Source organism: Pseudomonas sp. NPDC087614 (assembly GCF_044743485.1).
Lineage (GTDB): Bacteria > Pseudomonadota > Gammaproteobacteria > Pseudomonadales > Pseudomonadaceae > Aquipseudomonas > Aquipseudomonas baetica_A.
In genome coordinates this window covers 1-56,717 of the sequence record NZ_JBIUWN010000024.1, presented here as the reverse complement: position 1 = coordinate 56,717, position 56,717 = coordinate 1, and the positions used below count along the sequence as shown (strand labels likewise).

The window sequence follows — 56,717 nt, the reverse complement described above, 5'->3', positions numbered from 1 at the left end:
TTAAACCCGATCCTCCATTCGCCACCGAGGAGACATGTTTCAAGCGAAAGTCAGGCGTAGGACAGCGATTTTTCTTCCAGCAGTTCCTGATAAAGCGCTGTCCACTTGCGGCCCATTTCATCGGCTGTGAATAACTGCCGGTAACGGGCCTGCGCCTTCACTCCCATCTCTGCAGCGCGCAGCGGGTTTTCCCACAGGGTGCGCATCGCCTCGCGAAATGCCTGTGGATGACTTGGCGGCACCACCAGTCCCGTCTCGTTGTGGATATTGATGTAGCTGGTGCCGGTGCCGATCTCGCTGGAGATCATCGGTTTGCCGTACATCGCGCCTTCCAGCAGCGAGATGCCGAACGCTTCGGAGCGCAGGTGCGACGGGAAGACAATCGCGTAGCTCAATTGCAGCAGTGCGACCTTGTCCTCATCCCCAAGGCGTCCGAGGAAATGAATGTTACGCAGCCCCAGCGCTGCTGCCTGGGCGTGCAGTGCCTGCTCCAGCGGCCCGGCGCCGACGATGACCACCGGATAGTCCACATCTTTCATGGCGTCGAGCAGGATGTGCAGGCCTTTGTAATAGCGCATCACTCCAACAAAGAGGAAAAACTTATCCCCAAGCTTTTGCCGCCAGTGGTTCATCCGCTCACTTTCCGCCTGTGGATAACCTGCTTTGTTCAAGCCGTAGGGAATCACCCGGGTCTTGTCCTGAAACTGCTGCAGGACATCGCTGGTGTGCAGGTAATTGGGCGAGGCCGCGACAATGCGGTCGGCACTGGCGAGGAAGCGGTTCATCAGTGGCCGGTAGAGTTTGAGCAGGTGTTTTTGACGAATGATGTCCGAGTGGTAGGTGACGACGCTGGGTTTCTTGATGGCGCTGGCGAAATGCACCAGGTCCATGAACGGCCACGGGAAGTGGTAATTGACCACGTCCGCCTCGGCGGCCATTTCGCGAAACTGCTTGAACACGCTCCAGGAAAACCCGGTTGAGGCGAACTGGATGTCGAGTTTGGCGCGGTGCACTTCGTGCTGACCCAGTTGCACCACCGGCGGATTCGGGTCGGCACTGAGCGTCAGCACCTGGCCGTCGACACCGTGTTGGGCACCACTTTCGCACAGCTGGAAGATCACTTGCTCGATGCCGCCGACCGAATCAGGCAGGTACGTCTTGAAAAAATGAAGAACTCGCATTCAACCTCCCATGGCCTGGCGGTAGGCACCGGCCGTAGCCTGTGCACAACGTTCCCAGGAAAAAAGCCGTGACTGCTGTAATCCGGCTTCTCGGCATGCCTGCCAATGTGCTTGATCGTCGATCAGTCGGCTCATCACGTCACGCAAGCCGTCTGCATCGTCAGCTTCAATATAGTTGCCGGCAGCGCCCGCCACTTCCGGCATCGCCGAAGCGCGGGTGACCACCACCGGCGTGCCGCTGGCCATCGCTTCCAGCACAGGAAGGCCGAAGCCTTCGTACCGCGACGGAAAAATCAGCGCACGGGCGCCGGCCAACAATTGCGCGACTTGTTCATCGGGCAGATAACCGAGCAGGCACACATGCCCGCTGGCCAGTGCCTGACGCAGTTCGTCGCTGAACTGTTCACGCTGCCAGCCGGCCATGCCGACGATCAGCAGCGGAAAACGTTCACGCACGGCGTTCGGCAGCAGGGCATGGGCGCGCAGAGCCAGGCTCAGGTTTTTGCGCGGCTCAAGAGTGCCGACACACAGGAAGTATTCACGCACCTCGACCGCATGGGCCTTGAGCACGGCGTCGAGGGTGTGCACCTCACGCGGATGGAAACGCTCGCAGACACCCAGCGGCGCCACGATAAAACGCTCGGCCGGCAGCCCGAGATGCTCCTGGGCTTCGTCGGCAATGGCCTGCGAGTCGGTCAGAATCAGCCGCGCTTGCTGTATGCCAGCCGCCAGTCGCCGTTCGATTTCCTTGAGTCGCGCGGGCGGCTGAGTGTCGGGAAAATGCAGGTGCGTCAGGTCGTGCAGCGTGATCACGGTCGGACCGTCGAAGGTCAGGGGCCACAGGCTCGGCTCGTGATACAGGTCGATGCCTTGGGTGCGGCCCTGATCGAAGCGTTTTTGTTCCAGCCAGCGGCGCGCCTGATAAGCCCCGGGAATCTGCCGCAGCAGTGGCGTCAACCGCGAATAGCCGGGCATGGCCGCTTCCGGCAGCGCTGAACTCCAGCCCCAGCCGTGAAACAACGTCACTTCAACATCGGGTTCGTTGCGCAAGGCGTTGACCAGTTCGGCGACGTAATGGCCGATACCGGTGCGCGGCGCCTGGAGAATCCGTGCGTTAAGGGCAATGCGCATGTTGCCTCGCTTGCGCCGCTGGCGCCTGCTGCACATTGCGCACGCTGCGTTCGGCCAGTTGCGCGCTGGCTTCGCGCCAGCCGATCCATTGCCAATCGGCCACGTCGCGGGCGGCGGGGAACTGTCCGCTGCGCTGGAAGGTGTTGATCAGGTCGGCGAGGCTTTGCGGTTCCTGCAGATCGAAGTACGCCATGAACTCGCCGCCTATTTCGCGGAACACCGCAATGTCACTGCCCATCGCCGGCAAGCCGCGCTGCATGGCTTCCACCAGTGGCAGGCCGAAGCCTTCAACGAACGAGGGGAACACCAATGCACTGGCGTGGGCGTAAGCGTGTTCCAGGCTGGTGTCGTTCAGGTCGTTGAACATGAACAGTCGCCGGTTCAACTCGGGATGATTGCGCACCCGGGCGAGCAGGGCGTCGCACTTCCAGCCAATGCGCCCGGCAATGCACAGCCGCGCGGTCGAGCCGGTGGCCCAGGCGCGGTCGAAGGCGTCGAGCAGGTATTCGTGGTTCTTGCGCGGTTCGATGGTGCTGACCATCAAAAACACCGGCTCAGGATTGGCGAACAGCCGTTGCAGGGACGGGGCCACGGTGGCCTTGGCGCTGTGCAGATCCAGTTCGGAACCGAGGTGGAAGTAATCGAACCAGTGTTTGTCGGTGCGTTCTGCACCGATCCGGCGCTGTAGTTCTTCGCGCACTTGATCGCGCACGGTGGCGGAAATTGCCATGTAGCCGTCGGCCGTTCGGGTGATCCAGTCGAACCACTCACTGAAAACCCGCACCAGCCGCGTGTCGTAGAACTGCGGATGGGTCAGGGGGATCAGGTCGTAGATCACCGCAATGATCCCGACGCCCTCGCGTTTGAGCCGTTCTACAGCCATGAAAAAATCCGAATGCCAGGACGAATCCAGTAGCACCAGTTGGTCGCCGGTCTGATGCTGCAAGGGTGAACAGCGTTTTGGCAGTTGGGTCCGATTGATCGCCCCGATAAAACGTAACGGCAGGCCAAATACACCGAAGGCCGTCAAGCGATACGAGACATACAGTGAGCGTCGCGCCAGTTTTGCTGTGCACTGGGCGTCGAGTCGTTGATGCCATTGCCCGAACCGATGGGCCATGCGTTCCAGGCGTTCGCCGAAACTGGCCAAGGCGTTGAACAGCGGGGTGTCCAGAGGTGCCAGGTGCTGTACGCGATAGAGTTGGCCGCGCAGCACAATGACTGGCACGCATTCGACGCCCTCGGCACTCGAAGGCAATTGCTTGATGACGTTGCGCACCACCCGCTGGATGCCCGAGTTGACCTTCGGGTGTTTGAACACATGGGTGCATTCCACCAGCAAGCGGGTCATGGCGCGCGCTCGGCAAGTCTGGCTTCGGTATGAGGGGTAATCGTGGTTTGGGCGTTGAGCCACGAACAGCCGACGAAATCTTCCTGACGATTGTTGATGACGTGAAATACCAGGCCGTAGTCCCGCCATTCGAAGTTGCGATCCAGATGAGAGTCCAGACGCGACAGGCTCAGCGACACCGAATAGTTGCCCTTGCCCAGGCCCATGATGAACGCAAAGCGGTAGGTGAAGCGTTCGCCGGCACGCAGATCGGTCAGTGCCTTGTCCTGGCGATGGGTGTTGATGCCGTACATCATCTGGCCCAGACGATCCTTGAGGATAAAGCCCAGCACCAACCGCTCAATGTCCTTGCGCACCTCAACCTGGACTTCCAGCACCACCGGTTGACCGACTTCGGCGGCGTCGATGCTGTGATCCTGTTCATCCAGTAAGCGCACGCCAAGAATGGCCGCTTCACCGGTACCTGACACGGTCTGCACTTCGCCGCCGGCGAGCATTTCCTGACGCACGACCTGGCCTTCGCGCTCGGCCATCAGCGCGTTGTAATAATCGAGCACCACTTCCGGTTTGTCGTACATGGCCATGCGGCCATCCTTGAGCAGGATCGCCGAGTCGCAGATCGATTGAATGGCTGAGCGATCGTGAGACACGATCAACAGGGTGGTGCCGGCCTTGCGAAAGCTGCGAATGCGCTCGAAGCTCTTGTGCTGGAAGTAGGCGTCACCCACGGACAGCGCTTCGTCGACGATCAGGATGTCCGGTCGGCGGGCGGTGGCGACGCTGAACGCCAGGCGCATCTGCATGCCGCTGGAGTAGGTACGCACCGGGTGGTCGATGGCCTCGCCAATCTCGGCGAAGTACTCGATTTCAGGCATCAGCGCTTCGATTTCTTCAAGCTGCATGCCCAGCAACTGCCCCGCCATGATCGCGTTCTGGCGACCGGTAAAGTCGGCGTGAAAGCCCATGCCCAGTTCCAGCAATGCCGCCACCCGGCCTTCGATTTTGATCTTGCCCCCGGTGGGTTGCGTGGTGCCGGTGATCATCTTCAACAAGGTACTTTTGCCGGCACCGTTGGCGCCGACAATGCCCACCGCTTCGCCGGGTGCGATCTCGAATTCGACATCTCGCAGCACCCAGTGCTGATGATGGCGCAGAGGCGAGAACGGAATCAGCCACTCGGCCAGGCGCGCCCAGCGGTTGGGGTATTGCTTGTAGGCCTTGCTCAGGCCGGTCACACGGATATGCCCCATCAGAGTTCATCCACCATTTCGCCGACGCGCTGGCGGAACAGCCGCAGGCCGATGACACATAGCAACGCGCCCGCGACGAAGATCGGCAGCAGCGAACTCCAGACCGGCCACTGCCCGTAAAGGAACAGATTCTGATAGCTGGCAATCAGGTTGGTCAGCGGGTTGAGCTGCAACAGACGCTGAACCCATTCCGGAAGGATGCTGATCGGGTACACGATCGGTGTGAGCCAGAACCAGAATTGCAGGCAGATCGCGAAGAGCTGGCCGACATCACGAAAGAACACGTTGAGTACGCCAAGCACCATTCCCAGGCCGGCACAGAACATCATTTGCAGGAGGATCAGCGGCAACAGCGCCAGCAAGGCCATGCCCGGCCAGCGCCCGGAGACCAGCAGAAAGCCCAGAAACAGACCGATGATGATCGCGAAGTTGATCCCGGCATTGATCAGCACGATCACTGGCAGGCAGATCCGCGGGAAGCTGATTTTCTTCAGCAGGTTGGCGTTGTCCAGAAACATGGTCTGGCTGCGCAGGGTGATTTCCGAAAACAGTCCCCACGCCAGGAGCCCGGCGCAGAGGTAGACGCTGTAGGCCATGCTGTCGTCCACACCCGGCAGTCGCGCGCGCATGATGTGGGAAAAGATCACGGTGTAGACGACGATCATCGACAACGGGTTGAAGATCGGCCACAACGCACCGAACAGCGAATTGCGATAGCGCGCTTGAAACTCTCGCTTGACGCTACCGAGGATGAATCCGCGGTAGCTGTGCAGCGAGCGGTACAGGGAAAGCAGCATTCAAACCGTCCTGCCGTAGTGGTCTTCGAAGCGAACGATGTCGTCCTCTCCCAGGTATTCGCCGCTTTGCACTTCGATGATCACCAGATCGATCACCCCGGGATTTTCCAGGCGATGGCGGTGGCCGGCGGCAATGAACGTCGATTCGTTCTTGGCCACCAGCGTCGTGCCGGAGCCATTATTGGTGACCTTGGCCATGCCTTCGACCACCACCCAGTGCTCGTTGCGGTGATGGTGCATTTGCAGGGACAGCTTGCCGCCGGGTTTGACCACGATGCGTTTGATCTTGAAGCGCGGGCCTTCCTCGAGGACGGTGTAGGTGCCCCACGGACGGCTGACCGTACGGTGCAGGCGATAGGCTTCGTGGGATTTGTCCTTGAGCTGCTTGGCGACGCGCCGCACATCCTGTGCACGGTCGGCGTGGGCGATCAGCACGGCATCGGCGGTGTCGACCACAATAAGGTTATCCACCCCCACGGCGGCGACCAGTCGGCCCTCGCTCTGGACGAAGTTGTTGTGGCTGTCGATGAAGATTGCCTCGCCGCTGGCGCGGTTGTTGTCGGCATCGGCCGGGACCAGCGCCGCGACGGCGCCCCACGAACCGATGTCGCTCCAGTCGAAACCGGCAGGCACGACCACGACTTTTTCCGAGCGCTCCATCAACGCGTAGTCGATGGAGATGTCGGTGATTTCAGCGAACAGCGCAGGCGACAGTTCCTGTTGCAGGCAGCCGACGGTCTCCACCGGGACGCTGGCGGCCATGCAGGCGCGGGTCTGCTCCAGCAGTTGCGGCGCGTGCAGTTGCAGCTCGGCGATCACCGCAGCGGTGGTGAAGCAGAACATGCCGGAGTTCCACAGGAAGTTGCCGCTCTCCAGGTAATGCGTAGCGGTTTGCAGGTCGGGTTTCTCGACGAAACGCTGCACTTTGGCCGCGCCTTTGGCGTCCAGTGGCGCACCGGTTTCGATATAGCCGAAGCCGGTTTCCGGTGCGGTCGGCAGCACGCCGAAGGTCACCAGGTAACCGTCCTTCGCCAGATTCACCGCGTGCTCGACGGCCGTCTTGAGCGCGTCCTGATTGACGATCAAATGGTCGGCCGGCATTACCACCATGATCGCCTCGTCGCCATGCAACGCTTGCAGCGACAGGGCGGCGGCTGCGATGGCCGGGGCCGTGTTGCGCCCGGTCGGCTCCAGCAGAAAGTGCCCGCGATGGCGCGACACGTGGGCGGCGCCATAGTGGTCTTTGCTCTGGAAGTAGTACTCGCGGTTGGTCACCGTGACGATGTCACCCCAGCCGTCCAGCAACGCCGCTGCACGCTGATAGGTCTTGCCCAGCAGCGACTGGCCGTCGGGCAGGGTCATGAACGGCTTGGGATGGCCCTCGCGGGACACCGGCCACAAACGGGTACCGGCACCGCCGGACAGAATCACGGGGATCAGCATGGCCTACTCCTTGGCGACGCGTTTCATGTCCGCATCCATCATCATGCGGATCAGGGTGTCCAGATCGGTTTTCGGCTTCCAGCCCAGCACGCGCTGAGCCTTGGCCGGGTTGCCGAGCAGCACTTCGACTTCGGCCGGGCGGAAAAACGCCGGGTCGATCTTCACGTAATCGCGGTAGTTGAGGCCGACGTGATCGAAGGCGATGCGGCACATTTCACGCACCGTGGTGGTGACGCCAGTGGCGACCACGAAATCGTCAGGCTTGTCCTGTTGCAGCATCAGCCACATGGCCTCGACGTAGTCGCCGGCAAACCCCCAGTCGCGTTTGGCGTCGATGTTGCCCAGCGCCAGCGCCTGCTGTTTGCCCTGCTTGATGCGGGCGGCAGCGTCAGTGACCTTGCGGGTAACAAACTCGATGCCGCGCAGCGGTGATTCGTGGTTGAAGAGGATGCCGCTGCTGGCGTGCAGATTGAAACTTTCGCGGTAGTTGACGGTGATCCAGTGGCCATACAGTTTGGCCACGCCGTAAGGACTGCGCGGGTAGAACGGCGTGTTCTCGTCCTGCTGTTCAGCCTGGATCAGCCCGAACATTTCGCTGGTCGATGCCTGATAGAAGCGGGTGTGCGGGCTGAACTGGCGGATCGCTTCGAGCAGATGCGTGACGCCGAGGCCATCGACAATGCCGGTGGTCACCGGTTGATCCCAGGAGGCCGCGACAAAACTCTGTGCGGCGAGGTTGTAGATTTCGTCTGGCGCCGATTTGATAACCGCACGCTGCACCGAGCAGGCATCGGCCATGTCACCGTCCAGATAGACGATGTCGGCTTCGACGCCCATCTCGCGCAAGCGCCAGCGCGAATCGCTGCTGCGGCGCGCCACGAAGCCGTAAACCTTGTAGCCCTTGTCGAGCAGCAACTTGGCCAGATACGCGCCGTCCTGTCCGGTGATCCCTGTGATCAATGCACTTTTTGTCATTCTTGTCGTACTCGCGTCTCCCAGTCGGACAGGATCGCCCGCAGGGATTGTTGTGTTGTGATGACTGGCGACCATCCGGTGGTTTTGGCCAGTTTTGCGTGGCTGCCGCAAACGCGGCGCTGATCGGCGCGACGCATGCGCGCCGGGTCCTGAACCAGTTGCATCTGGACTTCGGCCAGATCGCCCAACTGTTCGATGAGGCTGCGAATGCTTTGCTCGCGCCCTGAGCAGATGTTGTAAACCTGCCCCGGCTGGCCTTTTTCCAGCAGGGCGAAATAGGCCGATACGACGTCGCCGACATCAAGGAAATCACGCGTCACGTCGATATCGCCGACTTCCAGTTGCGGGGCTTGCAGGCCTTGTTTGATGCGATTGATCTGGCGTGCAGCGCTGGCGATGACGAAGCTGTCTTTCTGCCCGGTGCCGATGTGGTTGAACGGGCGCGCCACCAGCACCGGCCAGTGTTCGCTCAAGCCCCATTGCAGGCTGAGGAACTCCGCCGAGAGTTTGCTCACGGCGTAAGGGTTGCGCGGGCAGGGGGGGTGTTGCTCGGTAATCGGCAGATCGCTTTCGCCCACCTGGCCGTAGACGTCGCCGGAACTGACATACAGAAAAGTGCCTGCGAAGCCACGAGCCTTGAGCGCCTGCAGCAGGTTGAGGGTGCCGAAAACATTGATTTCGAGGGTGCGGGCCGGATCGCGAAACGCTTCGGGGACGAAGGTCTGGCCGGCCAGATGAATCACCGCATCGGGCATTTGCGGCCACAGGTCGACAAGGCTGTTCGCATTCGTGAGGTCGTAGGGCGATGCGGCAGGCAGCAGCTCCCACGATGAATCGGGCAAAGCCAGACGTGACTGAATATGTTGTCCCACGAATCCACTGAGACCCGTGATGAACAGACGCTTTTTCAAACAGCGACCCCTTGGTCTTGAACTTGCGCCACTTTCCTACAGGCTTTGTTGGAAGGTCTGTCAGACCGGAGGAAAAACCGGCAAGACGACAGGCGAAGTCTGTTGTTGTAGTTGTTTGGCACCAATCTGTGCCAATTGAGCAGCAATTTCAACTGGCCAAACCGTGACCGGTCAGTTCTCGTTAGCGTAGCTGGATTTATTCTCGCCGGGCGGTTCCCGGACCCGCGATGGATGTGTTTAGAATGCCCCTCGTCGCCATCTCCCAAGGTTCGCCAGAGGGGGTGCGCAACTGAGTGAAACCGACCACTAAAACAAGAACGAAGACGTGCTGGATGACGAAGGACAAGTCTCGGTGATGCCGACTTGATCCAACGCCTGGTCGTCATAGCATGAAGCGGCCAGGACGGCAGTTTCATCGTGGGATGCCATGAATTTCATTCTCTACTCGGACGTCAACGACAGCTCCATCAGCCAGAGCCTCGGGCGTCCTGAATACAGCTACTACTTCGTGCTCAAGGCTTATCGCCCGGTGCTGGAAAGCCTTGGGCGCGTGCATGTGGTGTCGTCCACTGCCGACGTCGATGCGCTTTATCGGCAACGGCTCGCCGCCGGCGAAGACAGCGTTTTCCTGTCATTCACCCCGCCACAGAAAACCCCGGTCGATCTGCAATGCCCGACGATTTGCGTGGTCGCGTGGGAGTTCGATTCGATCCCCGATGAGTCGTGGGACAACGATCCGCGACAGGACTGGACGCAGATGCTCGCTCGTCAGGGGCGGGTCATCACCCTGTCGAGCCATACTGCCCGGGCCATTCGCCGGGCCATGGGCGAAAACTTTCCGGTGTTGGTGTTGCCGACACCGCTGTGGGAGCAGTACGCGCAGGTTCGTCAGCAGCATGTCCCTGTGCCAGTCAATCCGGGTGCAACGCTGGCGATCAAGGGCTGCATTTTCGATACGCGCACACTCGAACTGTCTGCCGATGCGTTGATCCCCAAACCACTGACGCCTGAGGAGCAAGCCGCGCTTGAAGCCGCCCGCCCGCCACCGCTGACCTTCAAGCGGCGCTTGGTCATCGCCCGGCATTACCTGCGGCTGTGGGCGCTAGACCAGGGGCGCGAGCAAGCAGAGCCGGTGCCTCGGGTGAAGTTTCTGCACAACTGGTATTGGGAAGGCATTCGCGACCTGGTCTCGGACAACCTTCACGGCTGGCTCGAACAGCGCTTTGCGGTGGTCTGCGGCCCGCAAGCGGTGCCCGTGGATGAACCGCTGCCGGTGGATTTGCCGGACACCACATCAGTGGTCCAGACCCATGTCGACGGTGTGGTCTACGTCAGCGTGTTCAACCCCAAGGATGGTCGCAAGAACTGGCATCATCTGGTCACCGCGTTCTGCTGGGCCTTTCGCCAAACGAGCGACGCGACACTGGTGTTGAAGATCACCCAGAACGATCTGGCGTCCTACTACAACGAGTTGATGACGTTGCTCGCCCAGCTCACGCCGTTCGCCTGCCGGGTGGTAGTGATGCACGGCTATCTGGACGATGCGCAGTACGCCGGGCTCTACAAGGCTGCCAGTTTTTACGTCAACGCCTCACGCTGCGAAGGTTTGTGCCTGCCATTGATGGAGTTCATGTCCAGCGGCAAACCGGTGATCGCACCGGATCATACGGCCATGGAAGACTACATCGATGACGCGGTAGCGTTTGTGGTCAAGTCCAGCGAAGAGCTGACCATCTGGCCACAGGACACGCGCATCATTTACCGCACTCTGCGTTACCGCCCTGATTGGGGATCGCTGAAAAACGCTTACGAACAGAGCTACCGGATGGCCAGGACACAGCCGCAGGATTATCAGCGCATGTCTGCTGCTGCAGTGCAACGCATGCACGATTACTGTGCCTTCGCCCCGGTGCAAAAACGCATGGCGGATTTTTTCGGGCCGGTAGCGCCAGTCGCCGATGCTGCGACAGTGACGGATAACGCCTCATGCTGATCATCATTCATTCGGAAACCAACCAGCACACCATCGCGCAAAATCTCGGGCGTTCGGAGTACAGCTATTACTTCGTGCTCAAGGAATACCGTCCGGTGCTTGAACGGCTTGGACGGGTGGTGGAGGTTGCCGATCCGCCGCGTGAAGTCGACGCGCTCTATCGCGAGTGCCTGGGCCGTGGCGAACCTTGCGTGTTCCTTTCGTTTTCCCCGCCCCACCGCACGCCGGTGCAACTGGCCTGTCCGACCCTGCCGGTGTTTGCCTGGGAGTTCAGCACCATCCCCAACGAAGCGTTTGCCGATGAACCGCGCAACGACTGGCGTACCGTGCTGCACGCCTGCGGGGCGGCGATCACTCACTCCAGTTATACGGTCAACGCGGTGCGCGAAGCGATGGGCGCGGCTTACCCTATCGTCGCGGTGCCGGCGCCAGTCTGGGATCGTTTCGCGGCGCGGGGTGCGCCGTTGCAGCGGCATCCTGAGGGTCAATCGTTTCGCTTGAAGATCAAAGGTCTGGTGGTCGACAGCCGCGTACTTGATCTGAATGCGTTCGGGCCCAAACCTTTGCGCCGCGGCAAAGGCATTGATTTTGCCGCGCCGGTTACCGAGCAGGAGCTGGTGCTCGACGGTGTGGTGTATACCTCGGTGTTCAATCCAGGCGATGGCCGCAAGAACTGGGAAGACATGCTCAGCGCTTTCTGCGTGAGTTTTCGCGACGTCGACGACGCCACCCTGGTGCTCAAACTCACCCACCACGATGCCAAAGAAGCACTCAGCGACATCCTCCATCACCTGTACAAAAATCAGTCTTATCGCTGCCGCATCGTGCTGATCTACGGTTACCTTGCCGATCCCGACTACGAGCGACTGGTGCAGGCGACCCGCTATGTCGTGAATACCTCCTACGGCGAAGGCCAGTGCCTGCCGCTGATGGAGTTCATGTCGTGTGGCAAACCGGCGGTGGCCCCGCGTACCACGGCGATGATCGATTACCTGAGTGCCGATAATGCGTTCCTGATCGAATCCACCGACGAACTCACGGCCTGGCCTCACGATCCGCGCAAGGCGTTCCGCACGCTGCGTTACGTGACTAACTGGGCGTCACTGTGCCAAGCCTATAAAGCCAGTTATGACGTGGCGAAAAACGATCCGGCACGCTATGCACAGATGTCGGCGCAAGCCGTCAGCAGCCTGCAAGGGTTTTGCAGTCAGGCGGTGGCCGAGCAGCGTTTGCAGGTCTTTCTTGCGCAGTTGTTCGAGCGCTGCGCTGGCGTCGCGCAAGCTCCTGAATCATGAACAGCAAACGGATCATGGACATTGAGGTCCTGCGCGCCATCGCCGTGCTCGGGGTGCTGTTTCATCACTTACAGGGCAGCCTGTTCACTGATCCGGTGCCGTTGCTGGAAAAAATCCATGGCTGGGCGCAACCGTGGTGGGGCGTCGATCTCTTTTTTGCCATCTCCGGATTCGTCATAGCCCGTAGCCTGATTCCGGCGCTGCGGGTCTGCACGACCCGTCAGGAATACTGGGTACAGACACGGAATTTCTGGCTGCGCCGTGCCTTTCGCTTATTGCCTTCAGCCTGGCTGTGGCTGGCACTGATGCTGCTGGCGTGCGTTTTTCTCAATCGCTCGGGGGCGTTCGGTACGCTGTACGCCAACCTGCAAGCGACGCTGGCTGGGGTGCTGCAATACGCCAACCTGCGCTTTGCCGACAGCTTCTTTCATTACGAATACGGCAGCAGTTTCGTCTACTGGAGCCTGTCGCTGGAGGAGCAGTTCTACTTGCTGTTCCCGCTGCTGATTGTGCTCTGTCGTAAACATCTGGTGTGGGCATTGCTGGCGCTGGTCGCCGTGCAGCTTTTCACGCTGCGCACCCCGCTGCTGATGGTGGTGCGTACCGACGCCCTGGCCTTGGGCGTCTTGTTGGCGATGTGGAGCGCACAGCCGAGTTATCAGCGCTGGGAACCGACATTTCTGCGCAAGCCCTGGGCGGGAATTTGCGCGCTGCTGGTAATCAGTTTGTTGCTGAGCTTCATGGCCACCGATCGCTTCACGTTTGCCAATTACCGCATCGGTTCGATCGCTGTGCTCGGCGCGCTGCTGGTGTGGATCGCCTCGTACAACCGTGATTACCTGATGCCTGTCGGGGGCGTGCAGCGCTCTCTGGCATGGGTCGGCAGCCGTTCCTACGGGATCTATCTGATCCATATTCCGGCCTATCAACTGGTGCGTGAGCTGATCTTCCGTTTGCAGAGCGCTGGCCTGCCGAGTCCCGCGGGACACCCGGTCATCACGCTGTTGCTGGCGTTCGGCCTGATCGCGCTGCTCAGTGAACTCAATTACCGTTTCATTGAAATGCCCATGCGCAACCGTGGCGCAGCGTTCGTCAAACGCCTCGGTACCTCGCGAACCGCCGTCTCATCCACTGGAGCCACCTCATGCTGAGCCTTTTCAAGAAACTGACGGCGTCGACGCCTGCACCGGCCCCTGTTGCGGCCGCCGAGAAGACCGACCCGTACATGCTCGGCCTGCACGATGCAATGCTCAGCGGCTGGTTCAATCAGGAAACCGGCGAGCTGTTCAAGGGCTTTGCGGTGACGGCCGATGACACGCTGTTGGACGTCGGTTGTGGTGACGGCGGCAACGTGCATTTCTGTGGCATGCGCGGGGCGAAGATCATCATCGCCGACATTGACGGCGCCAAGGTCGAGGCCACCCGTCAGCGCCTGAGCGACACCCCGGCACGCGACATCGAATGCCACGTCACTGACTGCAACCCGCTACCGATTGCCGACGCCACGGCAACCCGCGTGGTGTCGACTGAAGTCATCGAGCACGTCGACGACCCTGCGCAGTTTCTTGCGGAGCTGGTGCGCGTCGGCAAGCCGGGCGCGCTGTACCTGTTGAGCGTGCCGCACCCAAGCTCCGAAGACCTGCAAAAAGACATCGCCGCCGCAGAGTATTTCCAGAAGCCCAATCACATCCGCATCATCAGCGAAGCGCAATTCAAGGCGATGGTCAGCGAGGCGGGGCTGGAAGTCATCAGCCACAGCCAGTACGGCTTTTACTGGTCGATGTGGATGTTGTTGTTCTGGGAGGCCAAAGTCGACTTCGGTAACCCGGATCATCCGTTGCTCAACCACTGGGCCGACACCTGGCAAGCGGTGCTGGACTCGCCACGAGGGGCACAAATCAAGCAGGCACTGGATGCGGTGGTGGCCAAAAGTCAGGTGATCATTGCCCGCAAGCCTTGAACCTTTTGACGCAGGGTTTTGTGTAACCTTGCAGCCTTGAGTTGTCAGGGATTGAGCAAGGTATGCGGTTTATTGTGGTTCTGGTTGCACTGATCTTGCTGTCCGCTTGCGAACAGCGGGACACGCCGCCGCTCGATCAACAACTCTACGTCTGGCAACGCCAGTGGACGCCGGCCCATGAGGCGGCGTTGCGCGAGAGCCGAGGTGATTTTTCCACCCTGCGGGTGTTGGCGCTGCAAGCGTTCCCGAACGCCGGATGGAGCCGGGCACGTATTGATCCTGCGTTGCTGAAGAGCGATGGGCGCGCGTTGATCGCGGTGATTCGTCTCGACGGCCAACTCAAGGGGCTGGATCAACAGCAGGTTACGGCGCAGATCCTTCAACTGGTCAATGATTGGCAGGCGTTGGGCCTGACCCTCAGTGGCGTGGAGATCGACCACGATGCCGGGAATGCGCGGCTGCCAGCCTACGCGCAATTTCTCAGTCATCTGCGTTCGGCACTGCCGGCGTCTTTACCCCTGAGCATGACCGCGCTGCCGGCGTGGCTCGACAGTGCACAACTGCCGACATTGCTGGCCTCGGTCGACAGCAGCGTATTGCAAGTGCATGCCGTCAGTGACCCGCGCCGCGGTCTGTTCGACGCTGAGCAGGCGCAGCGTTGGGCCCAAGCCTGGGGCAACGTCTCTGAAAAACCGTTCTATCTGGCGCTGCCGGCCTATGGGGTGGCGCTGTTGCCGGATTCCGGTGGCGCGCCAGTGGTGGAAAGCGAAGTGCCGCTTGAGCGCGGCGGCCAGCGCCGCGAATTGCTTGCCGATCCCGTGTCATTGAGCCGACTCGCCAAGCAATTGCGTGAGGCCCCACCTGCGCATCTGGCTGGGCTGATCTGGTTTCGCTTGCCGTTGGCCAACGACCGCCGCGCCTGGAGCTTGACCACGCTGCGCGCCGTTGCCCGGGGTGATGCGCTGCACAGCCAACTCAGCCTGAGCCTCAGCGAACAGAATGGCCTCTACGACATCAGCCTCGCCAATGTCGGCAACCTCGACAGCGCCTGGCCCGCCCGCATCACCCTTAAAGCCCGGGACTGCGAAGGCGCCGATGCGCTCGCCGGATACTCGTTGCAACAAAGTCGTGATCTGCTTACCTTCACCCGCTTGCGCGCCGGCCGCTTGCCAGCGGACGGGCAGCGCGCCATCGGTTGGGCGCGTTGCGCAATTATTGATCAAGGAGGTTCGCATGTTGACCCGTAACTGGCCCCGCCATCTGCTCTGCCTGAGCCTCAGCCTGCCGCTGGGTTCGGCGCTGGCCTGCGGCCCGGACTTCCCCATGCGCCTGCTCGACAATCGTGGGCAGACGCTGGCGGATCTGCCTGAAGGCAACTTCAACTTTGAGGTCAGCCGCCTCGGCAAAACCATCGCCGGGCTGAAAAACGTCACTGCCGCCACACACAATCCCAATGATCTGTACGGTGAAGCGAGCGAGCCGAATGAGGCACGCGATAAAGCCGAACAGGTCGGTTTGAGCGCCGAACAGCAAACGCTGGTCAAGCAACTGCGTGGTCTGACCGATGCGCGTCAGGTTGAGGTGCAGGGCGCCAGCCTGCCGGCGGAAGTGCGTTTGTACGTGGCGGGCGCGGTGGCATTTGCCACGGGCGATCATCAACGGGCGGTCGACTATTTTGGCAAGTTGCTGGCGCTGCCGGCCGATCAACGTCCCTTGCGCAGCACGTGGGCCGCGTACTCCTTGGGGCGCACCTGGTTTGCCATGAGCCGCGAGGTGGACGACGCAGATCAGGCGCTTGAGCAATCGCGCCAAGCGTTCCGTCAAACCCGGCAGATGAGCATCGACGGCTTCAGTGACCCGCTGGAACTGGGCGTTGCCAGCCTTGGTGAAGAGGCGCGGGTGTTGCGCACCGCTGGCGATTGGAGTGGCGCCATCGAACTGTATGAAGCGCAAAACCTGCACGGTTCCGCCGTGGGTTACACCTCGCTGAAACAGGTGATGAATGAACTGGCCGAGTTGCCCGAAGCAGAGTTGGCGAAGCTGCTGCAACGCAAAGCGGTGCAACAACTGGTCACGGCGTCGTTGATCAGTCGCGTCGGCTGGTCATTTGATGAGCAACCACCGAACGAGAAAAAACTCATCAAACTGCTGCAGAACAGCACGCGTGGCAGCCTGGAAAACGCCGACCGGCTGGCGGCGCTGAATTATCAACAGGGTGATTACGCCAGCGCCAAGGCCTTCCTCGAGAACGCGGGCGATGGCGGACTGGCCTGGTGGTTACGGGCAAAACTGGCGGTACGTGATGGCGATAAAAACGCTGCCGCCGCGGCCTACGCCAAAGCGGCGCAGGCCTTTCCGCAGAGCGAAGACTGGGGTTATCGACGCACGCCGGACTGGGCGTATGAAAGTGTGCAGCCCAAATGCCGGGTCGAGGGCGAGAGTGCGATTCTGGCGTTGCAACGGGGCGAATACCTGCAAGCCTTTGTGCAGTTGTATCGCAGCAATGACCTCTATTGGTTTGATGCCGCGACGGTCGCTGAGCGTGTGCTGACGGTCGATGAACTCAAACAGTATGTCGATGACAACGTACCGGCCCCGCCGGCGCTGACCCAGCAGGAACGTGACAACTATGTGCCGCTGCCGGTTGCTGCACGCCTGCGCGATCTGCTCGGTCGACGTTTGCTGCGCGAAGGCCATTACGCGCAGGCGGTCGGGTATTTCGACAGTGCCGATCTGCAGAACAAGGCCCGACTCTACGGCGAGCAACGAATGAAGGCTGACGCCGCGTGGTGGCCGACCCAGCGCGCGAGTGCGCTGTACAACGCGGCGTGGACGGCCCGCGAGTGGGGCATGGATATCCTCGGTTACGAGATGGCCCCGGACTACGCCACGTTCGGTGGCAACTACAGCCTGGAGACGGCCGAACTTACAGTCGGTCCTCTGGTAAGTGACGCCGAATTGCAACGTCAGAAAGCCAGTGAAGCGCAACCGGATCAGCGTTATCACTACCGTTTCGTCGCCACCGAACTGGCCCGCAAAGCCGCCGATAATCTGCCGCACACCAGTCAGGCGTTTGCTGCCGTGCTGTGCAACGCCGCCGGTTGGAACAGCAGCCCGGACGATCTGAGCGCGCTGTATCAGCGTTATGTGAAGGAAGGGCCGTACGTGCCGTGGGCTGTGGATTTCGGCAATCAATGCCCATACCCGGACTTCGAGAACGCCGATAAGCGTTACGTCACCCAGGTGACTGATGCCGTGCGCGACACCTTGCGGCCGTACAAGTGGCCGGTGCAGATCGGTGCGATTGTGTTGGGTGTCGGCGCCGCGTTATTGCTGATCACCCGGCGCCAGCGCAAGGGGCGCAAAGGCTAAGCCTGGTGGATAAACGCCAGGCGCACGGCGAAGCCGATCAACAGGCCGCCGAACAGCCATTGCTGCACGCGTTGAGCCGTTGGACTGTGTTGCAGCCAGCGGCCCAGTGCGGCGCCGGTCAGGGCGTAGGCGCTGTCGAACAGCAAGCCTGCGCCGACCAGCATCGCGCCGAGCAGGGCGAATTGGCTCAGTACCGGTGCGCCGTCGGCGACGATGAATTGCGGCAACAACACTGAGCAGAACAGCAACGCCTTGGGGTTGAGCAGATTGGTCAGCAGGCCGCGTCGTATCGCTTCACGCCATTGCCCGCGAGTCTCGGCAATGTCGCTGGGATTCAGGTTCGGCACCAGCGTGCTGCGCAGGCATTGAATGCCGATCCACAACAGATACGCCGCCCCGGCCAGCCGTACCACTTCGAACGTCCATGGCGCAGCCTTGAACAGCGCCGCCAGCCCCAGCGCCGCCAACGCCACATGACAGCTTCGGGCAATCGCCAGGCCTATCGCGGTGGCCAGTGCCGCGCCACGTCCCTGACGGGCGCCGGTCTGCAGCAACAGGATCATGTCCGGACCGGGCAACAAATAGACCACCGCCAATGCCAGGAAAAACAGCCAGAGACTTGCCACGCTACACCCCTTTGATTGGCGATTCGGTGACGCCAGTCTAGGGCCGAAGCGTGGGGCAGGTGCTTGCGTAGTCAGCTTCAAATGCGCTTGGAATTGGCATAACCTGCTGGCTTTCAGCGCCATGACTATCGGAATCTGCCAAACATGAAACTTGACGCCTTTGATCGCAAGATTCTCGCCGCTCTGCAAAGGGACGGACGCCTGAGCAATGTCGAACTGGCGGATGAGATCGGCCTCTCGGCATCGCCGTGCTTGCGTCGGGTGCGGATGCTGGAAGAGGCGGGAGTGATTCGCGGCTATCAGGCCAATCTCGATCGCGATGAGGTGGGGTTGGGGCTGACGGTGTTTGTCGGGGTCAAGGTCGAGCGACACAACGAGGAACAGGCCGAGGCGTTTTACCAGGCGGTCACGGCATTGCCCGAGGTGATTTCGGCGTTTCTGGTGTCAGGCGAGTCGGATTTTTTGCTGCAGGTCGTGGTGCCGGATCTGCGGGCGTATGACCGCTTTCTCACGGGGTGTCTGTTGAAGTTGCCGGGGGTGAGCGACATTCGCAGCAACTTCGCGATTCACACCGTGAAGACGCCGGGGGCACTGCCGTTGGGGCATCTTGCGCTCTAGACCGAGTGGCTCGTTTGGCGAGCAAACTGTAGGGGTTCAGTTTTTTAAACCACAGATTGCTTAATCGTGCAGTTCTACATGACTGAGGGCCCGCCCCCACAGAGGCTTGCATTCCCAGGGTGGGAGCGGGCTTGCTCGCGAAGGCGATGGTCCTGCCAGCGCTTACATCTGCGTCGCCATCCCCTGCACATTCATCGCCGCCTGACGCAGCGCCTCGGACCGGGTCGGGTGCGGGTGGCAGGTCAGGGCAATGTCCTCGGCCGATGCGCTGAACTCCATCGCCACACAAAACTCGCCAATCATTTCACTCACGCTCGGGCCGACCAGATGCACGCCAAGCACTTCATCCGTGCGCTCGTCGGCGAGGACTTTGGCAAAACCGTCGGTCTCGTGATTGATCTTCGCCCGGCTGTTGGCGGTGAACGGAAATTTGCCGACCTTGTAGGCGCGGCCTTCAGCCTTGAGCTGTTCTTCGGTCTTGCCGACGCTGGCCAGTTCCGGTTTGGTGTAGATCACGTTAGGGATCAGATCGTAATTGACCTCGCCGGCCTTGCCGTGAATCTGCTCGACGCAGGCCATCGCCTCGTCTTCGGCCTTGTGCGCGAGCATCGGGCCAGAGGTCACGTCGCCGATCACCCACACGCCGGGCGCCTCGGTGCGGTGCTGCTTGTTGGCCAGCATGCCGCGCTTGTCGGTGCTCAAACCGACGTTCTCCAGGCCCAGACCTTGGGTGTAGGGCCGGCGACCAATCGCCACCAGGACGTAATCGGCTTCCAGTAACTCAGCGGTGCCACCGGCCGCAGGCTCGACACTGAGTTGAACACCGTGGGCCGATGAAGTGGCGCTGGTGACTTTCGAACTCAATTTGAACGCGATGCCTTGTTTGCTCAGCGAACGCTGCAGGGTTTTGCCAGCCTCAGCATCGACACCGGGGCAGATGCGGTCGAGGAATTCGACCACGGTGACTTGGGCGCCGAGACGCCGCCACACCGAACCGAGTTCGAGACCGATCACGCCGGCGCCAATCACCACCAGATGCTTGGGCACTTCGCTCAGGGACAACGCACCGGTGGAATCGAGGATGCGTGTGTTATCGATGTCGACACCCGGCAGGGGAGTGGGCTCGGAGCCGGTAGCGATGATGATGTCCTTGGCGGTCAGCTCGATCGTGCTGCCCTGATCGCCTGTCACCGTGACTTTGCCCGGGCCGTCGATGTGGCCCCAGCCTTTGATCCAGTCGACCTTGTTCTTGCGAAACAGAAACTCGATGCCTTTGGTCAGGCCGCTCACGCTCTCGTTTTTCTGTTTCATCATCTGTGCGAGGTTCAGCGTCGGTTTGACCTCGATCCCGAGATTGGCGAACTCCGCGCCCATCGCCGCGTCGTACAGCTCGGAGGCATGCAGCAAGGCTTTGGATGGCATGCAGCCGACGTTCAGGCAGGTGCCGCCGAGGGTCGCCCGGCCTTCAACGCAGGCAGCCTTGAGGCCCAATTGCCCAGCGCGGATGGCCGCGTTATAACCGCCGGGACCGCCGCCCAGAATCACCACGTCATAGTTGCTCATGCGCTTGCTCCTCATTGATGGATGCGGATGGCTAAAGGTAGTTCTCGAATAAAATTACGGACGTAATATGTGCGTTTCCGGGTATTTCGGTCAAGGCTTCAGGCAAGCGACAGGTTGAGCGTTTTTGAATAAACGTGATTGTGTACGAATATTTCACGCTTTTCGTTATATCGTAACGATATGAAGAGTGAACCAGTGATTTCGGGGTGATATGCAAGTCGATCTGGAGATTGATGGCACGCAAGTGACCGGATTGCCACGCTTTCAGCAGGCGGCCATACAAGGTCGACGATTGCGCAGGGTGGCGATCGGTCTCGGTGCCGTGGCCGGGGTGGGTTGGCTTCTGGCGTTTTTTGTCGCGCTGTTTGCGCCGCAATCGGTGTGGCTGCCGCTGTTGGTGAGTCAAAGCGCGGCGTTGCTGGTGCTGGTTGCCGGGCTGCAATCGGCCTGGTGGGTGACGCAATGGCGCGAGCGGGTGATCAATCCGGTGGTGCCGACGTCGCTTGCTGATGAGGAGCGGCCTGAGCCCAATGGCTGGTACGAACGATTGTTGGATCGCCTGAGTCAGCGCGGTTTGCACCTGCTAGGCCAGATCGGCGCAGCGACTTTGTGGCTGGGCGGCTGGGCGCTCTTGGTGATGCTCAGCATCGAGCAGGTGTGGAACCTCGCACTTGCACCGGCGGCGGTTGGATTGTCTGCCACGGTCGGTGCGGCATTGGCGTTGCTGCTGGCGTTCGGTTTGCTGGTGATGGAGCGGCAACTGGCGCAGGAAAATCCTGCCCAATGGCCTGAAGCAGGATCGCTGGCACAACTGACCCGCGTGGCGATCATCAGTCTGGTACTCGGCGCGCTGTGTTTGTTGTTCGCCAGTGAGCAGGCGGTGTGGCCAATTCGTTTGGCAGTTTTGGTGGGTATCTTGCCGGCAATGGTAGCGATCGAGTTGCTATTGCGCGCCGTATTGTCGGTGTTCAGCCCCCGTCGTGAACAGCTTGAGCCGACACTGCTTGCCCGCAGTTTTGTCGCCGACATGCTGCGCTGGCCGCCACAGCCGTTGCTCGCGTTGCAGCATGAATTGCACAACCGTTTCGGTATCGATCTGCGTCAGATCTGGGCGTTCAGTTACATGCGCCGGGCGTTTTTGCCAGTGTTGGCGTTGGTGGTGGCGGTGGGCTGGTTATTGACCGGCCTCCACGAAATTCCACTGCAAGGCCGGGGCATCTACGAGCGTTTCGGTAAACCGGTGCAGGTCTTCGGCCCCGGTTTGCACGCGGGTTTGCCGTGGCCGTTGGGGCGCGTGTTGAGCGTTGAAAACGGTGTGGTACATGAATTGGCAACCAGTGTCGGTGAGAACCCGGCACCGGCTCAACTCGACCCTGCTGAAGGGCCGGCGCCGATGACGGCCAACCGTTTGTGGGACGCCAGCCATGTCAACGACAAGTCCCAGGTCATTGCCAGCCGCCGTGGCGAGCAGCAGAGCTTTCAGATCGTCAACATGGACGTGCGTTTCATCTATCGCATTGGTCTGAGCGATCAGGCAGCGCTCGCCGCCACCTACAACAGCGCCGATGTGCCTACGTTGATTCGCAGCACCGCCAGCCGGATTCTGGTGCACGACTTCGCCTCGCGAACCCTCGACGGTTTGCTCGGTGAGGACAGGGCAGGGCTGGCCGAAGAGATCGGTCGTGCCGTGCAAGGTGACCTGCAGAAACTCGACAGCGGTGTGGAGATTCTCGCCACGGTGGTCGAGGCCATTCATCCGCCGGCCGGTGCCGCCAATGCCTATCACAGTGTGCAGGCCGCGCAGATCGGTGCGCAGGCGCTGATCTCCCGTGAGCGTGGCGCTGCGGCAGAGGCGAGCAATCAGGCGCAGTTGCAGGCCAGCCTTGCTCGCGACCAGGCCAGCGCCAATGCGCGTGAAATCAACGCGACGGCGCAGGCGGCGGATCTGAAATTCAGCGCTGAGCAAAAAGCCTTTGCCAGTGCTGGCCAGGCCTTTGTGCTGGAGCAATACCTCAGCCAACTGAGCCTTGGGTTGAGCAAAGCCAAACTGCTTATTCTTGACCATCGTCTGGGCGGCAGCAGCAATGCGCCGACCATCGACTTGCGAACGTTCACGCTGCCGGCTGACCCGACGCCCGCGCGCACCACCGCTCAACCAGGAGTTGCCCATTGAGCCAGTCGCACACTCACGATCATCATGACCACAGCGGCCACGATCACGGCCACGGCGGGCATCACCATCACCATGGACATCACCACCACGGTGATCCGGCTGAAGCAGGGCCCTTTCCATGGCGGCGCATGGGTTGGGCGGTGTTGTTGGTCGCGTTCGCCGTTGCGGCTGCGAGCCTGGTGCAAGTTCGCTCCGGTGAAGCCACGGTGATCACGCGCTTCGGAAACCCATCGCGGGTGTTGCTTGATCCAGGATTGAGCTGGCGCTGGCCGGCGCCGTTCGAAGCGGCGATTCCGGTGGATCTGCGCCTTCGTACCACCTCCAGCGGTTTGCAGGATGTCGGTACCCGCGACGGTTTGCGCATCATTGTTCAGGCTTACGTCGCTTGGCAGGTGCAGGGTGATCCGGACAATGTGCAACGCTTCATGCGTGCGGTGCAGAACCAGCCGGACGAAGCCGCCCGGCAGATCCGCACGTTTGTCGGCTCGGCACTCGAGACCACGGCCAGCAGTTTTGATCTGGCGAGCCTGGTGAACACCGACGCGAGTCAGGTACGCATTGCTGAATTTGAAGCGCAATTGCGACAGCAGATCGATCAGCAATTGCTCGCCACTTACGGTGTGCGCGTGGTGCAGGTGGGCATCGAACGGCTGACGTTGCCGTCGGTGACGCTCACCGCCACCGTTGATCGGATGCGCGCTGAGCGTGAAACCATCGCCACTGAGCGCACGGCCATCGGCAAGCGTGAAGCGGCGCAGATCCGCTCTGCCGCCGAGCGCGATGCCCGGATTGTTCAGGCAGACGCAACGGTGAAAGCAGCGGACATCGAAGCACAATCGCGCGTCGAAGCTGCGCAAATCTACGGCCGCGCCTATGCCGGTTCTCCGCAGCTTTACAACTTGCTGCGTTCACTCGACACCCTCGGCACCATCGTTACGCCAGACACCAAACTGATCCTGCGCACCGATGCCGCGCCATTCCGCGTGCTCGTCGATGGCCCTCCCAATCTCGACAGTAAATCCGGATCGCAGCCATGAGTGAAGAAGTTCCACGTGGAACACATTCGCTGAACAGCCCATGGATTCAGGCAGGACGTTTGGCCTTTCTTGCCCTGTATGCGGTGACGGTGTTGGCCGCATTGGCTTGGGCATTTTCCAATGTGCGGCAAATCGACCCGCAGAATCGCGCCGTGGTTTTGCATTTTGGCGCGCTGGATCGCGTTCAGAATGCTGGCCTGTTATTGGCGTGGCCGCAGCCGTTCGAGCAGGTGGTTTTGCTACCAGCGGCGGATCGGGTGATCGAGCGTCGAGTGGAGAATCTTCTGCGCTCGGATGAGGCGCTGAAGGCCGACCGGGTCGCCTCTTTCGCCACGCCTTTGAGCGATGCGCTGGCCGGATCTGGTTATTTATTGACCGGTGATGCAGGCGTGGTGCAGCTGGATGTGCGAGTGTTTTACAAGGTGACCGATCCGTATGACTTCGTGATTCAGGGGGATCATGTGCTGCCGGCGCTGGATCGTCTGGTCACACGCAGTGCCGTGGCGCTAACCGCCGCGCGCGATCTGGACACCATTCTGGTCGCCCGCCCGGAACTGATCGGCGCCGACAGTCAGGCCGCTGAACGCCGTGAACGGTTGCGCGGTGATCTGGTGCAAGGCATCAACAAACGCTTGGCCGAGTTGAAGGCGAGCGGTCAGGGTATCGGGATTGAAGTGGCGCGGGTCGATGTGCAATCGAGTCTGCCAGGCCCCGCGGTCAGTGCCTTCAATGCGGTTTTGACCGCCAGCCAACAAGCCGATAAAGCCGTGGCCAATGCGCGTACAGACGCCGAAAAACTCACCCAAACCGCCAATGAACAAGCCGATCGCACCTTGCAGGTTGCCCATGCCCAGGCCGGCGAACGCTTGGCCAAAGCATCCGCCGACACCGCCACAGTGCTGAGTCTGGCCAAGGCGCAGCAACAAGGCACCGACCCGCAAATGCTCTTGCGGATTTACCGTGAGCGCATGCCGAAGATTCTCGGTCAGGCCGGATCGGTGACCACGGTCGATCCGAAAGACGATTCCCGCCTGCTCATTCAGGGAGCCAGTAAATGAGTGCGACCACTGCTGCACCGAGCCTGTTGTCCTCGGCCGAACAACGCCGCGCCGCGAGGCAATTGACCTTGGCGATGCTCGCGCTGGGTTTGCTTGGCTTGGGCCTGATCTGGCGTTGGCAGGTGCCGGAACAAACCGGCGTCAGTCAGTTGCTGCTCGGTTTTGCTTCTGTGTTGGTGGCCGTGCCGGTCATGCGCTCGGCGTGGTACAGCCTGCGTTATCCGAGCCTGCACGGCATTACCGATCAACTGATTGCCCTGGCGATGATGGGGGCCTGGGCGACGGGCGATCTACTGACGGCGGCGCTGCTGCCGATCATCATGATTTTTGGTCATGTGCTGGAGGAGCGCAGTGTCATCGGTTCGCAGGAAGCAATTCACGCCCTCGGTCAATTGACCCGCAGCCATGCGCGCAAGATTCAGGCTGACGGTTCGATCATCGAAGTGGATAACGGCACGCTCAAATCCGGCGACATGGTTGAGGTGCGGGCCGGTGATCGCATCCCGGCGGACGGCCGGGTGCTTTTCGGTCAAGCTAGCCTGGACACCGCGTCGATTACCGGTGAGTCCGTACCGGTTGAGGCGGGTGTCGGTATGACCGTGTTCGGTGGCGCGATCAATCTCGACGGTTTGCTGCGCGTCGAAGTGACCCGTACGGGCGATGAGTCGACCCTGGGTAAAGTCATCGCACTGATGCAAAACGCCGAGCGCTCGAAGCCGCCGATCACCCGGTTGCTCGAACGTTATGCCGGCAGCTACATGGTGCTGGTGTTGCTGCTAGCGGCGGTGACCTGGTTTATCACCCACGATGCGCAGGCGATGCTCGCGGTGCTGGTGGCGGCGTGTCCGTGCGCCTTGGTGTTGTCGGCACCGGCCACGGCGATTGCCGGTGTTGCGGTGGCGGCTCGCCACGGGATACTGATCCGCAGTTCGGCGTTCCTCGAAGAGCTGGCCGACCTCACATCCCTGGTGGTCGACAAGACCGGGACCCTGACTTACGGCACTTTACGCTTGCAGTCGATCGACAGTGCTCGCGCGGATTCATCCTCTGTCATGGCGCTGGCTGCCAGTCTTGGCGCGGCGAGCAGTCACCCGGTCAGTCGTGCGCTTGCCGGGCTGGTTACCCAGGAAGAATACTTGTCGCTTAGCGATATTCACGAGCGGCAGGGGCTTGGTGTCGTCGCCACGACCAGGCAGGGCGAGGCGGCACTCGGGCGGCCGGAGTTGTTCGCGCAATTGGCTATCGCCACAACGCCGGTTCCTGAACATGACGGGCCGATTGCCGGCCTGGCGCTGAACGGTGAGTTTCTCGCTTGGTTGTTGTTGGCCGACACGGTTAAACCGGAAGCGCGTTTTGCACTTGGCGAATTACGAGAGCTGGGCCTGGGCCGGCAGTTGTTGCTGACCGGTGATCGGCAAAGCGTCGCCCAGACCTTGGCCAGGGATGTCGGTCTGCAGGAGGTTCAAGCCCAAGCCTTGCCCGAGGACAAGCTCAATCGCGTGCTCAAGGAAATCGACAACGGCTTCCGGCCCATGGTGGTGGGTGACGGCATCAACGACTCGCTCGCGCTCAAGGCTGGCGTGGTTGGCGTCGCGATGGGGGCGGGTGGTGCGGATATCGCGTTGGCCTCGGCGGACATCGTGCTGATCGGCAGTGATCTGCGTCGGCTCGGCACCTGCGTGCGACTAAGCCGTCAGTGCCGCAGGACATTGCAGGTCAACGTGATCATCGGTCTGGGCTGGACGCTGGCCATCGTCGTGTTCGCTGCATTCGGCTGGCTGGGTGGCGCCGGGGCGATGATTGCCGCGTTGCTGCATAACCTCAGTACGCTATTGGTGCTGGGCAACGCCGGGCGTTTGCTGCGTTTTCAGGAACCGTTGCTCAAGCTCAGAGACGATATTTAAGTTTTTTTTAGGCCTCTGTAACGCCGTCGGGGTAGCGCTCTCTAGTGCTATGTCGGGACTGAACAAACCGTCCAGCCGACATCCCTGACGATTACCGAGGATAAGAAAAATGACTATCAAGACCGCTGCTGCTGGTGCCGCTCTCGCTTTGGCCGCTGCCACTCTGTTTGCCGGTGTCGCCACCAATGCGATGGCCGCTGATGCCAACGTTCACTGCTACGGCGTGACTGCCTGCAAAGGCCAGAACGACTGCAAAACCAAAGACCATGCTTGCAAAGGCCAAGGCTCCTGCAAAGGCCAGGGTTTCAAAGCCATGACTCAAGCGGATTGCGAAAAAGCAGGTGGCAAGGTCGGCGAATAACTGACCGGCAAGTGCCGCCGCAGTGGCTCACGCCACTGCGGCCACTTTTTAACAGGAGTCTGCACATGTCCGCCTCTGACCCCTTCCTCGGCTATGGCCTGGGATTGCGTAGCGCTTACTACCAGCAGATCCTCGAACAGTCGCCGAACGTGGACTGGTTTGAAGTGGTCTCCGAAAATTTCATGGTGCAGGGCGGTAAAGCCCTGTATTACCTGGACGCCATTGCCGAGCGTTATCCGCTGGTGATGCATGGCGTTTCACTCTCCATCGGCGGGCCACATGCCCTCGATGTGGACTATCTGAAACAACTCAAGCAACTGGCCGAACGGGTCAACCCCGCGTGGATCTCCGATCACTTGTGCTGGAGTCGCGGCAACGCTCATCAGTTGCACGATTTGCTGCCTCTGCCTTACACCGAAGAAAGTCTTGAATACATTGCCGAACGCGTGCGCCACGTTCAGGACGTTTTGCAGCGGCCATTGGTGCTGGAGAACGTCTCCAGCTATGTCCGAGCTGCCTCAGATGATTTCACGGAATGGGAATTTCTTGCTGCCCTGAGTCGGCAGAGCGGTTGTGAGTTACTGCTGGACGTCAACAATGTCTACGTCAGTTCTCGCAATCATGGTTTTGATCCGTGGACGTTCATTCACAGCCTGCCGACCGACAAGGTGCGTCAACTGCATCTGGCGGGACACAGCGACTACGGCGATTACGTCATCGATACCCATGACCAACCGGTGAGCGACCCCGTCTGGGCGTTGTATCAACGTACGTTGGAGCACTTCGGGCCGGTGGCTACTTTGCTGGAACGTGACGATCACTTTCCGCCTTTTGAAGAGTTGCTCGATGAACTGCAAAAGGCGCGGGCGCTGGGTGAAAGGGTTCTGGCCGGGAGACAGCAATGCGCCTGAAAGAATGGCAATTGGCATTCGAGTCGTATTTGCTGGATGAGGCGGCCACAGCCCAACCGCTGCTGGGCGCCAGCCTGATCGGCGGGCCTACGCTGGATGTCGGCACCGGTCTGGCGATCTATCACAACGCTTATCAGGCCCGTCTACTGGAAGTGTTGCGCAACGATTTTCCGGTGATCTGGTACTGGATGGGCGACGAGGCGTTCGACTCGCTCGCCACCGCGTACCTGCGTCAATACCCGTCGGCGCATTACAGCCTGCGTTGGTTGGGTAAAGGTTTCGAGGGGTTTATTCGCGAGCATCTGGTGCCTGAACACAGTGCGCCTTTGGCTGAAATGGCGAGGCTCGAGTGGGCATTCACTTTGGCTTTCGATGCGCCAGCGGGTGAGCCGTTAAATCTGGAAACCATGACGATGCTGTCCGCGCAAGAATGGCCAACGCTGCGGGTCAAACTCGCGCCGTGCGTTCAGTGGCTGGAATGCCGGTTCAACAGCGTCGCCCTGTGGCGTTCCGTTAAGGAACAAACCGATTTCCCGCCCAGCCAGCCACTTCAAACCCCTCAGATCTACCTGATCTGGCGTAACGATCTGATCTGTCATTACCGCAGTCTGGAATCTGCCGAGGCCAAGGCTCTGAATGGTTTGGTAAACGAAGGCTGGAGTTTCGCCGAACTGTGCGCCGAGTTAGCAGTCATCTATGAAGAGGGCGCTCCACTTCAGGCCGTGACCTGGTTGAAACAGTGGGTGCAGGAAGGCCTGTTAGAGCGTTCGCCACAATAGATAAGGCTAATTAAATCGATAGCCTGCTATTTTTCAAGGATGGTCTACCCTCAGATTTGACGTCTGAAACAGGGGGAGTTTTCCATGCTCGCGCAACTTCCACCGGCCTTACAGAATCTGCAGCTTGCGCTTCGTCTGCGACTTTGGGATGGCCATGAGTTCAATCTCGGGCCATCGCCCAGTGTCACCATCGTGGTCAAGGATCCCCAGATGGTTTCGCAATTGACCCATCCAAGCCTCGATGCGCTGGGGGCGGCGTTTGTCGAGGGCAAGCTCGAACTGGAAGGTTCGATTGCCGAGGTCATCCGTGTTTGTGACGAGTGGAGCACTGCTTTGTTCGATGAGGATGACGACACCAATCCGGTACGCTCGCTGCACGACAAGGAAACCGACGCCAAAGCCATCTCCTATCATTACGACCTGTCCAACGCGTTCTACCAGCTCTGGCTAGACAGCGACATGGCGTACTCCTGCGCTTACTTTGAGACCGGCAGCGAAACGCTTGAACAGGCGCAACAAGCCAAATTCCGGCATCTATGTCGCAAGCTACGTTTGCAGCCAGGCGACTATTTGCTGGATGTCGGGTGTGGATGGGGCGGCCTGGCGCGTTACGCCGCCCGGGAGTTCGGCGCCAAGGTGTTGGGCATCACCCTCAGCAACGCGCAACTGGAACTGGCCCACGAGCGGGTGAAAGCCGAAGGCCTGGAAGACCTGATCGAACTGCAACTGCTCGACTACCGCGATCTGCCCCAGGACGGGCGTTTCGACAAAGTGGTCAGCGTCGGTATGTTTGAGCACGTCGGCCACGCCAATCTCGCCGAATACTGCAAAATCTTGTTTGGCGCGGTGAAGGAGGGCGGTCTGGTGATGAACCATGGCATCACCGCCAAGCACACCGATGGTCGTCCGGTGGGGCGTGGTGCCGGGGAGTTCATCGAGAAATATGTATTCCCCAACGGCGAGCTACCGCACCTGGCAATGATCTCGGGCGAGATCAGCGAAGCCGGGCTGGAGATTGTCGACGTCGAAAGCCTGCGCCTGCATTACGCCCGTACGCTCGATCACTGGAGCGAGCGGCTGGAGGACAACCTCGAAGCCGCCGCGAAGCTGGTGCCTGATCAGGCGCTGCGCATCTGGCGCCTGTACCTGGCCGGCTGTGCTTACGCATTTGCGCATGGCTGGATCAATCTGCACCAGATTCTCGCGGTGAAAGCGCACGCCGATGGCAGCCATGAACTGCCCTGGACCCGTGACGACATCTACCACCCTTGATAGCCACCGCTCCCTCAACCTGTAGGAGGGAGCGTTTAGAGAATCGGTGAAATAAGCCGGGCGATCCGCATGCCGAGTTGTTGCAGGCGGTGGATCTTCCGGCTTTCTTCTTTGGCGATCTCAAAGGCTTGCTCGAAATCCTCGTTGAGCATGTGTTCCACGTTGGCGGCAAAATCGCTGTCGACGGTCAGCAGCATCACTTCGAAATTCAGCCGGAACGAGCGGTTGTCCAGATTGGCGCTGCCGATGGCGCTGATCTCACTGTCGATCAACACGACTTTCTGATGCAGGAACCCCGGTTGGTAGCGGAATACGCGCACGCCTGCCCGAACCGCTTCAAATGCATAGAGGCTGGAGGCGGCATAGACGATACGGTGATCGGGACGCGAAGGCAGCAGCAAGCGCACATCTACACCGCGTAAAACCGCCAGCCTTAACGCCGCGAATACGGCTTCGTCAGGAATGAAGTAAGGGCTGGTGATCCACACCCGTTCTGTCGCGGCATGAATGGCTTCGACGAAAAACAGGGAACAGGTTTCATAAGCGTCCGCCGGCCCACTGGCGAGCAGTTGGCAAAGCACGCCATCGTCGGGGTACTCATCCGGCAAGATGAGCGGCGGTAACGTTCGCGCGGCCCAGAACCAGTCTTCGGCAAAGGATTCCTGCATGCACGCCACCACCGGGCCTCGCACCTGCACATGAGTGTCGCGCCATGGCGCCAACGGTGGTTTCTCCCCCATGTATTCATCGCCGACGTTATGCCCGCCGACAAACCCGATCACACCATCGACCACGACGATTTTGCGGTGGTTACGGAAATTGACCTGAAAGCGGTTGAGCCAGCCGCTGCGTGTGGCGAAGGCTTTGACTTCGACGCCGCCATCACGCAATGCCTGCACATAGCTGTGGGGCAGGGCGTGGCTGCCGATGCCGTCGAAGAGCAAATGGATGGTCACGCCTTCGGCGGCTTTCTTGAGCAGCAAATCGCGCAGGCGTTGGCCAAGTCGGTCGTCATGAATGATGAAGAACTGGATCAGTACCGCCTCGCGGGCTTGATCGATGGCATGAAAAATTGCATCGAAGGTGTCTGTGCCATTCACCAACAACTGTACTTGGTTGTTTGCCAGGCACGGCATGCGGCCCAGTTTGGGCATGGCGCGTAGCGAGGCGTAGGCATTCGAGGCGCGGGCAGTCAGGGCTTCTTCTACCCATGGACGCCAGTTCAGCTCGGAGATGGCCTGGCGCATCTGTTCGTTGGCCTGGCGTCGCGCCTTGATGTACCCATCGAATGTGCTGCGTCCGAACACCAGGTAAGGAATAAGCGTCAGGTAGGGAATGAAGATCAGTGACAATGCCCAGGCGATCGAGCCCTGAGCCGTGCGCACGGTCAACACCGCATGAATCGCGGCGATCAATCCGAGGGTGTGTATCAGGGCGATCATATAACCGAAAATGTGCGGTCCAAAATAATCCATGGGGCAGCCTTGCTCCGCAAGATTCAATGCTTAACAGACCATGTTCTATCGCGAATGTCGCTATTTAATTGGTGCATGAACCGAAGCAATCGGCTGACGTCTAACGGCCACTACTGATCAGGAGTTTATCGATGAACGTTCGTCTGCTGGGTTTGGCGCTGGGCCTGGGTTTGGCAATGCCGGTGATGGCTCAGGCGCAGATGCTGCAGCCGGGGCTGTGGGAAATGACCTCGAGCAATGTGAAAGTCGATGATCAACCGATGGATGTGCAATCGATCCTTGGCCAACTCCAGGGACAGATGACTCCCCAACAGCGGGCAGCGCTGGAAAAGAACGGGATCAATATTGGCGGTAAAGGCATCCGCGCCTGCCTGACGCCGCAGCAAGTGGCGACCGATGATATTCCGTTGGCTGATCCGCAATCGGGCTGCAAGCAACAGATCACCGAGCGTAGCGGCAACCAATGGAAATTCCGCTTCAGTTGCCCGAGAGCGCAGGGCACTGGCGTGGCCACGTTCCTCAGTGATCGTGAATTCACCACGGTCGCCAACGGTACGTTCAACGCCATCGGTATCAATCAGAAGGGCAGTCTGGAAACCCGCGCGGTATGGCTGGGCCAGGATTGCGGCGCCGTCAAACCAAGAGCTTAAATGCTTCGCGAGCAAGCCCGCTGCCACCGGTCTAGTGTTGACCTTGTGGCAGCGGGCTTGTTCGTAAACGCGTCTTTAAAGCCTTATCAAAATGAGGGGTCAGAACTCGTTCTGCAGGGCTTTGTAGCCGCGCACCAGATCGACGTTGGTACGCGCCACGTCTTCGGAAAACTCCGACGCGCTGACACTCACCGGCGCGAATAACGACAGGTCGGTGTTCGGGCCGATGCGGGTGGTGGAGGGCACATAGAACGCGTCTGGCAAATCGCGGCCATCGACCACGGAGTTATGGCGTACCACGCAGCCACTGCCAACCACGCAGTTGAACAACACGCTGTTGAAGCCGATGAATACCCGGTCGCCGACCACGCACGGGCCGTGCACGATCGAGCGGTGGGCGATGGAGCTGAACTCGCCGATGGTCACCGCGGCACCGGACTTTGAGTGGATCACTACACCGTCCTGAATGTTCGAATTGGCGCCGATGGTGATCGGCTCCATCCCGCCCGATGCATCCACCTCGTCCGCACGGATGACCGCGTACGGGCCGACGAAGACGTTTTCGCCGATCACCACTTTGCCGCAGATGATCGCGGTTTTGTCGACATAGGCCGATTCGGCAATGTGCGGTAAATCACCTGAAGGATTTTTGCGGATCATGGTCGGCTCAGCGCGTCGTAAAGGGTGTTGAGGTTGTATTCGAACAAGCCGGTGAAGGTGCTGGCCGGGCCACTCGCGGCGAGGGCGTCCGAGTAAAGCGTGCCACCGATGTGCGCGCCGCTTTCGTCGGCGATCTGTTTGAGCAGGCGAGCGTCCTTGATGTTCTCCATGAACACCGCTTTGACGTGGGCCTGGCGGATCTGGGTGATCAGTGCCGCGACTTCTGCGGCGGAAGGTTCGCGTTCGGTCGACAGCCCCTGGGGAGCCATGAAGTCGATACCGTAGGCCTGACCGAGGTAACCGAAGGCATCATGGCTGGTGACGATCTTGCGATTGCCCGGCGGTAGCGAACCCAGTTTGGCCTTGGCTTCGGCGAGGAGGGCGTAGATGTGCGTCAGGTAGGTTTTGCTGTTGCGCTCGTAATCGGCTTTGTTCGCCGGGTCAGCCGCGATCAGTGCCTTGGTGATGTTGGCGATGTACAGCTCAGTGTTGGCCAGATTATGCCAGGCGTGCGGGTCGGGAACGGTCTCGCCGTCCTCATCCAGCGAACGTGGAATCACGCCGTGACTGGCACTGACGACCGAGGCTTTGGTCTCAGTGCTGGTCACCAGACGATCCAGCCATGGTTCAAAACCGAGCCCGTTCTTGATGATCAGTTTGGCCGTGAGCAGGGCTTTGGCATCGTCCGGTGTCGGCTCATAGGTGTGTGCGTCAGCGTCCGGGCCGACCATGTTGGTGATCTGGATATGCTCGCCGCCGACCTGATGCACCATGTCGGCGAGGATGCTGAAGCTGGTGACCACTGGCAATTTTTCTGCCGCCGACAACGACATCGATAGCATCAGGCTGAACAGCACGAGTAGAGCGCGCATCGGGAAACACCTCATTGGGATGTGAGCAAAGGCGGGCGGCGCAACAAGCCGTGCACCGGTCCGAACACCACGGACAGCAGATAACCTGCCCCGGCGACCAGCACGATGGCGGGGCCGCTGGGCAGTGAGTAATAGAACGACAGCAACAAACCGAGCCATACCGACAGGCAACCCAGGGTTGCTGCAACGGCGATCAGGATGGGGAGGCGTCGACTCCAGAATCGTGAGGCCGCAGCGGGAAGCATCATCAGCCCGACCACCATCAGCGCACCGATCGCCTGGAAACCGATCACCAGATTCAGTACAACCAGCGTCAGAAACACACCATGGGCGAGCGGGCCGAGGCGGCTGACGGTTCGCAAAAATAGAGGGTCGAGGGTATCGAGCAGCAGCGGTTTGTAGATGAGCGTCATGGCCATCAGGCTCAGCGCCGAGACCCACAACATGCCATTGAGGGTTGGTCCATCGACGGCCAGGGCCGAGCCGAACAGCAGGTGCAAAAGGTCGAGGCGTTTGCCGGCCACGCCAAGAATGAGCACGCCGGCGGCCAGGGAGATTGGATAGATCGCCGCCAGGCTGGCGTCTTCGCGCAGGCCCGTGCGTCGGGTGATCCACGCGGCGAGACCGGCCATGGTCAAACCGGCACCGAGGCCGCCGAGTGTCAGCGCGGGCAGACTCAGGCCGGCGAACCAGAAGCCCAATGCGGCGCCGGGAAGGATGCCGTGGGCGACGGCGTCACCAATCAGGCTCATGCGCCGCAAGATCAGAAACACACCCAGGGGGGCGGTGCTGCAGGCCAATACCAGCCCGCCTAACAAGGCGCGACGCATGAAGACGAACTCGCTGAACGGCTGCCAGAAGTGGGCGACGGTGAGCATCAGGCCACCTGCGTATGAGGTGTTTGCCGGATCAGTTCGGCGCTCGGACCGTAGATGCAGCCAGTGTTTTTGATCAGCAAGGTTTGGGGGATGTGTTGGCGCACGGCGCTCAGGTCATGACACACCACGACGAGTGTGCGTCCCTCTGCATGCCATGCGTGGATGTGTTGCCAGAGTAACTGCTGACCGAGTTCATCGAGTGCGGCGTGGGGTTCGTCCAGCAGTAGCACAGGTGTGTCCGTCAGGCTAAGTCGAGCGAGCAGGGCGCGTTGTAATTCGCCGCCCGATAGCGCCATGAGTGGACGGCGCTCGAGTCCACCAAGGTGCCAGTCTTCCAGTGCGGTTTTGAGGCGCTGGGCACGCAATGTTGTCGACAGTCTGCGTCCCCAGAATCCGGCGGCCACGAGCTCTTCCAGGCTAATCGGGAATTGCCGGTCCAAATGCTGTTGTTGTGGGAGGAAGGACAGTCCGCTCTGCCGTGGAACGCTCAGGGTGACGTGGCCTGCCAGGGGTTTTTGCAGGCCCGCCATCACTTTCAACAAACTGCTTTTGCCGCAGCCGTTGGCGCCAATGATCGCGGTAAGACTGCCTGTTTCGAATTCCAGACTCAGAGGCGAAGTCAGCGGCTGGCCGGGTGCGCCCCAGCTCAAGGATTGGCAGCGGATCATGCGTTCTCCCGGTGCCAACGACTTTCGGCGACGGCGTCATGGGCGTGCAGACTTTCTGCGTGAATCACTCGCAGGTGAAAGGCGTTGACGCCCGGTGAGCGGCGTAAGGCCAGATTCAGTCGGCGAGCGGCGTCTTCGCAGAACATCAGATTCTGTCCGTTGGCCAAGGCGAAGGCTTGTTCGTCAGCACGTTTCACAGCGGTTTGGACGGCGGTGCCGAGGGCTGCTTCAGCATCGTTGATAATCGTGCTCATCGGCAGCTCATCGATAAATTCATCGAGGTGCACGTGTAATTGTGCGGTACTGCGTTGGCTGTGTGGCGTGGCGACGATGCCTTTGTTCGTACCGAGCCAAGACAAAACGTCGGCGTGTTGCAGCGGTTTGTTAGCGAAGTCATCAATGAATTGTTGCTGGATCAGTTGCCTCGCCAGTGCTGCAGAGCAAGGGCACGTCGAGGAATATTGCACGTCAATTTTGAGTTCCACGTGGAACATTTCGTTTTTCAGGCTGGCTGAAAGGGTCACTGGGTAGGATCGCCACCCGGCCAGCGGGCTCACCAAAGCGGGGCGTTTCAATAGCAGATCGGTGTGGATATTCAGGTAGGCATTTTTGGATAGGCCGTCATGGCTATCGAGAAAATGCCGGAGTATTTGGCGCAAAAAACCGGGGGAGAGGTTTGTGTGTTCGAGGGCCGCTAACGACACATAGAGTCGCGACATATGAATGCCGCGTGCTTCACCGTCATCGAGACTCACACCGGCATCCGCCTTGGCGCTCAGACGTTGGCCTTCCAGCAACACGGGTAACTCAATGCCGCACATGCCCACCCATTCGAGAGGTAAAGCTTGGCGAGCCGTCTGCGCGGCGATATCCGGGAGTGTCATCGAATTCATGTTCGGGACCATCGTGTTGATTGAATTAGATGTTACATTATAACAATTCAAATCACGATGTCTTTTTCATGAACAGGCTTTCATATGCACAGACGTCACTTGCTCAATTTGATTCTGGCCAGTGCGGCCTTCGCCCTCCCTTTCAGCGTGTCAGCTACGCAAATCCGCAACGCTCGACTCTGGCGTTCAGATGAAAAGCTGCGTTTGGTCTTCGATTTAAGCGGACCGGTACGCTACAAAACCTTCACGCTCAGTGCTCCGGAGCGACTCATTATTGATTTCAGTGGGGCCAGTGTCAGCGCAGATTTCAGTCAGTTAGCGTTAAAAAACACCGTAATTCGATCTATCAGATCCGGCGTTTTTGGCCGTGGCGATACGCGGATTGTTCTCGATTTGAGCCGTCCTGTACTGCTGAACAGCTTCCTTCTGGCGCCACAGGAGGGTCAGGGGCATCGGCTTGTGTTGGATTTGGTCAGCGCCAAGCAGTCCCTTGCAGTGCCAATGGTTCCACGTGAAACATCCTTGGATAAGGTTCATCCAAAGCGCGACATCATCGTGGTTGTCGACCCTGGGCATGGTGGAAAGGACCCTGGTGCAGTCGGCGCCAAGGGAGAGCGGGAAAAGGATGTGGTGTTATCCATCGCGAAGTTGCTCGCCAAACGTCTGAAAAAAGAGAAAGGTTTTGACGTGAAGCTGGTGCGCAACGACGACTTCTTCGTGCCTTTGCGCAAGCGTGTCGAGATCGCTCGTCAGCACAAGGCCGACATGTTCATTTCGGTACACGCCGATGCGGCGCCGCGTCTGACGGCCTCTGGCGCGTCGGTGTATTGCCTGTCTGAAGGTGGCGCGACATCAGCGACTGCCCGCTTTATGGCGCAACGCGAAAACGGTGTCGATCTGCTCGGCGCCACCAGTCTGCTCAACCTCAAAGACAAGGATCCGATGCTCGCCGGGGTGATTCTCGACATGTCGATGAACGCGACGATCGCAGCTAGTTTGCAGCTTGGGAAAACGGTTCTCGGCAGTCTTGCAGGCATTACTACGCTGCACCAAAAACGCGTCGAGCAAGCAGGCTTCGCGGTTTTGAAGTCGCCAGATGTGCCCTCGATCCTGGTGGAAACCGGCTTTATTTCCAACGTGCGTGACAGTCAGCGGCTGGTCACGACGCGGCATCAACAGGCCGTCGCTGATGGATTATTTGACGGGCTGCAGCGCTACTTTGAAAAAAATCCGCCCATCGACAGCTACCTCGCGTGGCAGCAGACCCGGCAAAAAACGCAGGCCTAGCAGCCGGTGATTCGGCTACAAGTGAACTTCGCGCTGCTACCGCCCGAACTGGAGAAGCGGTTGATAGTCGTCCAACCAACCCGACGGGTATAGCCCACCCAGGCTTCCCCGTCGGAGGCGACGCCGGTGAAGAACGTCAGTTGACCGAACCGACTGTTGGTTTGCGCCCAGTAACGCTGGCTGCTTTTTTCAAAGCCGCGTAGATAGAGCGTGTTGCCTACCGTATTGACGCTATAGGCGTTGCCATCGGCATCGACGCAGGCCAGCAGATTAGCGCTGCGTGTGCACTTGGCGAGCTCCGGAATTTGCGCGCAAACGCTGCCAGTCGTTAACAGCGTGAGGCTCAATAGCGAGCATTTCAGGGCATTTTTCATAGCGTTTCCCGGGCGTGAGAGGGGTTGCAGCTTCCTGCTCTTCGTCGTTTTGGGCAAGAGGCGGGCTGGTCTATTCATATTGTTATAATATAACATTAATTTGAACTGAGCCTGAGCCGGCCGATTTCAAGCGTTCACCTTCCACGAACCTGTCGTGTGGGGGCTAGAAAACGTTATGCGCAACCAATGCGTTGATCGGCTGCTATCTAATGAGGATTATCCAATGTCAGCCGAATTGCCCGTCACCGTACTTTCCGGATTTCTTGGCGCCGGTAAAAGTACACTTTTGAATTACGTACTACGTAATCGAAACGGTTTGCGCGTCGCCGTCATCGTCAATGATATGAGCGAAATCAACATTGATGGCAGCGAAGTCCAGCGCGATGTCAGCCTGAACCGCGCCGAAGAAAAACTCGTGGAAATGAGTAACGGCTGTATCTGCTGTACGTTACGTGAGGACTTGCTTGAGGAAGTCAGCAAGCTCGCCCGTGATGGCCGCTTCGATTACTTGTTGATCGAGTCAACGGGGATCTCCGAGCCACTGCCGGTGGCGGAGACCTTCACCTTCCGCGATGAGCAGGGACAGAGCCTCGCTGACATCGCCCGTCTCGACACCATGGTCACAGTCGTCGACGGCATGAATTTTCTCCTCGACTACCAGGCCGCCGAAAGCCTTGCCTCCCGTGGTGAAACCCTCGGTGAGGAGGACGAGCGCTCCATCACTGATCTGCTCATTGAGCAAGTCGAGTTCGCCGACGTGTTGCTGATCAGCAAGATCGATCTGATCAGCCAGAGCGAGCGCGAACAACTGATCGCCATCCTCAAACGCCTCAATGCTCAGGCCGAAATAATCCCGATGGTCATGGGCGAAGTGCCGCTGGACAAAATTCTCAACACGGGTCGTTTCGATTTTGAAAAAGCTGCGCAAGCCCCCGGTTGGTTGCAGGAGCTGCGCGGTGAGCACGTCCCGGAAACGGATGAATATGGCATCGCCTCTACCGCCTATCGCGCGCGCCGCCCCTTCCACCCGCAGCGTTTTTACAACTTCATTGATCGTCCGTGGCTCAACGGCAAATTGCTGCGCTCCAAAGGCTTCTTCTGGCTGGCGAGCAAGCCTGCTGACGCGGGCAGTTGGTCCCAGGCCGGTGGTTTGATGCGCCATGGTTTTGCCGGACGCTGGTGGCGTTTCGTGCCGAAAAACCAATGGCCGCAGGATCAGGACAGTACCGCCGCGATCATGGAAAACTGGACCGCCAGCGTCGGAGACTGCCGTCAGGAGTTGGTGTTTATCGGTCAGAACATCGATTTCGTGCAGCTTTCTGCCGAACTCGACGAGTGTTTGCTGAACGATGATGAAATGGCGATCGGCGTCGAAGGTTGGCGATCGATGCCGGATCCGTTCGGTCCCTGGCATGAAGAGGCCGCCTGATGCTTGCGCTCAACATGTTGCAAAACTGCACCCGCTATCAGCATCAGGGGCCCACGCCCAAAGTGCTGGCACGCATTCTTGAGGACGAAACAAACCTGGCGGTCTGGCAGCGGCAACTACCGCGGCACATCGCTGATTTCGCTGATTTGCTACTGTCACTCAACGAACCCTTGGCGGAGTCGCTGTGCCTGGAGATGGCTGATGAAGAGGCCGAGCCGGATCTCACCGGGTTGGCGGGCGGATTTCGCGATCTGCAGGGTTACGAGGGCTTTATCGCAGACCTGAAGTGGCTGGTCAGCGCCTTCGCCTGTCTGCTCGGCGCCCGGCGTATCGGCTTGCGTCTGCGGGTGCTGGATAAGGCCATGTGTCCGCGTTTTCACGTTGATCATGTGCCGGTACGGCTGATCACCACGTATGCGGGTGTCGGCAGTCAATGGCTCAAAGAAGGCACGATGGATCGTCAGCAACTGGGCCAGGCGAATTCGCAGCCGCAAGACTCGGCACAGATCCAGCAACTGGCCAGCGGTGAAGTCGCGTTATTCAAGGGCGAAAAGTGGCACGGCAATGAAGGTTTTGGCTTGATTCATCGCTCGCCCCAGCCGGCGGCCGGCGAGCGTCGGCTGATTCTGACCCTCGACTGGCTCGGCTAACGCTTCAAGGCTTGAGCCATTTGCCTTGGCTCTGCCCCTCGCAATAGGGCTGTAGATAAGCGGCATCCGTGGCCACGCCGTAATAGTGAGTATCCTGGCGATAGGGCATATTGGCGACTTGCGCGTTGCTGCACACGCCGAAGGCTCCGGACGGGCACTGGTCGAGGTACTGCACCTCGACTTTTTGCCCGGCCAGCGAGGGTTGGCAGAGGCCGTCGTTGAACAGTTTTTCCGGGATGTTGCGGTTCTGCTGGCAGACTTTGACGTCGAGCCGCTCGCTCTGGCTGTGCACCACGCAGGCCTGGGCCAACACTTCGCTCGACACCAGCATCAGCAACAACGACCATCCCCTCCAACGCATCTTCGCTCTCCTCAGAAAATTCCCGGCCATGTTGCAGAACATTCCTACCCATGTCATCGCCGGCCCTTTGGGCGCCGGCAAGACCAGTCTGATTCGCCAGCTCATGGCGCAACGACCGGTCGGTGAACGCTGGGCCGTGCTCATCAACGAGTTCGGCCAGATCGGCCTCGACGCCGCGCTGTTGACCCGCGATGGCGATGGTATCGCACTGGGTGAAGTGGCCGGAGGCTGTTTGTGTTGCGTGAATGGTGCGCCGTTTCAGGTCGGCCTTGGACGTTTGCTGCGCAAGGCCAAACCGGATCGGCTGTTTATCGAGCCTTCCGGGCTGGGCCATCCCGCGCAGTTACTTGAACAGCTGAGCGAAGCGCCATGGCAGGGCGTACTGGCGATACAACCGTGTGTGCTGGTGCTGGATGCCCAGTCGCTCAACGCGGGGAAAGCGCTGCCGACAGCGCAACAGCAAGCGTTGGACCGTGCCGGTTTACTGTTGCTGAACAAGGCTGAAGGCCTGGATGGGAGCGCCCGCCAGAAAATAGCCAGTCAGTTGCCGCCCGTCAGGCTGATCTGGACGCAACAGGCGCAACTGCCCTTGAGCGAACTGCCGGGCCTGGCCGTGCAAGCGGTGGCGGGTGTGGATAACTGGGTCGCGCCCAAAGGGTTGGCGCAGATGCCGGCGGTCTGGAGCGATCCGACGCTACCGATTTGCCTGAGTCAGGCGCAGGAGGGCGGTTGGAGCATGGGATGGCGCTGGCATCCGAGCCAGACGTTCGATCAGCAGCGAATGGCTGTTTGGCTTCAAAGTCTTGTCTGGGCCAGGGCCAAACTGGTTATCCACAGCGCCGACGGTTGGGTTTCGGCGAATGCTCTGGATAACGCCGAGCTGACTTGGCAAACCAGTGAATGGCGAAAGGATTCGCGAATCGAGCTGATCTTCGCCGACTCGCAGAATATCGATCAACTGCAGGCAGGATTAGCGCAGTGCCGGATTCAGACGCGCTGATTCACGGCTTCCATTTGGTGTGTTCCTGCCGCCACTGACTCAGTTCGATCACTTCGGCGCGAGGCTTGTGGACTTCGACCACGGGCGGCGTATCGTCGAACGGCGCCGGGTAGGGTGCCAGTTCGATCTGCGCGCTGTGGGCGCCAAACTGGGTGATGGTGCCGTTGTGGCGGGTTTCGCCGGTCACCGTGAATTCGAAGGTGTACACCCGCGCCAGACGTCGGCGACCGTTGGCGTCCTTGATCAAGCCGATCTTCTTGAGCGCAACGTTGCCGTCGAGCAACTCGACGCGCACGTTCAGGCAATGCTGCTTGACCCGCTCCAGCGCTCGCTCGCGCAAGCCGTGGTTGTGCCAAAGCCACGCGCCGGCAGCGGCAAACAGCATCAACACAAAGATGTTTTCGAGGGTCAGCATCAACATCAAACTCCAAAAGATGGCGTCAGCTTAACTGCGTCGCCGGTCTGTCGTACAGACTGCGTTTCGTCGCATACTGCGCGGCTTGAATTTCAATCGTTTTACGGAAAAACCCGAATGAAACGTACGCCTCATCTGCTCGCCATTCAGTCCCATGTGGTGTTTGGCCACGCCGGTAACAGTGCAGCGGTTTTCCCGATGCAGCGGGTCGGGGTGAATGTCTGGCCACTCAACACCGTGCAGTTCTCCAACCACACCCAATACGGTCAGTGGGCTGGTGAAGTGCTGTCGCCTCAGCAGATTCCCGAACTGGTCGAAGGCATCGCTGCGATTGGCGAACTGGGCAACTGCGATGCGGTGCTCTCGGGGTATCTGGGCAGCGCCGCACAGGGGCGGGCGATTCTCAGCGGCGTTGCGCGCATCAAATCGGTCAACCCGAAGGCGCTTTATCTGTGTGATCCGGTGATGGGGCACCCGCAGAAGGGGTGCCGCGTGCCGACGGAGGTCAGCGACTTCTTGTTGGAAGAGGCGGCCGCGGTGGCGGACATTATGTGTCCGAACCAACTGGAACTGGACAGCTTCTCCGGGCGCAAGCCGCAGTCCTTGTTCGATTGCCTGGCGATGGCGCGGGCATTGTTGGCGCGCGGGCCGAAAGCGGTGCTGGTCAAACATCTGGATTACCCGGGAAAACCGGCGGATGGCTTCGAGATGTTGTTGGTGACTGCCGAGGGCAATTGGCATCTGCGCCGTCCGTTGCTGGCGTTCCCGCGCCAGCCGGTGGGCGTGGGCGATCTGACGTCCGGTCTGTTCCTGGCACGGGTGCTGCTGGGCGACAGCCTGGTGGCCGCGTTCGAATTCACGGCGGCGGCGGTGCATGAAGTGTTGCTGGAGACTCAGGCGTGCGCCAGTTACGAACTGCAACTGGTGCGGGCGCAGGACCGAATTGCGCATCCGCGAGTGAAGTTCGAGGCTACGGCGATCAGTCTGTAAGACCGCATCGCGCCCATTCGCGAGCAAGCCCGCCCCCACATTCGACCGCGTTCTCATGGGAGCGCTGCGATTAAATGCAGGAGCGGGCTTGATCGCGAAGGCTATCTGTAAAGCGACATCGTCCCAAAGGATCGATCAGGCGTCGCCCTTGATGTCCTGGTAACGCTTCTCCAGCTCCTGACGAATCTGCCGGCGCTGCTGGGCCTGCATGTAACGACGCTTGTCTTCACTGTTCTGGGGTTGCAGTGGCGGCACGGGCGCCGGCTTGCGCTGATCATCCACCGCGACCATGGTGAAGAAGCAACTGTTGGTGTGGCGCACCGAGCGTTCGCGGATGTTCTCGGTCACCACTTTGATGCCGACTTCCATCGACGTGTTGCCGGTGTAGTTGACCGAGGCGAGGAACGTCACCAGTTCGCCGACATGGATCGGCTCGCGGAAAATCACCTGATCCACCGACAGGGTCACCACATAGCGGCCGGCATAGCGGCTCGCGCAGGCGTAGGCCACTTCGTCGAGGTATTTGAGCAGGGTGCCGCCGTGGACATTGCCTGAGAAGTTGGCCATGTCGGGGGTCATCAGTACCGTCATCGACAGCTGGGCGTTTCCGGGTTCCATAACGTTCTCACGGATCAAGGCTGGATTGCTGGAAGCACCTCTGCGGGTGCCTGGTCACTTTTCAAAAGTGCCGTTATCGGGACGCCGGGCGACAGGTCGCCGTCACGCCGGGATCGTTCTGTTTCCATATATTGCACTGCCTTCCCGCCCGAAGTCGCGGTGCTACCCTGCAAAAACCCGCGTAAAAAGGCCGTTCCCACAACAAACGCGGATTTTTCCGAACACGCTCAGGCCTCTCTGACGTCTGACTGCGCGCTTGGCCAATCAAGGAGCCCACGCCATGCATGCCATCAGCTTTATTCAGGATCTGGCGGTGATCATGTTGGTCGCAGGCGTGGTAACTGTCCTGTTTCACCGGTTCAAGCAACCGGTGGTGCTCGGTTACATCGTTGCCGGTTTCATCATCGGCCCACACACCCCGCCGTTCGGCTTCATCCACGACGAAGAAACGATCAAGACCCTCGCCGAACTGGGGGTGATTTTCCTGATGTTCTGCCTGGGCCTTGAGTTCAGCCTGCGCAAGCTGTTCAAGGTCGGCGCCACGGCGTTTATCGCGGCGTTCCTCGAAATCGTCCTGATGATCTGGATCGGCTATGAGATTGGTCGCTGGTTTGACTGGAGCACCATGGACTCGCTGTTTCTCGGCGCGATCCTGGCGATCTCCTCGACCACCATCATCGTCAAGGCGCTCAATGATCTGAAAATGAAGAACGAGCGCTTCGCGCAGTTGATCTTCGGTGTGTTGATCGTCGAAGACATCCTCGGCATCGGCATTATTGCCCTGCTGTCGAGCATCGCCGTCAGCGGCACGGTGAGCTCCGGCGAAGTGTTCTCCACGGTCGGCAAGCTGTCGCTGTTCATGATTGTTGCGCTGGTGATCGGCATTCTGTTGGTGCCACGCTTGCTGGCTTACGTCGCCAAATTCGAAAGCAACGAGATGCTGCTGATCACCGTGCTGGGCCTGTGTTTCGGCTTTTGCCTGCTGGTCGTCAAGCTCGAATACAGCATGGTGCTGGGCGCATTCCTGATCGGCGCAATCATGGCCGAGTCACGGCAACTGCTAAAAATCGAACGGCTGATCGAGCCGATTCGTGATCTGTTCAGCGCGATCTTCTTTGTGGCCATCGGCCTGATGCTCGACCCGATGATCCTGCTGCAATATGCGTGGCCGATTGCGGTCATCACCGTCGCCGTGGTGCTGGGCAAGATGCTGTCCTGCGGCCTCGGCGCCTTTATCGCCGGCAATGACGGACGCACCTCACTGCGGGTAGGGATGGGGCTGTCACAGATTGGCGAATTTTCCTTCATTATCGCGGCACTGGGCATGACCTTGCAGGTGACCAGTCACTTCCTTTATCCGGTTGCCGTGGCAGTGTCGGTGATCACTACACTGCTGACGCCTTATCTGATTCGCGCCGCTGATCCGCTGTCGATCAAGCTGTCTGCCGCCATGCCGCAACGTCTCTCGCGAGTGTTCGGGATGTATGGCGAATGGCTGCGCAGCATTCAGCCGCAAGGCGAGGGCGCGATGCTGGCAGCGATGATTCGGCGAATTCTGTTGCAGGTCGGGGTCAATCTGGCGCTGGTGATTGCGATCTTCTTTAGCGGGGCGTTCTTTGCCGGACGTCTGTCGGTCTGGATGCAGGAGTGGATCAGCGATCCGAGCTGGCAGAAAGCATTGATCTGGGGTGGAGCGCTGCTGGTGTCGCTGCCGTTCTTGATTGCGGCGTACCGCAAGCTCAAGGCGCTGTCGATGTTGCTGGCGGAGATGGGCGTGAAGCCGCAGATGGCTGGGCGTCACACGCAGCGAGTGCGCCGGGTGATCTGCGAAGTGATCCCGATTCTCTCGCTGCTGGTGATTTTTCTGCTGCTGGCAGCCTTGTCGGCCAGTATTTTGCCGACCAACAAGTTGCTGGTGCTGATCGCCGTGGTCGCGGCCGCCGTGGCGGCGCTGCTCTGGCGTTGGTTCATCCGCGTGCACACGCGGATGCAGGTGGCCTTGCTGGAAACCCTCGACAATCACAAGGAGTCGTCGGGGCACTGATCACCCGGGGCGCTTGGCCGATCAGCTTTCCAGCCAGACGTCCCGCGCCCAGTGCCACACCGATTCCCAGGTTTCTTCGGCATCCAGCTCTTCTTCGGCCTGCCACAGCACCACTGTGCCGTCTTCCTCGACACAGTAGTAGTCGTCGCCGTCCTGACAGATCGGGATCCGGCTGCGATCAACACCGACATCCCAGGCGTTGGCGGCAACCTCCGGCAAGTAAGTGTGGGATTGTGGGTCGGTCACGGTCACGGGTTCCAGGCTGCCGTAAACCACATCGCTGACGGTCAGCAAAAACTCTTTGAAGACAAACGGAATATCGATGAACAGTTGTTCTTCGATTTCGACCAGCAGATCTTCGTCAGGCAACTCCAATGGAACCGGTACGGGTTCGTTGGCTTCGCGCAGTTGTTCGATGATTTCTTCCACGTCCGGGATCCTCTTGCTTGAATGGCGCGGTTTATATGGGCCGGTTTATACAGTAGCTCGCTATAGATGCAACCGTGAAATAGAAAAACCCCGGACGAGTCCAGGGTTTTCATAAGCGCATGCTTGACGCAGAGGGTATCAGCCGTTCTGGCGGATACCGGCGACCAGCCAAGGCTGGTTGTCGCCCTGCGGACGTTCCATGTTCCAGCTTTCGCTGAACACTTCGCCCTGGTCGAAACGCGAAGTCTTCGACACACCGCTGAAAGTCAGGGTGGCGATAGTCTTGTCGGCACGGTCATCGACGCCGTCCAGTTGCACCTGGAGGTTGTCGATGTAGGTCGACTGGAACGCGTCGCCCAGATCCGCACGCTCACGCTTGAGGAACTCGAGCATTTGCGGGGTCACGAACTCGGCGATCTTGTCCATTTCGTTGGCATCCCAGTGCTGCTGCAGCGACTGGAAGTGGCTGCGCGCAGCTTCAAGGAAGTTCTGTTCGTTGAACCAGGCCGGCGCGTTGATTACCGGACGGGCGGCAGCCGGTGCAGCCGAACCACCGAAGATCGAACCCATGGCCGCAGGCTTTTGCTCGAACGTTTCACGCTGCATCGGCGCGCCGGCCGGAGCGAATTGCTCTTGCTGCTTGCGGCGACGAGCGGCGATGAAACGGAAGATCACGAACGCGATCAAGCCCATGATCAGGATGTCGAAGATCTGCATGCCCTGGAAGCCGCCGCCCATGAACATGGACGCGAGCAGGCCACCGGCGGCGATGCCGGCCAGAGGGCCGAGCCAGCGCGAAGCACCGCCGGCCTTGGCAGCGGCGCCAGCGGCACCGGCAGTCGCCGCAGCGCCGCCCATGCCTGAGGAAGAGGGAGCCATCTGGCTGGTCTGGTGCGTCGGCGCAGCGCCGGCGCTTTTGCCACCACCAAAGCGCTTGGCGTTGGCGTCGAGGCTCATCGTCAGGCCGATGCACAACGCCATGGCGATGCTAAGAAAACGTTTCATAAAGGGAATACCCGTTTGTGGAGACACGCGCGCCATGTTGCACAGCTGAAGTGTTACTGGCTAGCGAGAGAGTGTTTCGGGCTTTTGCCTGACAGGTTACGTTCAGCTTGGTCCAGGCAATAAGGCTATGTACTTTTGTCTGTAGGAAATCGGGATGGGTTCAGTGAGAAATTTGCTCAGCGACGAAACGCCAGCATCACCACACCGGCCGTAATCAGACCGACTCCACCCCATTGACGCAGGTCGAGTTTCTCGCCCAGCAGGATCACGCCGAGCACTGCCACCAGCACCACGCTGAGCTTGTCGACTGGAGCCACCAGCGAGGCCGGGCCGACCTTTAGCGCCCGGAAATAGCACAGCCAAGACGCGCCGGTGCCCAGGCCGGATAACAGCAGGAACAGATAGCTCTTGGCGGATATTGATCCCAATGACTGATATTGGCCCGTGGCGTACAAAATCAAGGCCAGGCTGACCAGTACCACGATGGTGCGCAGGAGGGTGGCGAAGTCGGAATTGACGTTTTCGATGCCGACTTTAGCGAAGATCGCCGTCAACGCGGCAAAAGTGGCCGAGAGCAGTGCCCAGAATGTCCAGGAGGAAAAGAAGCCTGAGCCCATGTGGCTATCCCGATGATTAGCGCCAGCCCCTGTGGGGAGCGAGCTTGCTCGCGATCAGGGCGTGTCAGCCAACGCAGTGTTGAATGAAAGACCGCTTTCGCGAGCAAGCCCGCTCCCTCAGGGACGCCGTAAGGCTTATATGGCTTCGAGCTTCGCGTAGCCCAACATCAGCCACTTGCTGCCTTCGCCGAAATTCACCTGCACCCTGGCCTGAGCACCGGCGCCTTCGAAATTCAGGATCACCCCGTCGCCAAAGATCGAGTGACGCACGGTCTGGCCGAGGCTGAAGCCGGTTTCCGGAATTTCGCTGCCGCTGAACAGGTTGCTGCCACTCATCGACTGGTTGCCGCCAAATGGTCGGCTGACGCTGTTCGACAAGCGCACTTCCTGAATCAGACCCTTCGGCACTTCTCGTACGAAACGCGACACCTTGTTGTAGGTTTCGCTGCCGTATAGGCGTCGGGTTTCAGCATAGGTCATCACCAGATTCTGCATCGCCCGGGTGATACCGACATAGGCCAGACGCCGTTCTTCCTCAAGGCGTCCCGGTTCTTCCAGGCTCATCTTGTGCGGGAACAGGCCTTCTTCCATACCCACCAGGAACACGTAAGGGAATTCCAGGCCTTTGGCGCTGTGCAGGGTCATCAACTGAATGCTGTCTTCATGCTCATCGGCCTGAGTGTCGCCGGCCTCTAGCGAAGCGTGGCCGAGGAATGCCGCCAGTGGTGACAGTTCTTCGTCTTCTTCGGTGGTCTCGAAGTTGCGTGCAGCGCTGACCAGTTCTTCAAGGTTTTCCACCCGGGCCTGGCCTTTCTCGCCTTTTTCCGCTTCGTGATACGCGATGAGGCCGGATTGCTCGATGACGGTCTGCGTCATCAGATGCAGCGGCATCTCCATGCATTTGGCGGCGAGGTTCTCGATCAGCTCGATAAACGCCCCCAACGCGCCAGCCGCCCGACCGGTCAGGCCTTTATTGGCGACCAGTTGGCGCATGGCTTCCCACATCGACACATCGCTGTGGCGCGCATGCTCGCGGATTGCTTCGACGGTTTTCTCGCCGATGCCGCGGGCCGGGACGTTGATCACCCGCTCCAGTGCCGCATCGTTGCCGCGACCTTCCAGCAAGCGCAGATAGGCCATGGCGTTTTTGATTTCCGCCCGCTCGAAGAAGCGCTGGCCGCCGTAAATGCGATACGGAATGCGTTCGCGCAGCAAGGCTTCTTCCAGAACGCGCGATTGGGCATTGGAGCGGTACAGAATCGCGATATCGCTGCGTGCCAGGCCGGTTTTCAGCGCACTTTCGATGGTTTCGACAACGTAGCGTGCTTCGTCGTGTTCATTGAACGCGGCGTACAGATTGATCGCTTCGCCATCGCCGCCGTCGGTCCACAGCTCTTTACCCAGGCGTCCGGTGTTGTTGGCGATCAGGGCGTTGGCGGCCTTTAGGATGCCGGCGGTGGAGCGGTAGTTCTGCTCCAGGCGAATGGTCACCGAATCCGGGAAGTCGGAGGAGTACTGATGAATGTTTTCGATTTTCGCGCCGCGCCAGCCGTAGATCGACTGGTCGTCATCGCCAACCACCATCAGGCTGTCGCCGCCCTTGCCCAGCAGACGCAACCAGGCGTACTGCACGGCGTTGGTGTCCTGGAATTCGTCCACCAGAATGTGCCGGAAACGCTTCTGATAATGCGCCAACAGGCCCGGATGATCGCGCCACAGGTCGAGCGCGCGCAGCAGCAGCTCAGAGAAGTCGATGACGCCGGCACGCAGGCAAGCCGCTTCGTAGGCCTCATAGATGCTGCGCATGGTTGCCAGGTACAGATCGCCGCTGGCCTGAATGTGTTTGGGACGCAGACCTTCGTCTTTCTGCCCATTGATGAACCACTGGGCCTGACGGGCCGGCCAGCGTTGTTCGTCCAGACCCAGCTCGCGAATCACTCGCTTGACCAGCCGCTGCTGATCGTCGCTGTCGAGAATCTGGAAAGTCTGGCTCAAACCCGCTTCCTGCCAGTGCGCCCGCAGCAAGCGGTGCGCCAGGCCATGGAAGGTGCCGACCCACATGCCCGCCGGGTTGATACCCAGCAACTGCTCGATGCGATGACGCATCTCGGCAGCGGCCTTGTTGGTGAAGGTCACCGACAAAATGGAGTGGGGCGAGGCGTTTTCGACCTGGATCAACCAGGCGATACGGTGCACCAGCACTCGGGTTTTACCGGAGCCAGCACCGGCCAGGACCAACTGACGGCCAACGGGGGCCGCTACGGCCTGGCGTTGGGCATCGTTGAGGGAGTTCAGCAGAAGGGAGAGATCATCGCGCATCGGGGCATTCTAGGGTGCGCCGCAGGCCCGGGCAAACCGAGCTTTGCATTAGCCGATGAAAGTCCTGCCAGTGACGACCGGTCGGTCACTGCCTACAGGCGTCAGCCCGCCTCGCTTTGCGGGTTTTTTCAGTGGCGAGGGGGCGAAAAGTTTCCGTGAAATTATGATCTGGAGCAGTTTGGCAACAGGATCGGCTTGTGTATGCTCCGTCCACGTTTCGGGCGCACGCCCTCCTTATAAGAACAAGAACGTTGCCCATGACCCTCAGCTCCGAACTGTCGGGCCCCTCTGTGGAACCCCGGGTTATTCGCCGGCATTACGCCACCGAAATGGCGGTCGAGCGCACACGCCTGCTGTATCAGGGCTCTTTATTGCCCACGCTGTTCATGTTGATCAATGGTCTGGTCTGCGCCGGTTTGCTCTGGAGCCCGCAGCGTTACTTCGTGGTCAGCGTCTGGCTGGTGTGGTTGCTGTTGCTGGTCGCATTACGGGTGATTCAGGTGGCCGCGTTCGATTCGGCGATTCCCCATCGTCAAGCCCAGCCGATCTGGTTCCGGATGTTCCTGATCGGCTCGACCATGACCGGCCTGACCCTGGCCGGGGCTGGCATCGCTCTGGTGCCGGCCGACAATTTCATGCAGCAAGCCTGGGTGTTCGGCCTGATCGGCGCCGCGACCCTCTCGGCCAGTGTTGCCTATGCCGTGAGCCTGCCGGCGTTCTTGTCCTTTACCTTGCCGTGCCTGCTGCCGGCGATCGGTTTTCTGTTCTGGGGCGGCGATGAGCAGGCGCGCGGCTGGGGTTGGCTGGGGCTGATCCTGCTGGGTTCGCTGAGCGTGGTGGCGTGGCAGGTCAATCGTCTGATCGATCGCGGTTTGCTGCGACGCTTCCAGAATCAGCACCTGATCGAACACCTGCAACAGACGCAGTCGCGCAGCGAGCAACTCAATCAGGAGCTGGCCAGGGAAATCGAGCACCGTCGCTGTGCCGAGGGCCAATTGCGCGAAGCGCAGGTCGAACTGGAAGACCGCGTCGCCCAGCGCAGTCGTGAACTGGACGCCGCTAACCAGGCGTTGAGCAAAAGCGAGGCGCGCCTGGCACTGGCGTTGAAAGCCAGTGAGTTGGGGCTGTGGGACTGGAATCTGCAAACCGACGAAGTCCATCACACGCAGATTCAGGAGCTGTTCGGCCTCGCCCCGGAATACGTCACAGCGATCCTGCGCGACCTCAAGCCGCGGCTGCACCCGCAAGACCTGCCGGCGCTCAAACACGCGCTGATCGAGCATTTGAAGGGCCGCACTGAGGACTACCAGATCGAATACCGCGTGCGTCACGGCGACGGCCACTGGGTGTGGATCGAGGACCGTGGTCGCGCCGTTGAGCGCAGCGAGAGCGGGCGGGTGATCCGCATGCTCGGCACGCGCCGCGACATCAGCGCCAGTAAACACCTTGAAGAACAGCAGCGACTGGCGGCGACCGTGTTTGAAGCGGCCAGCGAAGGCATCGTGATTCTCGATCCGAACTACGCGCTGATCGCGATCAATCAGGCCTTCAGTCGGGTCACGGGGTACGACATCGACGACATGCTGGGGCGTAACGTCGTCGAGTTGCCGTGCAGCCGCGATGCCCGCCGCCATTACGTTGCGATCCGCCATGCGCTGGAACAGCACGGCAGTTGGCAGGGCGAACTGGTGGAGACCCGCAAGAACGGTGAGCTGTATCCGCAGTGGCTACAACTTAACGCGGTGCGCGATAGTCGGGGAAATGTCAGCCATATCGTGGGCTTTTTCGCCGATCTGTCAGCACGGCGCGAATCCGAAGAGCGCATGCGTTATCTGGCCCATTACGACGAACTCACAGGCCTGGCCAACCGCTCGCTGTTCCGCGAACGCCTGCACGAAGCGCATCAACGGGTGCGGCAGGGCGGGCGACGCAGTCTGGCGCTGCTGCACATCAATCTGGATCGCTTCAAACTGCTCAATGACAGTCTGGGTCACGAAATCGCTGACCAGTTGTTGCAAAAAATGGCGCGACGGTTGGTTAATGCCTTACCGGAAGCCGACACCATTGCCCGGTTGTCCGGCGACGAATTTGCGGTGCTCTTCGATGCCTACGGCAACCTGTCGAGTCTGGCCCGAGTGGCCACGCGATTGGCGGCCAAACTGCGCCTGCCGCTGACGGTCGAAGGCCATGAGTTGGTGGTCAGTGCATCGATGGGCATCAGCATGTTGCCGGACAATGCGCGGGAGATTTCCGCGCTGCTCAGTCAGTCGAACATGGCCATGCAACATGCCAAACATTTGGGCGGCAACAACTTCCAGTTTTATACCGACAGCTTGCAGGCCAGCACCCTTGAGCGCTTGCAACTGGAAAACCAGTTGCGCAAAGCCATCGAAGAGCAGCAGTTGAAGGTGTTCTACCAGCCCAAGCTGTGCCTGGAGACCGGGCGCCTGAATGCGGCGGAAGCGCTGGTGCGCTGGGATCATCCAACCATGGGCCGAGTGCCGCCGGGGGATTTCATCGGTCTGGCCGAAGAAACCGGACTGATCGGGCCAATCGGCGAATTCGTGCTGCGCCAGGCCTGCTGGCAGGCGTGCGAATGGCAGCGTCAGGGGCTGGCGCCGATCCGTGTTTCGGTGAACCTGTCGGTGCACCAGTTGCGCCAAGGCAAACTGGTCAGTCTGGTGCGCCAGGTGCTGGAAGAAACCGGGCTGGCGCCGCACTACCTCGAACTGGAACTGACCGAGAGCCAGTTGCTCGACAGCGTCGAACACATCATCGCGACCTTCCAGCAACTGCGCGATCTGGGGGTGAAACTGGCGATTGATGATTTCGGCACAGGCTATTCGTCGCTCAGTTACCTCAAGCGCATCCCGGTGGATTACGTGAAGATCGATCAGGCGTTTATCCGGGGTTTGGGGGAGGGCAGTGAAGACGCGGCGATCACCCGGGCGATCATCGCCATGGCCCATGGGTTGTCGCTGAAAGTGGTGGCCGAGGGGGTCGAGCGGCAGGAGCAACTGGAATTTTTGCGTGCCGAGCGTTGCGATGAAGTGCAGGGTTATCTGATCAGTCGACCGGTGGAAGCTGCCGATCTGGCCGGGCTTTTGCGCGAACAGGACAATACGTTTTAAGGGCTACATGTATGCCATCGCGCCTGATATGGGGGCATGGAGTTACGCATTGAGCAGGCAAAAAGCCGATTCATGTAGTATAACTACAAGCTTGCTACATCCCCGACCATAAGAAGAGTCCAGCCCCGTGAATCTGCTGCAACACATCGCCCAATCACGTCACCTGTTACGCAAGTCGGAGCTCAAGGTCGCCGACCACGTGCTGCTTGACCCTGCGGCGGTGATGCACAGTTCCATGGCCGACCTGGCCCACAGCGTCGGCATCAGCGAGCCAACCATCGTGCGTTTTTGCCGTGCCATCGGTTGCTCCGGATTTCAGGATCTGAAACTCAAACTGGCGCAGAGCCTGGCCGCCGGTGCCAGTTTCGGCCAGTTCGCGATCCATGAGGACGACTCGGTCGCCGATTACAGCCTGAAGATTTTCGACACGACGTTGCACACCCTGATGGAGGTTCGCGAGAAGCTCGATCCGGTGGAACTGCAGCGCGCAGTGACGCTGATGTCCCAGGCCCAGCGCGTCGAGTTCTATGGCTTTGGCGCATCGGGCGCCGTGGCGGCGGACGCGCAGCACAAGTTCTTCCGCTTGCTGCTGACGGCGGCGGCGTATTCCGACCCGCACATGCAGGCGATGTCGGCGGTGACGTTGAAGCCGACCGACGTGGCGATCTGCATTTCCCAGTCCGGGCGTTCGAAGGATTTGCTGATTACTGCCAACCTGGTGCGCGAGAGCGGCGCGTCACTGATCACGTTGTGCCCGAGCCAGACGCCGTTGGCTGAATTGTCCACGGTCAATCTGGCGATCGATGTGCATGAAGACACCGAAATCTATACGCCGCTGACTTCGCGCATTGCGCATCTGGTGGTCATCGACGTCTTGGCGATGGGCGTGGCCATGGCGCGGGGGCCGAGTCTGGTCAACCACCTCAAGAGCGTGAAGCGCAGCCTGCGCAGCTTGCGGCTCTCACCAAAAGCTGTGAAAGCCTTAGACGACTAAAGCAAGGTCGCGCCCACATTTGATCCCCAGGACACAAGAGGTGTGTCCGCGGCAGATCCACTGTGGGAGCGGGCTTGCTCGCGAAGGCATTCCCTAAAACACCCTCGCCCTGCGAAACTTTCATCGCACTGTCATCCCCGCGAAGCCAAACCGTCATCCCCCGCGCCTATCGTGAAACTCCCGTACTCGCCTTGGGAGACTCGAAATGGCTCAGCCCTACGAAGAACGCAACAGCGCAGCGAAAACCCGTCGTCAGCAGGAAGATCAGCGCCGCATGGAATTTCGCCGTGCCATCGAAGATCGCTTCGAACTCCGCCAGCTTCAGGCCCAGATCGGAGATTTTCCCGAGGAAGGCAAACTCAACTACTGGCACGCGGCACCGGCAGCTTCCCGTCGAAGCGTTCAACCAGCGCGCTGATCTGTGCCCGTTCGCTGCGGATAAACGCCAGGAAGGCGTGTGCCACCGGTGACAGCCGTTTGGCTTTGGCTTGCACCAGGCACCAACTGCGAAACAGTGGCAACTCTTCGACCGGCAGCTCGACCAGGCCACCGGTCGCCAGCTCCAGGTTCAGGGCGTGGCGCGTCAACAGCGCCACGCCCAGGCCCGCCACCACGCATTCGCGCTGAGCTTCGGCCGAGGCCACTTCCTGAGTCTGGGTGAAGTGCACGCGTTTCTCTTTGAAGTATTCCTCGCAGGCCAGTCGTGTACCTGAGCCCGGTTCGCGGATCAGCAAGGTGTAAGGCTCCAGATCCTGCAAGCGCAACGTCCCCAAGTGCGCCAGCGGATGATCCGGGCGGGCCACGGCAACAATCGGGTTGTTGAGGAATGGCAGGAACTCCAGGCCCATGTCCTGAGGCACCATCGACATGATCACCAGGTCGTCACGGTTATCCGAGAGGCGCCGAATGACCTGGCCACGGTTGACCACGGTCAGTTGCAGGTTCACCTCCGGGTGCTGACGCTTGAAGGCGGCGAACAGGTGCGGTACGAAATACTTGGCGCTGGATTCCACGGCCAGTTTCAGTTGGCCTTGCAGTGAACCCTGCATGTCCGACAGCTGCATATCGAGGTTTTCCAGGCGCCCGAAAATGTCCCGGCTGGCGCGCTGCAGAGCTTCGGCGGCTTCGGTCATGTAGAGTTTTTTGCCGACGTAATCGAATAATGGCTGCCCGATCAGCTCCTCGAGCTGACGAATCTGAAGGCTGACGGCCGGTTGCGTGAGAGACATTTCATCCGCCGCGCGGCTGTAGGAGCGCAAATCACACACTTCGTTGAAGATCTGCAATTGACGCAATGTCATACGCATCAGGGACTTACGCATTTTTTACAGGCTCTGAAGGCTGGCGAGTGTTTCAACTATAAGTCTTTGCTTATGCCTGACCCAATTTTTATTCATTTTTGTTAATTCCTTTCGAGCGCTAGTGTGGAGTCGCGACTAAATTGAAACATTTGGTCACGCGTCGACCTGGGTCTAGCAGGTCGTGGTGCCACCGGCTCAAGGGAACCTCCAAGTGATAACAAAGATCCTGATCGCCAACCGTGGTGAGATTGCCGTACGAATCGTGCGAGCCTGCGCCGAAATGGGCATTCGCTCGGTTGCGATTTTTTCCGACGCCGACCGCCATGCCTTGCATGTGAAGCGTGCGGACGAGGCCTACAGCATCGGTGCCGAGCCACTGGCCGGTTATCTGAACCCGCGCAAACTGGTGAACCTGGCGGTTGAAACCGGTTGCGATGCACTGCACCCCGGTTACGGTTTCCTTTCGGAAAACGCTGAACTGGCAGACATCTGCGCCGAACGCGGTATTAAATTCATTGGCCCCTCGGCAGAAGTCATCCGCCGCATGGGCGACAAGACCGAAGCGCGCCGCAGCATGATCAAGGCCGGCGTACCGGTCACCCCAGGCACCGAAGGCAACGTATCGGGTATTGAAGAAGCCCTCACTGAAGGCGACCGCATCGGCTACCCGGTAATGCTCAAAGCCACTTCCGGTGGCGGTGGCCGCGGTATCCGGCGCTGCAACAGCCGCGAAGAACTCGAACAGAACTTCCCTCGCGTTATCTCCGAAGCCACCAAGGCCTTCGGTTCGGCGCAAGTGTTCCTGGAAAAATGCATCGTCAATCCCAAGCACATCGAAGCGCAGATCCTCGGCGACAGCTTTGGCAACGTGGTGCACCTGTTCGAGCGTGACTGCTCGATCCAGCGCCGCAACCAGAAGCTGATCGAAATCGCCCCGAGCCCGCAACTGACCCCGGAACAGCGCGCCTACATCGGCGACCTGTCGGTGCGTGCGGCCAAGGCTGTGGGCTATGAGAATGCTGGCACCGTGGAGTTTCTGCTCGCCGAGGGCGAGGTGTACTTCATGGAGATGAACACCCGGGTGCAGGTGGAGCACACCATCACCGAAGAAATCACCGGGATCGACATCGTCCGTGAGCAGATTCGCATCGCTTCCGGCCTGCCGCTGTCGGTGAAGCAGGAAGACATTCAGCACCGTGGTTTTGCGTTGCAGTTTCGCATCAACGCCGAAGACCCGAAAAACAACTTCCTGCCGAGCTTCGGCAAGATCACTCGTTACTACGCCCCGGGTGGCCCGGGCGTGCGTACCGACACGGCGATCTACACCGGCTACACCATTCCGCCTTACTACGACTCCATGTGCCTGAAGCTGGTTGTGTGGGCACTGACCTGGGAAGAGGCGATGGACCGTGGCCTGCGCGCACTCGACGACATGCGTCTGCAAGGCGTGAAGACCACTGCCGCGTACTATCAGGAAATCCTGCGCAACCCGGAATTCCGTAGCGGCCAGTTCAATACCAGCTTCGTTGAAAGCCATCCTGAACTGACCAACTACTCGATCAAGCGCAAACCCGAAGAGCTGGCCCTGGCCATCGCCGCCGCCATCGCCGCCCACGCAGGCCTGGGTGGAATAGAACAATGACCAAAAATATTTTTGTAACCGACACCATCCTGCGTGGGCGGCGATGGCGGCGGC

52 protein-coding genes (1 of these 52 running past the window's edge) are annotated in these 56,717 nt (G+C 60.0%); 27 read left to right on the top strand and 25 right to left on the bottom strand.

What is annotated here, in order from left to right:
• Positions 1-4: the final stretch of a pyridoxamine 5'-phosphate oxidase family protein gene (locus ACIOWA_RS11990; RefSeq protein ID WP_401159963.1), read on the top strand. The gene continues 2,027 nt to the left of window position 1, outside the view; the window shows 4 of its 2,031 coding nt (coding positions 2,028-2,031); its start codon lies beyond the left edge, outside the window; it ends in the stop codon at positions 2-4.
• A 46-nt stretch (positions 5-50) separates the two neighbouring features.
• On the opposite strand, the gene ACIOWA_RS11985 is transcribed toward ACIOWA_RS11990, so the two are convergent.
• The 8 genes from ACIOWA_RS11985 to ACIOWA_RS11950 are packed head-to-tail and all read right to left on the bottom strand — an operon-like array spanning position 51 to position 9,039.
• Entirely contained in the window at positions 51-1,181 is a 1,131-nt protein-coding gene (locus tag ACIOWA_RS11985; protein WP_401159961.1) for a glycosyltransferase family 4 protein, read from the bottom strand.
• Entirely contained in the window at positions 1,182-2,312 is a 1,131-nt protein-coding gene (locus ACIOWA_RS11980) for a glycosyltransferase family 4 protein (RefSeq protein WP_401159959.1), read from the bottom strand.
• Positions 2,296-3,663, bottom strand: a complete 1,368-nt coding sequence (locus ACIOWA_RS11975; RefSeq protein ID WP_401159957.1) for a glycosyltransferase family 4 protein — start codon at positions 3,661-3,663, stop codon at positions 2,296-2,298. The genes ACIOWA_RS11980 and ACIOWA_RS11975 overlap by 17 nt, the downstream gene beginning before the upstream one ends.
• Positions 3,660-4,913: an ABC transporter ATP-binding protein gene (locus ACIOWA_RS11970; protein WP_401159955.1), complete on the bottom strand. Its 1,254-nt coding sequence runs from the start codon at positions 4,911-4,913 to the stop codon at positions 3,660-3,662. Before ACIOWA_RS11970 ends, ACIOWA_RS11975 begins: the two co-directional genes overlap by 4 nt.
• Complete coding sequence (locus ACIOWA_RS11965; protein WP_339431445.1) at positions 4,913-5,710, bottom strand: ABC transporter permease; 798 nt, start codon at positions 5,708-5,710, stop codon at positions 4,913-4,915. Before ACIOWA_RS11965 ends, ACIOWA_RS11970 begins: the two co-directional genes overlap by 1 nt.
• Positions 5,711-7,153 (bottom strand): mannose-1-phosphate guanylyltransferase/mannose-6-phosphate isomerase, encoded by a 1,443-nt coding sequence (locus ACIOWA_RS11960; protein ID WP_339431446.1) that lies wholly within the window; start codon positions 7,151-7,153, stop codon positions 5,711-5,713.
• Between the two features lie 3 nt (positions 7,154-7,156).
• The gene (gmd, locus tag ACIOWA_RS11955) at positions 7,157-8,128 is read right to left on the bottom strand and encodes a GDP-mannose 4,6-dehydratase (protein WP_339431447.1); all 972 of its coding nucleotides are present in this window, start codon (positions 8,126-8,128) and stop codon (positions 7,157-7,159) included.
• On the bottom strand, positions 8,125-9,039 hold the full coding sequence (locus ACIOWA_RS11950; protein WP_401159952.1) for a GDP-mannose 4,6-dehydratase: 915 nt from the start codon (positions 9,037-9,039) through the stop codon (positions 8,125-8,127). Before ACIOWA_RS11950 ends, gmd begins: the two co-directional genes overlap by 4 nt.
• Positions 9,040-9,466: 427 nt before the next feature.
• Here ACIOWA_RS11950 and ACIOWA_RS11945 point away from each other — a divergent pair, with 427 nt between their 5' ends.
• The 6 genes from ACIOWA_RS11945 to ACIOWA_RS11920 all read left to right on the top strand — a co-directional run bounded on the left by ACIOWA_RS11945 (position 9,467) and on the right by ACIOWA_RS11920 (position 17,659).
• Positions 9,467-11,032, top strand: coding sequence for a glycosyltransferase (locus ACIOWA_RS11945; RefSeq protein ID WP_401159950.1), 1,566 nt, complete (start codon positions 9,467-9,469; stop codon positions 11,030-11,032).
• Positions 11,026-12,327 carry a glycosyltransferase gene (locus ACIOWA_RS11940; RefSeq protein ID WP_339465127.1) on the top strand — a complete coding sequence of 434 codons (1,302 nt, stop codon included), beginning with the start codon at positions 11,026-11,028 and terminating at the stop codon, positions 12,325-12,327. Before ACIOWA_RS11945 ends, ACIOWA_RS11940 begins: the two co-directional genes overlap by 7 nt.
• Positions 12,324-13,478, top strand: a complete 1,155-nt coding sequence (locus ACIOWA_RS11935) for an acyltransferase family protein (protein ID WP_401159948.1) — start codon at positions 12,324-12,326, stop codon at positions 13,476-13,478. The genes ACIOWA_RS11940 and ACIOWA_RS11935 overlap by 4 nt, the downstream gene beginning before the upstream one ends.
• On the top strand, positions 13,472-14,287 hold the full coding sequence (locus ACIOWA_RS11930) for a class I SAM-dependent methyltransferase (RefSeq protein WP_339431452.1): 816 nt from the start codon (positions 13,472-13,474) through the stop codon (positions 14,285-14,287). Before ACIOWA_RS11935 ends, ACIOWA_RS11930 begins: the two co-directional genes overlap by 7 nt.
• A 62-nt stretch (positions 14,288-14,349) precedes the next feature.
• Positions 14,350-15,534, top strand: coding sequence for a DUF3142 domain-containing protein (locus ACIOWA_RS11925; protein ID WP_401159946.1), 1,185 nt, complete (start codon positions 14,350-14,352; stop codon positions 15,532-15,534).
• Positions 15,521-17,659, top strand: a complete 2,139-nt coding sequence (locus tag ACIOWA_RS11920; RefSeq protein ID WP_401159944.1) for a hypothetical protein — start codon at positions 15,521-15,523, stop codon at positions 17,657-17,659. Before ACIOWA_RS11925 ends, ACIOWA_RS11920 begins: the two co-directional genes overlap by 14 nt.
• On the opposite strand, the gene ACIOWA_RS11915 is transcribed toward ACIOWA_RS11920, so the two are convergent.
• Positions 17,656-18,285 carry a LysE family translocator gene (locus ACIOWA_RS11915; RefSeq protein ID WP_401159943.1) on the bottom strand — a complete coding sequence of 210 codons (630 nt, stop codon included), beginning with the start codon at positions 18,283-18,285 and terminating at the stop codon, positions 17,656-17,658. The two genes, ACIOWA_RS11920 and ACIOWA_RS11915, sit on opposite strands and share 4 nt — an antisense overlap.
• A gap of 144 nt (positions 18,286-18,429) precedes the next feature.
• Between ACIOWA_RS11915 and ACIOWA_RS11910 the strand changes: the two genes are divergently transcribed.
• Positions 18,430-18,903, top strand: a complete 474-nt coding sequence (locus ACIOWA_RS11910; RefSeq protein ID WP_221731842.1) for an Lrp/AsnC family transcriptional regulator — start codon at positions 18,430-18,432, stop codon at positions 18,901-18,903.
• Positions 18,904-19,065: 162 nt separating this feature from the next.
• Here ACIOWA_RS11910 and lpdA read toward each other — a convergent pair whose 3' ends face one another.
• Positions 19,066-20,466, bottom strand: a complete 1,401-nt coding sequence (gene lpdA / locus ACIOWA_RS11905) for a dihydrolipoyl dehydrogenase (protein WP_401159941.1) — start codon at positions 20,464-20,466, stop codon at positions 19,066-19,068.
• Positions 20,467-20,677: 211 nt separating this feature from the next.
• On the opposite strand from lpdA, the gene hflK (ACIOWA_RS11900) reads away from it, so the two are divergent.
• The 8 genes from hflK (ACIOWA_RS11900) to cfaB all read left to right on the top strand — a co-directional run bounded on the left by hflK (ACIOWA_RS11900) (position 20,678) and on the right by cfaB (position 29,961).
• On the top strand, positions 20,678-22,639 hold the full coding sequence (hflK, locus tag ACIOWA_RS11900; protein ID WP_401159939.1) for a protease modulator HflK: 1,962 nt from the start codon (positions 20,678-20,680) through the stop codon (positions 22,637-22,639).
• Positions 22,636-23,676 (top strand): protease modulator HflC, encoded by a 1,041-nt coding sequence (gene hflC / locus ACIOWA_RS11895; RefSeq protein ID WP_401159937.1) that lies wholly within the window; start codon positions 22,636-22,638, stop codon positions 23,674-23,676. The genes hflK (ACIOWA_RS11900) and hflC overlap by 4 nt, the downstream gene beginning before the upstream one ends.
• On the top strand, positions 23,673-24,734 hold the full coding sequence (gene hflK / locus ACIOWA_RS11890) for a protease modulator HflK (RefSeq protein ID WP_401159935.1): 1,062 nt from the start codon (positions 23,673-23,675) through the stop codon (positions 24,732-24,734). Before hflC ends, hflK (ACIOWA_RS11890) begins: the two co-directional genes overlap by 4 nt.
• Positions 24,731-26,638 (top strand): heavy metal translocating P-type ATPase, encoded by a 1,908-nt coding sequence (locus ACIOWA_RS11885; RefSeq protein ID WP_401159933.1) that lies wholly within the window; start codon positions 24,731-24,733, stop codon positions 26,636-26,638. The genes hflK (ACIOWA_RS11890) and ACIOWA_RS11885 overlap by 4 nt, the downstream gene beginning before the upstream one ends.
• Positions 26,639-26,747: 109 nt before the next feature.
• Positions 26,748-26,999 (top strand): hypothetical protein, encoded by a 252-nt coding sequence (locus tag ACIOWA_RS11880; RefSeq protein ID WP_221731848.1) that lies wholly within the window; start codon positions 26,748-26,750, stop codon positions 26,997-26,999.
• A 65-nt stretch (positions 27,000-27,064) separates the two neighbouring features.
• The gene (locus ACIOWA_RS11875; RefSeq protein ID WP_339431462.1) at positions 27,065-27,910 is read left to right on the top strand and encodes a DUF692 domain-containing protein; all 846 of its coding nucleotides are present in this window, start codon (positions 27,065-27,067) and stop codon (positions 27,908-27,910) included.
• Positions 27,901-28,689: a putative DNA-binding domain-containing protein gene (locus ACIOWA_RS11870; protein ID WP_401159931.1), complete on the top strand. Its 789-nt coding sequence runs from the start codon at positions 27,901-27,903 to the stop codon at positions 28,687-28,689. Before ACIOWA_RS11875 ends, ACIOWA_RS11870 begins: the two co-directional genes overlap by 10 nt.
• 84 nt (positions 28,690-28,773) lie before the next feature.
• Positions 28,774-29,961, top strand: coding sequence for a C17 cyclopropane fatty acid synthase CfaB (cfaB, locus tag ACIOWA_RS11865; protein ID WP_401159929.1), 1,188 nt, complete (start codon positions 28,774-28,776; stop codon positions 29,959-29,961).
• Between the two features lie 35 nt (positions 29,962-29,996).
• On the opposite strand, the gene cls is transcribed toward cfaB, so the two are convergent.
• Positions 29,997-31,436 (bottom strand): cardiolipin synthase, encoded by a 1,440-nt coding sequence (gene cls / locus ACIOWA_RS11860; protein ID WP_339431465.1) that lies wholly within the window; start codon positions 31,434-31,436, stop codon positions 29,997-29,999.
• Positions 31,437-31,567: 131 nt separating this feature from the next.
• Between cls and ACIOWA_RS11855 the strand changes: the two genes are divergently transcribed.
• Positions 31,568-32,086 carry a DUF3617 domain-containing protein gene (locus ACIOWA_RS11855; RefSeq protein ID WP_339431466.1) on the top strand — a complete coding sequence of 173 codons (519 nt, stop codon included), beginning with the start codon at positions 31,568-31,570 and terminating at the stop codon, positions 32,084-32,086.
• Between the two features lie 99 nt (positions 32,087-32,185).
• Here ACIOWA_RS11855 and ACIOWA_RS11850 read toward each other — a convergent pair whose 3' ends face one another.
• From ACIOWA_RS11850 to folE2, 5 genes are read right to left on the bottom strand one after another with little or no spacing between them, the layout of a single operon-like run.
• Positions 32,186-32,746 (bottom strand): carbonate dehydratase, encoded by a 561-nt coding sequence (locus tag ACIOWA_RS11850; RefSeq protein WP_401159926.1) that lies wholly within the window; start codon positions 32,744-32,746, stop codon positions 32,186-32,188.
• Entirely contained in the window at positions 32,743-33,618 is an 876-nt protein-coding gene (locus tag ACIOWA_RS11845) for a metal ABC transporter substrate-binding protein (RefSeq protein ID WP_401159924.1), read from the bottom strand. The genes ACIOWA_RS11850 and ACIOWA_RS11845 overlap by 4 nt, the downstream gene beginning before the upstream one ends.
• A gap of 11 nt (positions 33,619-33,629) precedes the next feature.
• Positions 33,630-34,496: a metal ABC transporter permease gene (locus ACIOWA_RS11840; protein ID WP_401159922.1), complete on the bottom strand. Its 867-nt coding sequence runs from the start codon at positions 34,494-34,496 to the stop codon at positions 33,630-33,632.
• Positions 34,496-35,164 (bottom strand): metal ABC transporter ATP-binding protein, encoded by a 669-nt coding sequence (locus tag ACIOWA_RS11835; protein ID WP_401159920.1) that lies wholly within the window; start codon positions 35,162-35,164, stop codon positions 34,496-34,498. The genes ACIOWA_RS11840 and ACIOWA_RS11835 overlap by 1 nt, the downstream gene beginning before the upstream one ends.
• Positions 35,161-36,057, bottom strand: coding sequence for a GTP cyclohydrolase FolE2 (gene folE2 / locus ACIOWA_RS11830; protein WP_401159918.1), 897 nt, complete (start codon positions 36,055-36,057; stop codon positions 35,161-35,163). The genes ACIOWA_RS11835 and folE2 overlap by 4 nt, the downstream gene beginning before the upstream one ends.
• An 84-nt stretch (positions 36,058-36,141) precedes the next feature.
• Here folE2 and ACIOWA_RS11825 point away from each other — a divergent pair, with 84 nt between their 5' ends.
• A complete protein-coding gene (locus ACIOWA_RS11825) occupies positions 36,142-37,344 on the top strand; it encodes an N-acetylmuramoyl-L-alanine amidase (protein ID WP_401159917.1) in 1,203 nt (400 codons plus the stop codon).
• On the opposite strand, the gene ACIOWA_RS11820 is transcribed toward ACIOWA_RS11825, so the two are convergent.
• A complete protein-coding gene (locus tag ACIOWA_RS11820; protein ID WP_339431473.1) occupies positions 37,341-37,718 on the bottom strand; it encodes a glutamine synthetase in 378 nt (125 codons plus the stop codon). The genes ACIOWA_RS11825 and ACIOWA_RS11820 overlap by 4 nt on opposite strands.
• A 223-nt stretch (positions 37,719-37,941) precedes the next feature.
• On the opposite strand from ACIOWA_RS11820, the gene zigA reads away from it, so the two are divergent.
• Together zigA and ACIOWA_RS11810 are read left to right on the top strand one after the other, a co-directional pair.
• Entirely contained in the window at positions 37,942-39,147 is a 1,206-nt protein-coding gene (zigA, locus tag ACIOWA_RS11815; protein WP_401159916.1) for a zinc metallochaperone GTPase ZigA, read from the top strand.
• On the top strand, positions 39,147-39,797 hold the full coding sequence (locus ACIOWA_RS11810; RefSeq protein ID WP_401159914.1) for a DUF1826 domain-containing protein: 651 nt from the start codon (positions 39,147-39,149) through the stop codon (positions 39,795-39,797). The genes zigA and ACIOWA_RS11810 overlap by 1 nt, the downstream gene beginning before the upstream one ends.
• 4 nt (positions 39,798-39,801) lie before the next feature.
• Here ACIOWA_RS11810 and ACIOWA_RS11805 read toward each other — a convergent pair whose 3' ends face one another.
• Positions 39,802-40,158 (bottom strand): NADH:ubiquinone oxidoreductase, encoded by a 357-nt coding sequence (locus tag ACIOWA_RS11805; RefSeq protein ID WP_401159912.1) that lies wholly within the window; start codon positions 40,156-40,158, stop codon positions 39,802-39,804.
• A gap of 28 nt (positions 40,159-40,186) precedes the next feature.
• Here ACIOWA_RS11805 and ACIOWA_RS11800 point away from each other — a divergent pair, with 28 nt between their 5' ends.
• Positions 40,187-41,158, top strand: a complete 972-nt coding sequence (locus ACIOWA_RS11800) for a CobW family GTP-binding protein (protein WP_401159910.1) — start codon at positions 40,187-40,189, stop codon at positions 41,156-41,158.
• 1 nt (position 41,159) lies between these two features.
• Here the strand turns inward: ACIOWA_RS11800 and ACIOWA_RS11795 are convergent, their stop codons facing one another.
• Positions 41,160-41,573, bottom strand: coding sequence for a DUF3301 domain-containing protein (locus ACIOWA_RS11795; RefSeq protein ID WP_339431478.1), 414 nt, complete (start codon positions 41,571-41,573; stop codon positions 41,160-41,162).
• 117 nt (positions 41,574-41,690) lie between these two features.
• On the opposite strand from ACIOWA_RS11795, the gene pdxY reads away from it, so the two are divergent.
• On the top strand, positions 41,691-42,563 hold the full coding sequence (gene pdxY / locus ACIOWA_RS11790; protein ID WP_401159908.1) for a pyridoxal kinase PdxY: 873 nt from the start codon (positions 41,691-41,693) through the stop codon (positions 42,561-42,563).
• 135 nt (positions 42,564-42,698) lie between these two features.
• Here pdxY and ACIOWA_RS11785 read toward each other — a convergent pair whose 3' ends face one another.
• Positions 42,699-43,181 carry an acyl-CoA thioesterase gene (locus ACIOWA_RS11785; protein ID WP_007989648.1) on the bottom strand — a complete coding sequence of 161 codons (483 nt, stop codon included), beginning with the start codon at positions 43,179-43,181 and terminating at the stop codon, positions 42,699-42,701.
• 280 nt (positions 43,182-43,461) lie between these two features.
• Here ACIOWA_RS11785 and ACIOWA_RS11780 point away from each other — a divergent pair, with 280 nt between their 5' ends.
• Positions 43,462-45,225, top strand: coding sequence for a cation:proton antiporter (locus ACIOWA_RS11780; RefSeq protein ID WP_339431480.1), 1,764 nt, complete (start codon positions 43,462-43,464; stop codon positions 45,223-45,225).
• A gap of 21 nt (positions 45,226-45,246) precedes the next feature.
• Here ACIOWA_RS11780 and ACIOWA_RS11775 read toward each other — a convergent pair whose 3' ends face one another.
• From ACIOWA_RS11775 to uvrD, 4 genes are all read right to left on the bottom strand, one after another.
• Complete coding sequence (locus tag ACIOWA_RS11775) at positions 45,247-45,654, bottom strand: SMI1/KNR4 family protein (RefSeq protein ID WP_401159906.1); 408 nt, start codon at positions 45,652-45,654, stop codon at positions 45,247-45,249.
• A 138-nt stretch (positions 45,655-45,792) separates the two neighbouring features.
• Positions 45,793-46,659: a Tim44 domain-containing protein gene (locus ACIOWA_RS11770; RefSeq protein WP_339431482.1), complete on the bottom strand. Its 867-nt coding sequence runs from the start codon at positions 46,657-46,659 to the stop codon at positions 45,793-45,795.
• 176 nt (positions 46,660-46,835) lie between these two features.
• Complete coding sequence (locus ACIOWA_RS11765; RefSeq protein WP_339465150.1) at positions 46,836-47,276, bottom strand: EamA family transporter; 441 nt, start codon at positions 47,274-47,276, stop codon at positions 46,836-46,838.
• A 135-nt stretch (positions 47,277-47,411) separates the two neighbouring features.
• Positions 47,412-49,595: a DNA helicase II gene (uvrD, locus tag ACIOWA_RS11760; RefSeq protein ID WP_339431484.1), complete on the bottom strand. Its 2,184-nt coding sequence runs from the start codon at positions 49,593-49,595 to the stop codon at positions 47,412-47,414.
• Between the two features lie 257 nt (positions 49,596-49,852).
• Between uvrD and ACIOWA_RS11755 the strand changes: the two genes are divergently transcribed.
• The 3 genes from ACIOWA_RS11755 to ACIOWA_RS11745 all read left to right on the top strand — a co-directional run bounded on the left by ACIOWA_RS11755 (position 49,853) and on the right by ACIOWA_RS11745 (position 54,138).
• Complete coding sequence (locus ACIOWA_RS11755) at positions 49,853-52,726, top strand: putative bifunctional diguanylate cyclase/phosphodiesterase (protein ID WP_401159903.1); 2,874 nt, start codon at positions 49,853-49,855, stop codon at positions 52,724-52,726.
• Positions 52,727-52,853: 127 nt separating this feature from the next.
• Positions 52,854-53,720 carry a transcriptional regulator HexR gene (gene hexR, locus ACIOWA_RS11750; protein WP_007962240.1) on the top strand — a complete coding sequence of 289 codons (867 nt, stop codon included), beginning with the start codon at positions 52,854-52,856 and terminating at the stop codon, positions 53,718-53,720.
• Between the two features lie 205 nt (positions 53,721-53,925).
• Positions 53,926-54,138 (top strand): PA3496 family putative envelope integrity protein, encoded by a 213-nt coding sequence (locus ACIOWA_RS11745; protein WP_221731873.1) that lies wholly within the window; start codon positions 53,926-53,928, stop codon positions 54,136-54,138.
• Here ACIOWA_RS11745 and ACIOWA_RS11740 read toward each other — a convergent pair.
• A complete protein-coding gene (locus ACIOWA_RS11740; RefSeq protein WP_339431486.1) occupies positions 54,080-55,042 on the bottom strand; it encodes a LysR family transcriptional regulator in 963 nt (320 codons plus the stop codon). The genes ACIOWA_RS11745 and ACIOWA_RS11740 overlap by 59 nt on opposite strands.
• Before the next feature lie 190 nt (positions 55,043-55,232).
• Here ACIOWA_RS11740 and ACIOWA_RS11735 point away from each other — a divergent pair, with 190 nt between their 5' ends.
• Positions 55,233-56,663, top strand: coding sequence for an acetyl-CoA carboxylase biotin carboxylase subunit (locus ACIOWA_RS11735; RefSeq protein WP_401159900.1), 1,431 nt, complete (start codon positions 55,233-55,235; stop codon positions 56,661-56,663).
• Positions 56,664-56,717 lie beyond the last annotated feature (54 nt).

Coding starts and splice junctions, on each gene's coding strand:
- ACIOWA_RS11985 (WP_401159961.1), bottom strand. CDS start 1,181: ATGCGAGTTCTTCATTTTTTCAAGACGTACCTGCCTGATTCGGTCGGC.
- ACIOWA_RS11980 (WP_401159959.1), bottom strand. CDS start 2,312: ATGCGCATTGCCCTTAACGCACGGATTCTCCAGGCGCCGCGCACCGGT.
- ACIOWA_RS11975 (WP_401159957.1), bottom strand. CDS start 3,663: ATGACCCGCTTGCTGGTGGAATGCACCCATGTGTTCAAACACCCGAAG.
- ACIOWA_RS11970 (WP_401159955.1), bottom strand. CDS start 4,913: ATGGGGCATATCCGTGTGACCGGCCTGAGCAAGGCCTACAAGCAATAC.
- ACIOWA_RS11965 (WP_339431445.1), bottom strand. CDS start 5,710: ATGCTGCTTTCCCTGTACCGCTCGCTGCACAGCTACCGCGGATTCATC.
- ACIOWA_RS11960 (WP_339431446.1), bottom strand. CDS start 7,153: ATGCTGATCCCCGTGATTCTGTCCGGCGGTGCCGGTACCCGTTTGTGG.
- gmd (WP_339431447.1), bottom strand. CDS start 8,128: ATGACAAAAAGTGCATTGATCACAGGGATCACCGGACAGGACGGCGCG.
- ACIOWA_RS11945 (WP_401159950.1), top strand. CDS start 9,467: ATGAATTTCATTCTCTACTCGGACGTCAACGACAGCTCCATCAGCCAG.
- ACIOWA_RS11940 (WP_339465127.1), top strand. CDS start 11,026: ATGCTGATCATCATTCATTCGGAAACCAACCAGCACACCATCGCGCAA.
- ACIOWA_RS11935 (WP_401159948.1), top strand. CDS start 12,324: ATGAACAGCAAACGGATCATGGACATTGAGGTCCTGCGCGCCATCGCC.
- ACIOWA_RS11930 (WP_339431452.1), top strand. CDS start 13,472: ATGCTGAGCCTTTTCAAGAAACTGACGGCGTCGACGCCTGCACCGGCC.
- ACIOWA_RS11925 (WP_401159946.1), top strand. CDS start 14,350: ATGCGGTTTATTGTGGTTCTGGTTGCACTGATCTTGCTGTCCGCTTGC.
- ACIOWA_RS11920 (WP_401159944.1), top strand. CDS start 15,521: ATGTTGACCCGTAACTGGCCCCGCCATCTGCTCTGCCTGAGCCTCAGC.
- ACIOWA_RS11910 (WP_221731842.1), top strand. CDS start 18,430: ATGAAACTTGACGCCTTTGATCGCAAGATTCTCGCCGCTCTGCAAAGG.
- lpdA (WP_401159941.1), bottom strand. CDS start 20,466: ATGAGCAACTATGACGTGGTGATTCTGGGCGGCGGTCCCGGCGGTTAT.
- hflK (WP_401159939.1), top strand. CDS start 20,678: ATGCAAGTCGATCTGGAGATTGATGGCACGCAAGTGACCGGATTGCCA.
- hflK (WP_401159935.1), top strand. CDS start 23,673: ATGAGTGAAGAAGTTCCACGTGGAACACATTCGCTGAACAGCCCATGG.
- ACIOWA_RS11885 (WP_401159933.1), top strand. CDS start 24,731: ATGAGTGCGACCACTGCTGCACCGAGCCTGTTGTCCTCGGCCGAACAA.
- ACIOWA_RS11880 (WP_221731848.1), top strand. CDS start 26,748: ATGACTATCAAGACCGCTGCTGCTGGTGCCGCTCTCGCTTTGGCCGCT.
- ACIOWA_RS11875 (WP_339431462.1), top strand. CDS start 27,065: ATGTCCGCCTCTGACCCCTTCCTCGGCTATGGCCTGGGATTGCGTAGC.
- ACIOWA_RS11870 (WP_401159931.1), top strand. CDS start 27,901: ATGCGCCTGAAAGAATGGCAATTGGCATTCGAGTCGTATTTGCTGGAT.
- cfaB (WP_401159929.1), top strand. CDS start 28,774: ATGCTCGCGCAACTTCCACCGGCCTTACAGAATCTGCAGCTTGCGCTT.
- cls (WP_339431465.1), bottom strand. CDS start 31,436: ATGGATTATTTTGGACCGCACATTTTCGGTTATATGATCGCCCTGATA.
- ACIOWA_RS11855 (WP_339431466.1), top strand. CDS start 31,568: ATGAACGTTCGTCTGCTGGGTTTGGCGCTGGGCCTGGGTTTGGCAATG.
- ACIOWA_RS11850 (WP_401159926.1), bottom strand. CDS start 32,746: ATGATCCGCAAAAATCCTTCAGGTGATTTACCGCACATTGCCGAATCG.
- ACIOWA_RS11845 (WP_401159924.1), bottom strand. CDS start 33,618: ATGCGCGCTCTACTCGTGCTGTTCAGCCTGATGCTATCGATGTCGTTG.
- ACIOWA_RS11840 (WP_401159922.1), bottom strand. CDS start 34,496: ATGCTCACCGTCGCCCACTTCTGGCAGCCGTTCAGCGAGTTCGTCTTC.
- ACIOWA_RS11835 (WP_401159920.1), bottom strand. CDS start 35,164: ATGATCCGCTGCCAATCCTTGAGCTGGGGCGCACCCGGCCAGCCGCTG.
- folE2 (WP_401159918.1), bottom strand. CDS start 36,057: ATGAATTCGATGACACTCCCGGATATCGCCGCGCAGACGGCTCGCCAA.
- ACIOWA_RS11825 (WP_401159917.1), top strand. CDS start 36,142: ATGCACAGACGTCACTTGCTCAATTTGATTCTGGCCAGTGCGGCCTTC.
- ACIOWA_RS11820 (WP_339431473.1), bottom strand. CDS start 37,718: ATGAAAAATGCCCTGAAATGCTCGCTATTGAGCCTCACGCTGTTAACG.
- zigA (WP_401159916.1), top strand. CDS start 37,942: ATGTCAGCCGAATTGCCCGTCACCGTACTTTCCGGATTTCTTGGCGCC.
- ACIOWA_RS11810 (WP_401159914.1), top strand. CDS start 39,147: ATGCTTGCGCTCAACATGTTGCAAAACTGCACCCGCTATCAGCATCAG.
- ACIOWA_RS11805 (WP_401159912.1), bottom strand. CDS start 40,158: ATGCGTTGGAGGGGATGGTCGTTGTTGCTGATGCTGGTGTCGAGCGAA.
- ACIOWA_RS11800 (WP_401159910.1), top strand. CDS start 40,187: ATGTTGCAGAACATTCCTACCCATGTCATCGCCGGCCCTTTGGGCGCC.
- ACIOWA_RS11795 (WP_339431478.1), bottom strand. CDS start 41,573: ATGCTGACCCTCGAAAACATCTTTGTGTTGATGCTGTTTGCCGCTGCC.
- pdxY (WP_401159908.1), top strand. CDS start 41,691: ATGAAACGTACGCCTCATCTGCTCGCCATTCAGTCCCATGTGGTGTTT.
- ACIOWA_RS11785 (WP_007989648.1), bottom strand. CDS start 43,181: ATGGAACCCGGAAACGCCCAGCTGTCGATGACGGTACTGATGACCCCC.
- ACIOWA_RS11780 (WP_339431480.1), top strand. CDS start 43,462: ATGCATGCCATCAGCTTTATTCAGGATCTGGCGGTGATCATGTTGGTC.
- ACIOWA_RS11770 (WP_339431482.1), bottom strand. CDS start 46,659: ATGAAACGTTTTCTTAGCATCGCCATGGCGTTGTGCATCGGCCTGACG.
- ACIOWA_RS11765 (WP_339465150.1), bottom strand. CDS start 47,276: ATGGGCTCAGGCTTCTTTTCCTCCTGGACATTCTGGGCACTGCTCTCG.
- uvrD (WP_339431484.1), bottom strand. CDS start 49,595: ATGCGCGATGATCTCTCCCTTCTGCTGAACTCCCTCAACGATGCCCAA.
- ACIOWA_RS11755 (WP_401159903.1), top strand. CDS start 49,853: ATGACCCTCAGCTCCGAACTGTCGGGCCCCTCTGTGGAACCCCGGGTT.
- ACIOWA_RS11745 (WP_221731873.1), top strand. CDS start 53,926: ATGGCTCAGCCCTACGAAGAACGCAACAGCGCAGCGAAAACCCGTCGT.
- ACIOWA_RS11740 (WP_339431486.1), bottom strand. CDS start 55,042: ATGCGTAAGTCCCTGATGCGTATGACATTGCGTCAATTGCAGATCTTC.